The organism is Neobacillus solisequens, assembly GCF_051233465.1.
Classification (GTDB): Bacteria; Bacillota; Bacilli; order Bacillales; family Cytobacillaceae; genus Neobacillus.
The window spans coordinates 173,015-218,062 of the sequence record NZ_JBKFGJ010000014.1; the positions used below are offsets into that span (position 1 = coordinate 173,015).

At 38.9% G+C, this 45,048-nt stretch carries 41 protein-coding genes, 1 tRNA gene and 1 riboswitch (1 of these 43 running past the window's edge); of the genes, 6 read left to right on the forward strand and 36 right to left on the reverse strand.

The genetic code is table 11. The features are described from left to right. The 4 genes in view from ACI3K6_RS15335 to hemA are tightly spaced (at most 14 nt apart) and all read right to left on the reverse strand, a layout consistent with a single transcriptional unit that may run on beyond the window. On the reverse strand, nt 1–108 hold the start of the coding sequence (locus ACI3K6_RS15335) for a uroporphyrinogen-III synthase (RefSeq protein ID WP_435555488.1). 672 nt of this gene lie to the left of the window's left edge; the window shows 108 of its 780 coding nt (coding positions 1–108); it begins with the start codon at nt 106–108; its stop codon lies off the left edge, out of view. Beyond that, on the reverse strand, nt 102–1,040 hold the full coding sequence (gene hemC / locus ACI3K6_RS15340; protein ID WP_335475065.1) for a hydroxymethylbilane synthase: 939 nt from the start codon (nt 1,038–1,040) through the stop codon (nt 102–104). The genes ACI3K6_RS15335 and hemC overlap by 7 nt, the downstream gene beginning before the upstream one ends. 14 nt (nt 1,041–1,054) lie before the next feature. Then, nucleotides 1,055–1,888 (reverse strand): cytochrome C assembly family protein, encoded by an 834-nt coding sequence (locus ACI3K6_RS15345; protein WP_435555489.1) that lies wholly within the window; start codon nt 1,886–1,888, stop codon nt 1,055–1,057. A gap of 11 nt (nt 1,889–1,899) precedes the next feature. Continuing rightward, nucleotides 1,900–3,243: a glutamyl-tRNA reductase gene (gene hemA / locus ACI3K6_RS15350; protein ID WP_435555490.1), complete on the reverse strand. Its 1,344-nt coding sequence runs from the start codon at nt 3,241–3,243 to the stop codon at nt 1,900–1,902. Nucleotides 3,244–3,495: 252 nt separating this feature from the next. Between hemA and ACI3K6_RS15355 the strand changes: the two genes are divergently transcribed. Beyond that, nucleotides 3,496–3,984 carry a LiaI-LiaF-like domain-containing protein gene (locus ACI3K6_RS15355; RefSeq protein ID WP_435555491.1) on the forward strand — a complete coding sequence of 163 codons (489 nt, stop codon included), beginning with the start codon at nt 3,496–3,498 and terminating at the stop codon, nt 3,982–3,984. A 38-nt stretch (nt 3,985–4,022) separates the two neighbouring features. Here ACI3K6_RS15355 and yihA read toward each other — a convergent pair whose 3' ends face one another. The 14 genes from yihA to ACI3K6_RS15425 all read right to left on the reverse strand — a co-directional run bounded on the left by yihA (nt 4,023) and on the right by ACI3K6_RS15425 (nt 20,066). Continuing rightward, nucleotides 4,023–4,604 carry a ribosome biogenesis GTP-binding protein YihA/YsxC gene (gene yihA, locus ACI3K6_RS15360; RefSeq protein WP_335475072.1) on the reverse strand — a complete coding sequence of 194 codons (582 nt, stop codon included), beginning with the start codon at nt 4,602–4,604 and terminating at the stop codon, nt 4,023–4,025. Further along, a complete protein-coding gene (lon, locus tag ACI3K6_RS15365) occupies nt 4,601–6,928 on the reverse strand; it encodes an endopeptidase La (RefSeq protein ID WP_435555492.1) in 2,328 nt (775 codons plus the stop codon). Before lon ends, yihA begins: the two co-directional genes overlap by 4 nt. Nucleotides 6,929–7,141: 213 nt before the next feature. Beyond that, nucleotides 7,142–8,809, reverse strand: coding sequence for an ATP-dependent protease LonB (gene lonB / locus ACI3K6_RS15370; RefSeq protein WP_435555493.1), 1,668 nt, complete (start codon nt 8,807–8,809; stop codon nt 7,142–7,144). A gap of 154 nt (nt 8,810–8,963) precedes the next feature. Beyond that, nucleotides 8,964–10,223 (reverse strand): ATP-dependent protease ATP-binding subunit ClpX, encoded by a 1,260-nt coding sequence (gene clpX, locus ACI3K6_RS15375; protein ID WP_435555494.1) that lies wholly within the window; start codon nt 10,221–10,223, stop codon nt 8,964–8,966. 408 nt (nt 10,224–10,631) lie between these two features. Continuing rightward, nucleotides 10,632–11,918, reverse strand: a complete 1,287-nt coding sequence (gene tig, locus ACI3K6_RS15380) for a trigger factor (protein ID WP_435555495.1) — start codon at nt 11,916–11,918, stop codon at nt 10,632–10,634. A 151-nt stretch (nt 11,919–12,069) separates the two neighbouring features. Further along, nucleotides 12,070–13,098, reverse strand: coding sequence for a tetratricopeptide repeat protein (locus ACI3K6_RS15385; protein ID WP_435555496.1), 1,029 nt, complete (start codon nt 13,096–13,098; stop codon nt 12,070–12,072). A gap of 101 nt (nt 13,099–13,199) precedes the next feature. Further along, nucleotides 13,200–13,276 (reverse strand) — tRNA-Arg (locus ACI3K6_RS15390). Between the two features lie 297 nt (nt 13,277–13,573). After that, nucleotides 13,574–14,083, reverse strand: coding sequence for a metallophosphoesterase family protein (locus tag ACI3K6_RS15395; protein ID WP_435555497.1), 510 nt, complete (start codon nt 14,081–14,083; stop codon nt 13,574–13,576). Then, complete coding sequence (locus ACI3K6_RS15400; RefSeq protein WP_335475086.1) at nt 14,080–14,691, reverse strand: XTP/dITP diphosphatase; 612 nt, start codon at nt 14,689–14,691, stop codon at nt 14,080–14,082. Before ACI3K6_RS15400 ends, ACI3K6_RS15395 begins: the two co-directional genes overlap by 4 nt. 12 nt (nt 14,692–14,703) lie before the next feature. Further along, on the reverse strand, nt 14,704–15,459 hold the full coding sequence (gene rph / locus ACI3K6_RS15405; protein ID WP_335475088.1) for a ribonuclease PH: 756 nt from the start codon (nt 15,457–15,459) through the stop codon (nt 14,704–14,706). A 109-nt stretch (nt 15,460–15,568) separates the two neighbouring features. Further along, complete coding sequence (locus ACI3K6_RS15410; RefSeq protein ID WP_435555498.1) at nt 15,569–16,615, reverse strand: GerMN domain-containing protein; 1,047 nt, start codon at nt 16,613–16,615, stop codon at nt 15,569–15,571. A 469-nt stretch (nt 16,616–17,084) separates the two neighbouring features. Then, the gene (racE, locus tag ACI3K6_RS15415) at nt 17,085–17,879 is read right to left on the reverse strand and encodes a glutamate racemase (RefSeq protein ID WP_435555499.1); all 795 of its coding nucleotides are present in this window, start codon (nt 17,877–17,879) and stop codon (nt 17,085–17,087) included. A 14-nt stretch (nt 17,880–17,893) separates the two neighbouring features. Beyond that, nucleotides 17,894–18,343: a MarR family winged helix-turn-helix transcriptional regulator gene (locus ACI3K6_RS15420; protein ID WP_435555500.1), complete on the reverse strand. Its 450-nt coding sequence runs from the start codon at nt 18,341–18,343 to the stop codon at nt 17,894–17,896. 868 nt (nt 18,344–19,211) lie between these two features. Continuing rightward, the gene (locus tag ACI3K6_RS15425; protein WP_435555501.1) at nt 19,212–20,066 is read right to left on the reverse strand and encodes a metallophosphoesterase family protein; all 855 of its coding nucleotides are present in this window, start codon (nt 20,064–20,066) and stop codon (nt 19,212–19,214) included. A gap of 217 nt (nt 20,067–20,283) precedes the next feature. Here ACI3K6_RS15425 and ACI3K6_RS15430 point away from each other — a divergent pair, with 217 nt between their 5' ends. Further along, nucleotides 20,284–20,742: a hypothetical protein gene (locus ACI3K6_RS15430; protein ID WP_435555502.1), complete on the forward strand. Its 459-nt coding sequence runs from the start codon at nt 20,284–20,286 to the stop codon at nt 20,740–20,742. A 312-nt stretch (nt 20,743–21,054) separates the two neighbouring features. Beyond that, complete coding sequence (locus ACI3K6_RS15435; RefSeq protein ID WP_435555503.1) at nt 21,055–21,363, forward strand: hypothetical protein; 309 nt, start codon at nt 21,055–21,057, stop codon at nt 21,361–21,363. 998 nt (nt 21,364–22,361) lie between these two features. Here the strand turns inward: ACI3K6_RS15435 and ACI3K6_RS15440 are convergent. The 5 genes from ACI3K6_RS15440 to ACI3K6_RS15460 all read right to left on the reverse strand — a co-directional run bounded on the left by ACI3K6_RS15440 (nt 22,362) and on the right by ACI3K6_RS15460 (nt 26,370). Continuing rightward, a complete protein-coding gene (locus tag ACI3K6_RS15440) occupies nt 22,362–22,541 on the reverse strand; it encodes a hypothetical protein (protein ID WP_435555504.1) in 180 nt (59 codons plus the stop codon). A gap of 221 nt (nt 22,542–22,762) precedes the next feature. After that, the gene (locus ACI3K6_RS15445; RefSeq protein WP_042459328.1) at nt 22,763–22,987 is read right to left on the reverse strand and encodes a helix-turn-helix domain-containing protein; all 225 of its coding nucleotides are present in this window, start codon (nt 22,985–22,987) and stop codon (nt 22,763–22,765) included. A gap of 181 nt (nt 22,988–23,168) precedes the next feature. Then, nucleotides 23,169–23,930, reverse strand: coding sequence for a succinate dehydrogenase iron-sulfur subunit (gene sdhB / locus ACI3K6_RS15450; protein ID WP_335480895.1), 762 nt, complete (start codon nt 23,928–23,930; stop codon nt 23,169–23,171). Nucleotides 23,931–23,950: 20 nt separating this feature from the next. Further along, nucleotides 23,951–25,702, reverse strand: a complete 1,752-nt coding sequence (gene sdhA / locus ACI3K6_RS15455; RefSeq protein WP_335480897.1) for a succinate dehydrogenase flavoprotein subunit — start codon at nt 25,700–25,702, stop codon at nt 23,951–23,953. A 56-nt stretch (nt 25,703–25,758) separates the two neighbouring features. Then, nucleotides 25,759–26,370: a succinate dehydrogenase cytochrome b558 subunit gene (locus ACI3K6_RS15460; RefSeq protein ID WP_335480899.1), complete on the reverse strand. Its 612-nt coding sequence runs from the start codon at nt 26,368–26,370 to the stop codon at nt 25,759–25,761. Nucleotides 26,371–26,779: 409 nt separating this feature from the next. Between ACI3K6_RS15460 and ACI3K6_RS15465 the strand changes: the two genes are divergently transcribed. After that, nucleotides 26,780–27,232, forward strand: coding sequence for a YslB family protein (locus tag ACI3K6_RS15465; RefSeq protein WP_435555505.1), 453 nt, complete (start codon nt 26,780–26,782; stop codon nt 27,230–27,232). A gap of 142 nt (nt 27,233–27,374) precedes the next feature. Here ACI3K6_RS15465 and ACI3K6_RS15470 read toward each other — a convergent pair whose 3' ends face one another. The 13 genes from ACI3K6_RS15470 to zapA form a co-directional block, all read right to left on the reverse strand. After that, nucleotides 27,375–28,592: an aspartate kinase gene (locus ACI3K6_RS15470; protein ID WP_435555506.1), complete on the reverse strand. Its 1,218-nt coding sequence runs from the start codon at nt 28,590–28,592 to the stop codon at nt 27,375–27,377. A 117-nt stretch (nt 28,593–28,709) separates the two neighbouring features. Next, nucleotides 28,710–28,886, reverse strand: a riboswitch (Lysine riboswitch). Nucleotides 28,887–28,955: 69 nt separating this feature from the next. Beyond that, entirely contained in the window at nt 28,956–30,728 is a 1,773-nt protein-coding gene (gene uvrC, locus ACI3K6_RS15475) for an excinuclease ABC subunit UvrC (protein ID WP_435555507.1), read from the reverse strand. A gap of 697 nt (nt 30,729–31,425) precedes the next feature. Beyond that, nucleotides 31,426–31,740: a thioredoxin gene (gene trxA / locus ACI3K6_RS15480; RefSeq protein ID WP_335474929.1), complete on the reverse strand. Its 315-nt coding sequence runs from the start codon at nt 31,738–31,740 to the stop codon at nt 31,426–31,428. Nucleotides 31,741–32,118: 378 nt separating this feature from the next. Continuing rightward, nucleotides 32,119–33,096, reverse strand: a complete 978-nt coding sequence (locus ACI3K6_RS15485) for an electron transfer flavoprotein subunit alpha/FixB family protein (protein ID WP_435555508.1) — start codon at nt 33,094–33,096, stop codon at nt 32,119–32,121. A gap of 39 nt (nt 33,097–33,135) precedes the next feature. After that, nucleotides 33,136–33,909 (reverse strand): electron transfer flavoprotein subunit beta/FixA family protein, encoded by a 774-nt coding sequence (locus ACI3K6_RS15490; protein ID WP_335474925.1) that lies wholly within the window; start codon nt 33,907–33,909, stop codon nt 33,136–33,138. Between the two features lie 115 nt (nt 33,910–34,024). Then, nucleotides 34,025–34,798 (reverse strand): enoyl-CoA hydratase, encoded by a 774-nt coding sequence (locus tag ACI3K6_RS15495; RefSeq protein WP_435555509.1) that lies wholly within the window; start codon nt 34,796–34,798, stop codon nt 34,025–34,027. 24 nt (nt 34,799–34,822) lie between these two features. Beyond that, a complete protein-coding gene (locus ACI3K6_RS15500; protein WP_335474920.1) occupies nt 34,823–35,407 on the reverse strand; it encodes a TetR/AcrR family transcriptional regulator in 585 nt (194 codons plus the stop codon). A gap of 193 nt (nt 35,408–35,600) precedes the next feature. After that, nucleotides 35,601–37,304 carry an AMP-binding protein gene (locus ACI3K6_RS15505; RefSeq protein ID WP_435555510.1) on the reverse strand — a complete coding sequence of 568 codons (1,704 nt, stop codon included), beginning with the start codon at nt 37,302–37,304 and terminating at the stop codon, nt 35,601–35,603. 548 nt (nt 37,305–37,852) lie between these two features. Then, on the reverse strand, nt 37,853–38,260 hold the full coding sequence (locus ACI3K6_RS15510; RefSeq protein WP_335474916.1) for a DUF350 domain-containing protein: 408 nt from the start codon (nt 38,258–38,260) through the stop codon (nt 37,853–37,855). A gap of 19 nt (nt 38,261–38,279) precedes the next feature. Then, nucleotides 38,280–40,637 (reverse strand): endonuclease MutS2, encoded by a 2,358-nt coding sequence (locus ACI3K6_RS15515; protein WP_435555511.1) that lies wholly within the window; start codon nt 40,635–40,637, stop codon nt 38,280–38,282. A gap of 94 nt (nt 40,638–40,731) precedes the next feature. Further along, a complete protein-coding gene (gene polX, locus ACI3K6_RS15520) occupies nt 40,732–42,453 on the reverse strand; it encodes a DNA polymerase/3'-5' exonuclease PolX (RefSeq protein ID WP_435555512.1) in 1,722 nt (573 codons plus the stop codon). A 95-nt stretch (nt 42,454–42,548) separates the two neighbouring features. Beyond that, nucleotides 42,549–43,070: a CvpA family protein gene (locus ACI3K6_RS15525; protein WP_335474910.1), complete on the reverse strand. Its 522-nt coding sequence runs from the start codon at nt 43,068–43,070 to the stop codon at nt 42,549–42,551. A 6-nt stretch (nt 43,071–43,076) separates the two neighbouring features. Beyond that, nucleotides 43,077–43,337, reverse strand: coding sequence for a cell division protein ZapA (gene zapA / locus ACI3K6_RS15530; protein ID WP_335474908.1), 261 nt, complete (start codon nt 43,335–43,337; stop codon nt 43,077–43,079). A 113-nt stretch (nt 43,338–43,450) separates the two neighbouring features. Here zapA and rnhC point away from each other — a divergent pair, with 113 nt between their 5' ends. Beyond that, the gene (gene rnhC / locus ACI3K6_RS15535; protein ID WP_435555513.1) at nt 43,451–44,389 is read left to right on the forward strand and encodes a ribonuclease HIII; all 939 of its coding nucleotides are present in this window, start codon (nt 43,451–43,453) and stop codon (nt 44,387–44,389) included. Between the two features lie 11 nt (nt 44,390–44,400). Further along, the gene (locus ACI3K6_RS15540) at nt 44,401–44,691 is read left to right on the forward strand and encodes a 4a-hydroxytetrahydrobiopterin dehydratase (RefSeq protein WP_435555514.1); all 291 of its coding nucleotides are present in this window, start codon (nt 44,401–44,403) and stop codon (nt 44,689–44,691) included. The last annotated feature ends 357 nt before the right edge of the window (nt 44,692–45,048 follow it).

Below are 45,048 nucleotides of genomic sequence, written 5' to 3' on the forward strand. Positions count from 1 at the left end.
AACGGGAGTCCCTCCGTACCTTTCAATCAGCTCAGAAAAAGATTTAGCTTGATTTTCCCCTCTGGGAACTAGCACTTTTTTTTCAAGCAAAGGCAATGATTTTAGCATTTCCCCTCAAGCTCTCGCACAACTTTTTCAATCAGGGCTTTTGCTCCTTTTTCGATTAAAAGGTCGGCGGCTTGATTGCCAAGCTCTTCGGGATGATGCCCTCTTAATTCCTCTTTAAAAATTTCCTTTCCTTCAGGTGATGCTACTAGTACATTTAGGACGATTTCATCATTTTCTTCCACATAGGCAAAACCAGCGATCGGAACTTGGCAGCCACCCTCCATTTTTTGCAGGAAGGCTCGCTCTGCTCGTACAGCTCTTTCCGTTTTCTTGCAGGTGAATTTTTCAAACAAGTCTAGTAGCTCTTTATCATCTGCACGACACTCAATTGATAATGCCCCTTGGCCAACTGCAGGGATACATGTATCCGTATCCAAGAATTCAGTGACTACCTCTGATGCCCAACCAAGACGGGAAAGTCCTGCAGCTGCTAAAATAATCGCATCATATTCTTCCGTTTCAAGCTTGGCTAAACGAGTATCCACGTTGCCGCGAATCCATTTAATTTCAAGATCAGGGCGTTTCGCTAATAACTGGGCACTGCGGCGCAGACTGCTTGTCCCGATAATGGCACCCGGCTTTAACTCATTTAACTTAACATGGTCACGTGAAATAAGGGCATCACGGTGATCTTCCCGGAAAGGAATACAACCTATTGTCAGCCCCTCAGGTAAAACAGCTGGCATATCCTTCATGCTATGAACAGCCATATCAATCTCTTTATTCAGCATCGCCTGTTCAATTTCTTTTACAAATAATCCTTTTCCGCCAACTTTAGAAAGTGTGACATCCAGGATTTTATCACCTTTTGTCACGATTTCCTTCACTTCAAACTCGAAGGAAGGGTCTAATTTCTTAAGTTGATCAATCACCCAGTTTGTCTGTGTCAATGCCAGTTTGCTACGTCTTGAACCTACGATAATTTTTCGCATGATTGCCTCCTATGTTATGAATACCACAAATGAAAAGATGACAAACGTCCAAATAAGAAGAAATTGATTAATACGATTAAAAATGATGCAGCGTTCCAGATGGCCAATTTCTTACCTGATACATTTTTTACAATTCTTAAATATAAAAGCGTACTATACGCTGCTAACAATAAAAAGGAACCAATAATTTTCATGTCATACCACGGCATTCCCGGGAGTTTAAGGAAGGCCCATTGCAGCCCTAATATCAAACTCAAAAGCAGCATCGGGATACCGATTACGGCCATTATGTAAGATAGTCTTTCAAGCTGTTCCAAATCCGCCAGCCTTATTAATCTAGTTCCCCATTTCTTTCTTTTCAATAAATCATATTGAAGCAAATACAGAACAGAGAAGCCAAACGAAAGAGAAAAAGCCCCATATGAAAGAATGGCCATTGTTATATGGATCAACAGCAATTCAGACACAAGTCGATTAGCCATGATATAGGAATGATACTGCATAGGAGCAAAGGTATGAATCGCCATGACTGTAAAGCCAAGGATATTTGTGAAAAAAACGATGAAATCTACTCGTAAAAAATGATTTATTCCAATTGATAATGTTACTAAAACCCAAGCATAAAAATAGAGTCCCTCAAAAATAGTAAGAACAGGGAACCTGCCTGTTTTGCTCATGAAGATAATCAAAAAAGCCGTCTGCAAAATCCATACAAATGCAAGTAACCAGAAGGCAATTCGGTTTGCCTTCCGGTTATGGTGAATGAAGTCGAAAAAATATAACAACACACTGAAGGCATAAAGAACAACTGTCAGCTCATGAAGCCTTGTCATAAAGACATTGAACATAGCACTTCTCCTTATGACTGGAAAGAAGCCTGTGGTTTATGAACCGGTATTTTATTGGTTTCGGCTGCTTTCAATTGTTGTTCTTGGACTAGCTCTTCAATATTAAATATCTTCACAAAGAGATCCATCGCTTGTTCAGCATCAGGTCTTGCAGCCATTTCTTTAGCCTGTAAAATCGGATCCTTTAGAAGTTGGTTGATAATACTCTTTGTGTGTTTATTTAGTACTTTAACATCCCGCTCTGTCAGATTAGGCAGCTTCCGTTCCAAGCTAACCATTGTTTCAGCTTGAATAGCCAGTGCTTTTTCTCTTAAAGCAGAAATAACAGGAATGACACCGAGCATGCCAAGCCATTGTTTAAAGTCGACGATTTCTTTCTCAATCATGAGCATGATTTTTTCAGCAGCTTTTTTACGTTCCTGCAGATTTGCTTCTACTATTCCTTCTAAATCATCTATGTCATACAAAAATACATTTTCAAGCTCCGCAATTTTCGGATCCAAGTCACGTGGAACTGCAATATCAACCATGAATAACGGTTTTCCTCTGCGCATTTTTTCCACTTTTGCAATCATTTCTTTGGAAATCACGAAATCCTTAGCACCTGTAGAACTAATGAGAATATCCGCTTCTACAAGAGCTTGTTGTAGTTCATCGATTGTTCTGGCATCTCCATTAAACCGGCCAGCAAGAACTTTCGCTTTATCATAAGTACGGTTAATGACCGTTACTTGTTTTACACCATTGCCATGCAGGTTTTGTACAGCTAATTCACCCATTTTCCCTGCACCGAAAATTAACACGTGTTTATTGGCTAAAGAACCAAAAATCTTCTTTGCCAATTCAACAGCAGCATAGCTGACTGAGACGGCATTTGCACCAATTTCCGTTTCAGAATGTGCACGCTTAGCCAAGGTGATGGCTTGTTTAAATAGATGGTTAAACACAGACCCGGTCGTTTCATGTTCTTGAGCCAACATAAAGCTAGTTCGAACCTGTCCAAGAATTTGCGTTTCTCCAAGGACCATTGAATTGAGGCCACAAGTAACATTAAATAGATGTTCAACCGCTCCATCCTCTTCGTATATAAATAAAAACGGTGAAAATTCGGATTGCTCCAAACCAAACCATTCTGAAAGAAATTCTTTTATATAGTACCGCCCTGTATGCAGTTGATCCACAACAGCATAAATTTCCGTACGATTGCAAGTAGACAGGATGATATTTTCAAGAATGCTTTTCTTGTTGCTTAAAGTTTTAATGGCATCCTCTAAGTCGGTTTCATTAAATGTCAACCGCTCACGGATTTCCACAGGGGCAGTTCTATAGTTAAGACCGATCACTAAAATATGCATGTTATCCGGACACCCCCAAATTAACATAACAGCAGTATTAACTAGTTTGATTATATCATGAACAATTTCGACAAATACTGGAAAATGTGAACATAAAACGAAACTATGTGTTAATATATTTAGCGTAAATGCCTATTAAATAAAGGACAAAACGCCTATTGCTGTATAATTTATAATAATAGTTCTTCCTAATGTACAGTATCAAAAAAAACGACAAGATTCAAGTAAACCTTACTGGAAGTGGTGTAAGTCATGAAAAATCAACGAATGTTCCCTGGAGTCATCCTAATCGGATTTGGTGTCTATTATTTACTTCAACAAGCAGGCATCACATTATTTCAATCCTTTTTTACCTGGTCAACCTTATTAATCATTATCGGTTTCGCATTTTTATGTCAGGGATTTGTGGCTAATGATCATGAAGCTATCCTTCCTGGAGTAATTATGACTGGGTTTGGACTGCATGATCAATTAGTCAATCATGTTTCTTTTTGGCCGCAAAATACGATAGGAGTGTTGATGCTGCTCCTTTCCATCGGATTCTTTTTGCGCTATCAAAAAACTAGTAACGGTTTATCTCAAGCGTTCCTCTTCCTGACTATAGCAGTGTTCCTACTCTTTTATGACACAATTGCAAGATACCTTGGACAATTACAAAATGGTATGAACATCGTATGGAAATTTTGGCCCGCTCTGTTAATAGTAGTTGGTCTATATTTTCTCTTAAAAAGAAAAAAATAAACGCTTGGCATCTTTATTTTGCCAAGCGTTTATCCTTATTATATATAACTCTCTATTACGGACCAAGCCTTATCTTTTCCCTCACCAGTCTCCGATGAAAAAACAATGATTTGGTCATTTGGATCAAGATCCAGTGTTTCTTTCGTCACTTTTAAATGCTTTTGCCATTTCCCTTTAGGAATCTTATCCGCTTTTGTTGCAATAACAATGCAGGGAATTTCATAATGCTTTAAAAAGTCATACATCATCACATCATCTTCGGTAGGCGGATGGCGTAAATCAACGATTAACACACATGATTTCAATTGTTCACGGGTCGTAAAATAGGTTTCAATCATTTTTCCCCATGCTGCCCGCTCCGTCTTGGAAACTTTGGCATACCCATAACCAGGAACATCAACGAAAAATAATTCCTCATTAATCAGAAAAAAGTTCAAGGTTTGTGTCTTGCCAGGCTTAGAGGAAATCCGTGCTAAGCCTTTTCGATTCAACATCTTATTGATAAATGAGGATTTTCCTACATTTGAACGGCCGGCAAGTGCAAACTCCGGCAGATTTGAATCGGGATATTGTTCCGGCTTTACAGCACTAATAATAATCTCGGAACTGATAACCTTCATCGTGATCCCCCTTCTAAAAGAGCATGCTTCAATACCTCATCCACATGCGAAACGGGAACAAACTCAAGTTCATTTCGTACACTTTCAGGTATATCATCAATATCTTTTTCATTATCTTTTGGTAAAATAACTTTTGTTAATCCTGCACGATGAGCGCTCAGGGATTTTTCCTTCAATCCACCAATCGGAAGGACACGGCCGCGCAACGTGATTTCACCCGTCATTCCTACCTCTCGGCGAATCGCTTTTCCTGTTAACGCTGAAACAAGTGCGGTTGCAATTGTAATCCCAGCAGAAGGTCCATCTTTTGGAACAGCTCCTTCTGGTACATGAATATGAATATCATATTTTTCATGGAAATCTGTTTCTATACCAAGCTCTTCTGCTTTGGAGCGAACATAACTAAAGGCCGCCTGTGCTGATTCCTTCATGACATCGCCCAATTTTCCTGTTAAAACCAACTTACCTTTCCCAGGAGCCAGGGAAACTTCAATTTGCAGAGTATCGCCACCAACTGTTGTATACGCGAGTCCTGTAGCTACACCAATCTGATCTTCCGTTTCAGCCTGACCATATCGGAACCGTGGCTTACCTAAAAATTCTTCCACGTTTTTATCTGTCACCACTACCCGCTTCTTTTCACCCGAAACAATAATTTTCGCTGTTTTTCGGCAAAGCGTAGCCATTTGTCTTTCAAGACTGCGGACCCCTGCTTCACGTGTATAATAACGAACTGTTTTTAAAATCGCATCATCCCGTACTTGAAGAGTACTCTTGGATAGACCGTTTTCCTTAATTTGTTTCGGCAGCAAATGATCCCTTGTGATATGAACCTTTTCCATTTCCGTATAACCGGCTATAGAAATAACTTCCATTCGGTCTAACAACGGTCCTGGGATGGTAGCCAGACTGTTAGCAGTAGCAATAAACATGACCTTCGATAAGTCATACGTTTCTTCAATGTAATGATCACTAAAATTATGATTTTGTTCAGGATCCAAAACCTCTAAAAGAGCGGAAGATGGGTCACCGCGAAAATCACTGGACATTTTATCAATTTCATCCAATAAGAATACCGGATTAATCGTTCCAGCCTTTTTCATTCCTTGAATAATACGACCAGGCATCGCTCCGACATAGGTTCTACGATGGCCTCGAATTTCAGATTCATCGCGAACGCCGCCTAGTGAAACACGGACAAAATGACGATTTAGCGAAGTCGCAATCGAACGGGCAAGACTTGTTTTCCCAACCCCTGGAGGACCGGCAAGGCAAAGGATCGGACCTTTAAGTGAATTGGTAAGCTTTTGTACAGCTAAATATTCCAGAACTCGTTCCTTTACTTTTTCAAGACCGTAATGATCCTGATTTAAGATCTTTTCAGCACGAAGAATGTCAATGTCATCCTCTGTTTTCTTGGACCAAGGCAACGAAATTAACCATTCAATATAGTTGCGAATGACAGCACTTTCTGCAGAGCTTGATGGAACCTTTTCATAACGGTCAAGCTCTTTCATGGCTGCTTGATGAACATGCTCAGGCATGCCAGCTTCTTCCACTTTCTTGGTCAACTCAGCAATTTCTCCTGTTTTCCCTTCTTTGTCCCCTAATTCCTTTTGAATGGCTTTCATTTGCTCGCGTAGATAGTATTCCTTTTGGGTTCTTTCCATTGAACGTTTTACACGCTGCCCAATCTTCTTTTCAAGATTTAACACTTCTTTTTCATTATAAATGATATCGATAACACGGTTCATCCGCTGTTTAATATCAATCGTTTCAAGGATTTCCTGCTTATCCTTTAGCCTGATTGGTAAGTGGGAGGCTATCAAATCAGCCATTCTTCCCGGTTCCTCGATGTCTGACACAGTCGCAAAAGTTTCTGCTGAAATCTTTTTCGATAGCTTTATGTATTGTTCAAAATAGTCAAGCATAGTTCTCATTAATGCTTGATCTTCTACATCCTTCGATTCTTCATCCTCATATGTGATGATGTTGACGGAATAATAGTCCTCTTCCTCATGAAAAGTCTCAATTTCCGCCCTGTTTAATCCCTCAACTAACACCCTGATAGTCCCGTTAGGAAGCTTCAGCATTTGCTTCACCTTCGTTAGGGTCCCATATTTGTATAAATCATCCTCGGAAGGTTCGTCAATGGATACATCTTTTTGTGTGGTTAAAAAAATCAGATGGTCATCTACCATTGCTTTTTCGAGTGCCTGCACTGACATTTCCCGGCCTACATCTAAATGTAGGACCATTGTCGGATATACCAGTAATCCCCGAAGCGGCAGGAGGGGGACGATCAGTTCGTTCTTCTTCGCCAAAATACTGCACCTCCATCATAAAAACAATAATTTCAATCAATTTCAGTAAAAAGGTCCTTTGTACAAATTCTATCTTATTTATTTTTAAGTGTCTATTTTATCATTCCCAAACAATAAAAATTACTTCGTATTCGATATATTGGAAATCTTTTTAATGGCAAAAATGAAAAACTCCGGTTTGCCAGGTTTACAAACCGAAGTGGGTTTCGCAGATTAAATCGATTCTTTTTTCGATAATTCAATGGAAGCCGGTATAACATGATTGATGTTCAAGTTATTAACAAGAGCGAGATCAAAAACCTCATGTAAATGTGAAACCGGAACAATCCTGATCCCATCAATTTCGTTTAAAATAGATTGCATGTTTTCCTCAGGAATAATCACGGTTTTGGCACCAGCCTTTTTGGCTGCTTTCACTTTTGGATAGACCCCGCCAATTGGTTTAACGTTTCCGTGAATACTTATTTCCCCAGTCATCGCGACGGTATTATCAATGGGAATCTTATAGATAGCTGAGTAAATTCCTGTTGCCATGGCGATTCCGGCAGATGGTCCGTCAATTGGCACTCCACCAGGGAAATTGACGTGAATATCATAATCATTTGCTGGTACACCCATTGATCGCAGAACAGTTATGACATTTTCAATAGATCCTTTGGCCATGCTTTTCCGGCGAATCGATTTACCTTGTCCGCCAATACTTTCTTCCTCAACAATTCCAGTAATATTTATCGTCCCTTTATCTTTTGCAGGGATGACCGTAACTTCGATTTCCAGTAAGGCACCTGAATTCGGACCGTAAACAGCTAATCCATTTACAAGACCGATTTTAGCTGCTTCATAAATCATTCGTTCCATTCTAGGTGACAACTGACTTGAATGAATGACCCATTCAATATCTTCATCCTTGATATAATTTCGATCCTCTGTAATAGCCAATCCTGCAGCAATTTGAATCATATTAACCGTTTCACGGCCGTTTCTTGCATATGTAGATAAAGTACTTACCCCTGAATCGTTTAATCTCATATTGACTTTGTCCGCCGCTTTTTTGGCAACTTCCACGATTTCTTCCTGGTTTAAATCACGAAAGAAAACCTCCATACAGCGTGACCGTATAGCAGGTGGAATTTCACTCGGCGTTCTTGTCGTTGCTCCAATTAGCCGAAAATCTGCTGGCAGGCCGTTTTTAAAAATATCATGAATATGAGATGGGATTTGGTTATTCTCTTCATGATAATAGGCACTTTCTAAAAACACCTTGCGATCCTCCAAAACCTTTAAAAGCTTATTCATTTGAATCGGATGCAATTCACCGATTTCATCAATAAATAGAACACCGCCATGGGCATTGGTTACTGCCCCTTGCTTCGGCTGGGGAATTCCTGCTTGTCCCATAGCACCCGCCCCCTGATAGATAGGATCATGAACCGAACCAATTAAGGGATCCGCGATACCTCTTTCATCAAAACGGGCTGTCGTTGCATCTAATTCAATAAAAACAGATTCTTTTTTAAAGGGAGATTTCGAATTCTTTTTCGCCTCTTCCAGAACTAATCTCGCAGCTGCCGTTTTACCAACTCCTGGTGGTCCGTAAATAATCACATGCTGTGGATTGGGTCCACATAAGGCTGCCTTTAACGATTTGATCCCATCCTCCTGACCTACAATATCGTTAAAACTTGTAGGACGAACTTTTTCAGATAATGGTTCTGTTAATGAGATCGACCTCATTTTGCGAAGCTGTTCCATTTCTTTACGAGATTCCCGATCAATCGATACCTTTTGTGTCCGTTGATTTTTAAGCAAATTCCAAAAATATAGACCAATGATAATCCCAAAGAATAACTGTATAAATAAAGCAATCCCCGTCCAACTCATTTTTTTCCCTCCTGCACCAAAATAACTATTAAGATATTAATAAGTATTTCCTGCGTGAAGGGAGAATAAACACAAAATGTTTGAAACTGCTATACCAGAGGTTACTTCTTTTCTAAAAAACAAAAGACCCGGTTGATTCCGGGTCTAACATGTTTTATGCAGATTTTTCTTCTTTTACAATGGTTCCATCCTCAAGGACAAGTTTAGGAACACTATTACTAATCACCGTTTCCTTGGTAATGATACATTTCGAAATATCATCACGTGATGGAAGATCAAACATAACATCTAACATAATTCCTTCGATAATGGAACGCAAACCACGGGCACCTGTTTTCCGTTCAATTGCTTTTTTGGCAATTTCAGATAAGGCATCTGGTTCAAATTCTAATTCAACATTATCAATTTCAAGCATTTTTTGATACTGCTTTACGAGAGCATTTTTTGGCTTCGTTAAAATTTCAATCAATGCAGCTTCATCTAATTGCTCAAGGCTAGCAATAACTGGTAAACGACCGATAAATTCCGGAATGAGTCCAAATCTTAACAGGTCCTCTGGAAGTACCTTCGAAAGAAGCTCTTTTTGGCTGATGTCCTGTTGTTTTTGGTCTGCACCGAAACCAATGACCTTTTGACCTAAGCGACGCTTAATGATTGGCTCGATTCCGTCAAAAGCACCACCACAAATAAATAAGATATTAGTCGTATCAATTTGAATAAATTCTTGATGTGGATGCTTTCTTCCTCCCTGTGGAGGAACGCTGGCCACGGTACCTTCAAGAATTTTTAATAATGCTTGCTGAACACCTTCCCCAGAGACATCTCTTGTAATGGAAGGATTCTCTGATTTACGGGCAATTTTATCAATTTCATCGATATAGATAATGCCTTTTTCTGCCTTTTCTACATCATAATCTGCTGCTTGGATTAATTTCAATAAAATGTTTTCAACATCTTCACCAACATAACCAGCTTCTGTAAGTGATGTAGCATCCGCAATCGCAAAAGGTACATTTAAGATTCGCGCCAATGTTTGCGCTAGGAGTGTTTTACCACTTCCTGTAGGTCCAATCATACAAATATTACTTTTAGAAAGCTCAACATCATCAATTTTGCTATTGGAATTAATCCGCTTATAGTGGTTATACACGGCAACGGATAACGCCTTCTTCGCTTTGTCTTGACCGATTACATATTCGTCTAAAATTTCACAAATTTCCTTTGGTTTCGGAACATCTTTAAATTCTACTTCTTCTTCAGTTCCTAATTCTTCCTCAACAATTTCTGTGCAAAGCTCGATACATTCGTCACAAATATAAACTCCCGGTCCGGCTACCAGCTTGCGCACTTGATCCTGAGTCTTACCACAGAATGAACACTTTAACTGTCCTTTTTCATCATTAAATTTAAACAACCTTATCACCCCTTAAAACATCTATAAAACTGTATTCGGAATCTCAAGAATCATCCAAACAAAAATCTGAATTTTCATTCCTTATTTAATGTATGTATTTTGCATTGTAACACATTTGCTAAACGGACTGGAAATAAAACGCTTTATTCCATTATGTTTTTTATTTTGTTTGGATTATTCAAGCAAAACTTATGTACTCCTACATCATTTCCAAATTTAATGAAAATAAATCTTGGAGTTCGTCCGTTTATAAAAAGGTTACCCTCTACTTATTATAATATGTAATTGAAAAATTGTATAAAAATAAGGAGCATTACTACAAAGGGAAGTATAAATTCAGAAGAAATTTATACTTCCCTTTTAGTTAAAAGCAAGGCACGATCCAAATCGTGCCTTGTAAAATGACTATTATTTTTTGTTTTCTACAAGGAAGTCTACAGCTTTTTTAAGCTGAAGATCATCTTTAATACCTTCTACGCCGCCAAGAGCTTTTTTGATGTTTTCAACTGACATGTTATACATTTCAGCCATTTTAGCAAGCTCTGCATTAACATCTTCTTCTGTTGCTTCAAGATTTTCTGCTTTAGCAATTGCTTCTAATGTTAAGTTAACTTTCACACGCTTCTCTGCTTCTTCCTTCATTTGCTCACGAAGTGCTGCTTCGTCTTGGCCAGAGAATTGGAAGTATAACTCAAGATTCATACCTTGCATTTGCAGGCGTTGTTCAAATTCTTGAAGCATGCGGTTTACTTCGCTTTCAACCATAACTTCTGGAATTTCTACTTCTGCATTTTCAGCCGCTTTTTCAACGACAGAATCACGGACATGATGCTCAGCCTCATGCTTTTTGCTGTCTTCTAAGCGCGTTTTGATTTTTTCTTTTAAAGCATCTAATGTTTCAACTTCATCATCAGCATCTTTTGCAAACTCATCATCTAATGTAGGAAGTTCTTTACCTTTGATTTCGTGAACAGTTACTTTGAAAACTGCTGGTTTGCCTGCAAGCTCTGCAGCATGATATTCTTCAGGGAATGTCACTTCAACATCCTTTGATTCACCAGTTGCTACACCTACTAATTGCTCTTCAAAACCAGGAATGAAAGAGCCTGTTCCTAATTCAAGAGAGTAATTTTCAGCTTTGCCGCCTTCAAATGCTTCGCCATCTACAAAGCCTTCGAAATCAATCACAACAGTATCACCGTTTTCAGCAGTTCCTTCTTCTTTTACAACAAGTTCTGCATGGCGGCTTTGAAGTGCTTCAAGTTCTTTTTGAACATCTTCATCAGTTACATTTGTATCTAATGCTTCAACTTCAATACCTTTATATTCACCTAATTTTACTTCAGGCTTAACTTGTACTGTAGCTTTGAAAGTGAAGTCTTTGTCCTTGCCCATTTGCTCAAGATCAAAGTCAACATCTTCAGGCTGAGCAATTGGCTCGATTCCAATTTCATCAATTGCACTCATGTATGCATTTGGAAAAATGAAATCTAAAGCATCTTGATAAAGAGCTTCTACACCAAAGCGCTTTTCAAATAATGAACGAGGCATTTTACCTTTACGGAAGCCAGGCACATTGATTTGTTTAACTACTTTTTTGAATGCTGAGTCTAAACCTTCGTTTACCTTTTCTGCAGGTACATCAATGGTAAGGACACCGCGGTTTCCTTCTAACTTTTCCCATTTAGCTGTCATTCTTATTTCCCTCCAACATCTATTCTCATTTCATTTGTTACGAATTAGCTTAGGATCTTGTCCAACAATATCCGTTTTAATGTAAAATAGTTTTTTACACAATGCAACCCCTACATTATACCATAGGATTTCTGCGTTTCAACAGTTATCCCTATATATTAGGATAAGAAATTTTCTCAATTCGTTCTATTTGTTCAGTTGCAGCTTCAATTTCAAGTGGTAATGCATGGTAAAGTTCAGCCAGTTGGCGGACTTCCGTTTCCATTCCAAGGTATTGTTGTCCCAATTGGTGAAAGGCTGCTGCCCAAGCCGTTTCGTTTTCAGGGTTTAATTCGAACGGATAGCTGATAAAAAATATTCTTTTTACTAGAGCTGTAATATTCTCCAGCAGCATTGGATCATGGCTTTCTAAATTCTTTGCCAACTCCTCAAGAATTTTCTTCTCTTTTGGCTGCTCCCTTACTTCAGGAAGTTGTGCCGGATTCACTATTTTTTGAATTGACATTTTCTTGAGAGTGATTTCTTTATTGATTTCTTGTTCTTTTAAAATGGTTAACAGGATGGTCTTAAGAAAGGGGTTTCCTGATTCTGACTCAAGATATTCCTCTATTTCTTCTATGTAGGTCCGAATATTCTTGTCGCTTAAACTGGAAATAAGCAACATTTGTTCATTTAAATCCGTAATAGAAAATAAATTTAATCTTAGAGGCGCTTCCTCCACCTGTTCAACATCTTCCTCCATCATAGGGTTACGTTGATCAGCCATCTTTTTACTAAATTGCAGGATAGTTAAAAAATGGTCGTATTGCTCTGATGGTATTTCCTTTTCATCAAAAAGTGCCTCAATGGTCGAGACAATCTCCTGATATTCATGGAGTTGAATCAAAACGGTTAGATAGAGATCGACCATCTGAAAATAATCACCGATACCTTTATGAAGCAGTTCCTTTGCTAGAATCTTGGCTTGTTCAAAAGCACTCGCTTCAAAGTAAGCCAGTACCAGTCCAATTAAGATATCGTCATGATCTGGGTCGAGTTCTCTTGCCTCCTCCAAGAAGGAAATGGCCTCGTTATATTTTTTATTTTGAAGACTTTCCAAACCCTTATCTTTCAATCTTTCTTCAACACCGGGAAAGAAAATCACATTGTCTTTTCGCTTAATCCGCTCCCGCTTTTTCATAAAAAATACCGCCTTCGGATTGTAGTTGAAACATAGTGTAGCATAATTTGGGGATAAAAAAAACTCACCCTGAAAAGGTGAGTAATATTTGGTATGTAGTATGGCGTCCCAGGAGGGATTCGAACCCCCGACACACGGCTTAGAAGGCCGTTGCTCTATCCTGCTGAGCTACTGGGACATATTAAGTTTCAAGGACAATGTTTATTATATTATCCTAATATCAGAAAGTCAACAGATTATTTTATATTTTTTTATTTTGGTTATTTAGAGCTTTAAGTGATGGTGAATGTAATATTGATTATTTTAGATAGATACCTTCTATATCACTGAATTTTTTATTCCTACATGATTTTGGGAACATAGAACCTCTCTATGTGACCTTTTTTCCATACCCTCATATTTCCAGGATCATAGAACCCCAAATAACTCCTATTTAAAAAAACAAAAGGGGGAATTTGCTCCCCCAAAATTATATTCAAACTGCAAATTCCCTAGCCAGACCAGCAATTTCCCTGCCATTCAGTTCAAAAATACTCATCTTAATAGTATCTTCCTGTAAATCCAACACGACATAAGTCTTTTCCATTCTTCCTCGTGGCAGTCTGATGCTACCAGGATTCAGGAAAAGTGTTCCATTCAAAACCTCAGCCCCTAATTCATGAGAATGTCCGAAGCAGACAATTTGTGCACCTACTTCTTCTGCTTTGTATTTGAGATTCATTAATGAGGACTTTACGGAATAGTGGTGGCCGTGGGTGATAAATATCTTTCTGCCAGCCACACTGGTCATTAATTCATCTGGAAACCCCCCAAAGTCACAATTTCCAGCTACAGTAAAATAACCTGAAATTGCTTTATTCTCGGGCATTAATTGGGAGTCACCGCAATGGATCATCACATCTACTTCACCAAGATGTCTTTCTCTTATTTCCTCCAGTTCCTTGGTCAAACCGTGACTGTCACTTACAACTAATATTTTGCTCATGACTGCCCAGCTCTTTCCAAAATAGAATCCAATGAGGAATTCAATTTTTTTAAGGCATTGGCACGGTGGCTGATTTTGTTCTTTTCATCAGATGTCAGCTCAGCCATGGCCACCCCTTTATCGGGAACAAAGAAGATTGGGTCATAACCGAAACCATTTGTTCCTCTTGGCTCGTCCAAAATTCTGCCTTCGCAGGTACCTGACACCGTAAAGGTATCTTGCCCCGGAATAGCCACCGCCAAAGCACAATAGAATCGTGCTGTTCTTTTCTCTTCTGGCACCCCGTTTAGTTCGGCCAGCACCTTTAGAAGATTACTTTGGTCATTTTTCATTTCTCCGGCATAGCGGGCGGAGTAGATGCCTGGTCTTCCTTCCAATGCGTCAACCATTAGTCCGGAGTCATCACCAATGACCATTTTGTTTAAAACTGTTGAAACTGCCTCGGCCTTTAACGTTGCATTTTCTTCAAATGTAGTGCCCGTTTCTTCTACTTCCGGAATTTCCGGAAAGTCCAATAATGTTAGCACTCGCATTCCTCTTGATGCAAAAATTTCTTCAAACTCCTTTGCCTTCCCACGGTTTTTTGTAGCAATAATGACTTCCTTCATACCGATCTCCTCTTATTTATTTCTTCTAGCGTCAATTTTTTTCGAAATTTCTTCGCCTAGTGCAGCCTTTTGATGCTCAAATAGTTCCATTAATCCACCTTGTGCTGCGTTCAATAATCCATGGAGCTGGTCATATGAAAAGGTTGCTTCTTCCCCGGTTCCTTGCAGTTCGACAAATTCACCGCTACCAGTCATAACAACATTCATATCGACATTGGCTTTGGAATCTTCATCGTAATTCAGATCAAGTACGGTTTGCCCATCCTGAAGAATCCCTACGCTGGTTGCAGCGAGATAGTCTGTAATTGGAAATTTCGCTATTGATTTTTTCTCAACCAGTCGATTAATAGCGATAGCCAATGCTACAAACGCCCCAGTGATTGAAGCGGTTCGTGTGCCTCCGTCTGCCTGGATGACATCACAATCAATCCAAACCGTCCGCTCACCAATGGCGCTTAGGTCAACGATCGCACGTAAGGCACGACCAATCAATCGTTGAATTTCCATTGTCCGACCGGTAACTTTTCCTTTTGATGATTCTCGAATATTTCTTGTTGTTGTTGCTCTTGGGAGCATCGAATATTCAGCGGTGATCCACCCTTTTCCTTCCCCTCTCATAAATGGCGGGACCTTATCCTCGATACTTGCTGTACAAATTACTTTTGTATTCCCTACTGAAATTAATACGGAACCTTCCGGATGCATTAAGTAATTGGTTTCAATATGTATAGGTCTTAATTGCAATGGCTCTCTTTTATCAATACGCACGATGAATCCTCCTTCTAAATGCAACGATGGCTTTTCTCAAATAAGAAAGAGGCGGCCTTTAAGCCAACCCCTTTTAAGTGTCACTATATAGTATAACAAAAATCCTTTTTTAAAAACTACCTGTATTGACTTTTTCTGGACGAGTTACTGGCTCAGTTAGTTTTTTACCCTGGTCGTTCTTTAAATTTGCTTTGCCGTTGACCTCTACAGCTACTTTATCTACACCCTTTTGCTCAGTTAAAGATAGAACGAGAGTATCTAATAGATGTTGAGAAATTACATTTTCTCCGAAGCTGCCATATATATTTTTATTAAAGTTTAACGTCACAGTACCATTTTGATACTTTGGGGCACTTTTCAGTTTTACATCTGACATGAATTCAGATACTAGATTTGATTTTTCACTTGGCCCTTTAATTAATTCATTAACTGCGGCCACAACTGGATCCTTTTCACTCGCGCTAATCCGCTTTGTTACTGGAACATAGTAATAAGATCCTTCTTCTCCGCCAATGTAATAAACAGTGATAGGTTTTGTATTCGAAATATCAACAACATCGTCGGTATCTATGTTTATTCCGGACGCCCTTGAAAGATTTTGGCTAATCGGTGTGCCATTTACCGGCATCTCCGTTAATTCATGCCCATTCATTTTAAGCTTTACTGTTTTAACACCATCAAATTGAGTCATGGTCCAAGTCACGGATTGCAAAATCTTCATTTCATCAGCAGGCTGATAGTTTTTAAATTCTTTTGAAAAATTAACAGTAGCTACGCTGTCTTTTATATCAACGGAGGCCTCGGTATCTTCAGGTAATACTGCTCTAAAATCATTTGGGAGCATATCCGTCACTGGGCCATTTACGACTAGGTATTCCAGTGCTTGTTTTGCAACAGAAGTTGTTTTTGGTAGGTTCATGGTTTGCGGAACGACATATCCATTTTTATCAATAAGGTAAAGCTCTGTTTTAACAGCATTTTCTGCCGTTTCTTTATTTTTCTTCGATTCTTTGCTGGTTCCTTTGTCGACGACGGTTACCGTTTTCGGCGGATCAATTTTCTTTGTTGCCTCGTTCCCAAACAAGCCACAGCCTGAAAGCAGTAAAGTGGACGTAAGCACCGCCAAACCAAGGAATTTTGCTTTATTTTTAAACATATTTTTCCCCCCAAAGACAGTTTGTACTATTATGTATACGAGCCTATGATTAAATTAGACCGTCTTTCGCGAGAAAAATAGGACAATATCTAAAAATTTTTTAAAAAACGGCACTACCCTGAAATAACTGTGGATAACTTTACTTTAGCAGTTATTTCATTTATTGATGTGCAAATTTTTACATGGATGTCTGTTAATCTTGTCTGTTGATTTCCGCTTCAGGTGCAAGCGGTTCGTGGGCGTTTCGGCGAGCCTACTCGGCGCTTGCGCCTGCGGGGTCACTCCAGAACCGTCCCTCCCACAGGACGTTGATTTTCTTCCTAGAATTCGCCCACGCACGAAGGAAATGCGTTAGCATTTTCGAGGAGTCTTCGCACCTTCCGCTCCAATCAACAGAGTGTAAAAAGTCAACACTGTTCTTTAACACAGCCTATAAAAAAAGAGCCCCATAAAATAAATGAGCCCTACTTTACAGTGTTATCTTTTTGACATTCTCAATCGGTGTTTCCAGCCATTGCGAAGCGATCTTTGAAAAGATCCTCGTGGAACCTGTTGTATAAAATTCGTGTTCTACCTCTTCCAATCCGGGATCGAGCATTCCATTATATTGCAAAATTGCGCTAATTTCCCGAGCAGTTTCATCTCCTGAACTAATAACATTGACCTTATCACCCATGACTTCTTTTATGAGTGGTTCTAGCAACGGATAATGTGTACAGCCAAGAATGAGTGTATCTAAGTTTTGATCCACTAATGGTTTTAAGGATTCAATGACAATTTTTTCAGCAATCGGCCCGTTGAGTTCATTGCTTTCAACTAAGGGAACAAATTTGGGACACGAGTGCCCCGTAACAAAAAGCTTACTATTAAGTGATTTCAAAGCAACTTCATAGGCGCCGCTTTTTATGGTAACATCCGTTCCAATTACACCGACCCTGTAATTTTTCGTCCTTTTAATAGCTGCACGCGCCCCAGGGTTAATAACGCCAAGGACTGGGATGGAAAGCTCCCGTCGAATGTCATCCAGTGCTGCAGCTGTTGCCGTATTACAGGCAATCACCAGCATTTTTATATTCTTTTTCAATAAAAATCTAGTTAATTCCCAAGTGAATTTTTTAACTTCTTTGGTCGTTCTGGGTCCGTATGGGCATCGTAATGTATCGCCTAAATAGATAATTTTTTCATTAGGCAGCTGCCTTATGACTTCTTTGGCAACCGTTAACCCTCCTACACCAGAATCTATGACACCAATCGCTTGCTTCAAAACTCTCGCCCCATTTATCGCATTTCTTGATGCAGTTTGTCCAGATTAATTTGAAGAAGCCGGATTTCTTCACTTGTGAAATCTTTTAATACTTCTGCCAAATATACCTGGCGTTTTTTAATTACTTCATCAATGATTCGTTTTCCTTCTTCTAATAAGTGTATTCTCACTACACGTCGGTCATTTTGATCCTTCACTCGTTCAACGAGGAGATTTTTTTCCATGCGGTCCACTAAATCTGTTGTCGTACTGCATGCCAAATACATTTTATTGGAAAGCTCCCCAATTGTCATATCTCCGTCTTCAAACAGCCATTGTAAGGCTACAAATTGTGGAGGTGTAATTTTATAATTAGTAAGCAATTCTCTACCTTTTTGTTTGATAATGCCCGAAATATAACGTAGATCCTTTTCAATATTGGCAACTATGTCCCCATTTAATGTTTGAGAATGTTCGAGTTTCATTTATATACACTCCTAAAAATTAGCTTCTCCTCAGGTTTATTTCCGTTTCAACAGGTTAATACCATAAGCTTGTCCTTATTTTCTACTTTTTTCGAGAAAAATTCAAGTTGAAACTATTGTTTTCCTATGTAAATCAAGTTTATCTCCAAAAATGTATGAGCCGGCCTCCCAAATGGAAACCGGTTCAATATTGATAGTATTTTTAAAAGAGTGTTGGTAAATAAGTGATTGTGAAACTCCCTTTAAACAAAAGGATGTCGGCAAATTCAAGCGATTTTGATCTTCAATCTATTAGATAAGATATAAACCATCAAATTTCTTCCGACTTCTTTCATTATTATATATGTTTCCCTATTTAGAGCATTACATTTTGGCTGCTTGCAATTTGGCTTGTTCTAGAACTTCCTCCACATCCTAGCATGAGCCTGCTCCTTCTTCCGAAATTATTGAATAGGCTGCACAAGAATGCTATGCATTGTTAGAGCTTTGATTTCGTTTCAAAAAGAAAAAAAAGCACCTCCTATGCGTTATTTTCCTTATTAGAGCAACGTCTCGACGGTTAACTTTCGATATCTTCTGAAATTTATTGTAAGAATCAAAATAAAACACAATAAGACCTTGCCAAAAGGAAGGCCTAAATCGTATGGTAATTTCGGATCGAACCGACAACCTCTTGCCTGCCATGCCGGGACGCTTTTACCCTTTAAAATTATATAACCTTCGCAAAACACTTTAGATCATGGTTTTTCGGAGGTTGTTATTTTTCTTTGTTTTACTCCGTAGGACATAAAAATATGAAAAACGTGACCACGATGTGACCAAAGCTCGGCTATTGAACAAAAGCATCCATTTGTTGTATAAGTTTATTTTATAATTTATTTTCCCAAAAGTTTTTTTCAAAAAAATTAATTATTTCTTCTTTATAATTGTATCTATCATTGAGCTTTTGTAGTAAGTCGAGATCATGGGTATGAGTTTTTCCAGTATCGAGTACTTCTCGATACAATTCAAAATAAGGAAGTTTATTACTAATAGCGTTTTTTATTTCATTTTCTACATCATAAGAAATTTTTTTAAATCTTACCTCAGCAATCCCTCTCTCATCGATTTCAAGAATCGCATACTGTGCACGCAGGTCAGAACATAGCTTGTCCCATTTGTAAAATGGCTGTCCGATAGTACCTGGGTTAATAATCAATTGATCATTGCTACTATAGCGTAACAATTGATGATGGGTATGTGCATAAATCGCAATATCGTAATCATGCTCAAATAACTGATCAAAATTTTCCTGATTATTAGTTGGCCATAAATCTCCACCATAATTTTTATTTTGTAGATTATGACTAATACTGATTGATAGATCATTTACTTGTTTTGTTGCGTGTAATGGTAAATTCTTAATTAGATTAATATAGATTTCATTCAAATTTTCACACTGATACTGAACTAACCGAGAAACATAGATATCAGTTGCATTATCAAAATCTACCCTTTTATTCAACACGTCAAGGAAACAGTCTTCCCAGTTTCCTTTTACATACATACCAACTTTAATAGTTTCTAATATTTCAAATAAATCATTTGCCCCAGGCCCAGGCATGATTAAATCTCCTAAAAACCAATAGTCAGTGACACCTTCTTTTAAAGAATCTTCAACAACTGCTTTTAATGCACTAACATTTCCATGGACATCTGCTAGTAAAGCAATTCTATGTTTCATTTATTTTATTTTGTCCTCCCTAAAAAATAACAGTTAATTAATAATTAAAAATATAGTCCTTATTTTATCATTTAGTGGTATATTATGGAATCCATTAAGCTCGTCGCTTTTGTTGAAGAAGTTTCAATTTTATTGAACTTTATCCTAAAAATACTATTTAACAGTATAAAAAAACTAAATATTTAAAAAATAATAAAAAAAAACGGATGTGATGTGAATGAAGAAGCCAACAAATTTACTATTATCAATGATCATAGCTTTAATCCTAGTTCCAATTAACTCTTTAGCTGCAACATTGCAAAACCTACCTTCAAAGGAATCCTCGAAACAATGGGAAGTCATTGTTGGTAAAGCTGACAGCGATGACACGAAGCTTAACAAATCAACGAAGCCAGATTTATATAATGTTTATAGCCTTAACATCAAAAATATTGGTGACAAAGACATTAAAATGGTTAAAGTTGAAGCATATAGAGATGAACCTAACTCAACAACACAATACGAATTATTCACTGTTGATTATGAACATAATAGCTTGGAAAAGCCTTTTCACCATCAAAACTTTCCTTTGTACACTAAGGCAACTCAGTTAAAAGTTATTGTTACTTGGACAAAGAAAAGTGATAAAAATGACTATCCACGAAAATATAGTGAACAATTTGTTTTTCAACAATAATGTCTATTTCTAGGAGGGTGTAATCCCTCCTTTATTTTTATTTGAATCTTGTTACAAATCCTACGATTAATAAGTTTTTTTATTGAACTGATATAGATTTCAGGAATATTTGGTGGATATTTTAAATCAATACTCAAATCAAAACTGTATCAACATTTATTTTAATACACAATTATTTAACAGTGCTAATTATCTTAACTTTGCAGAATGGTGTAAAAAAGCATTTTCAATTATAGGGCTTTTTGTTATAATTAGTGTAAAATTACACCTAGGTATAAATGCCACCTTGTATATGTTAAGGGGGAATAAGAATTGAAAAAGGAGCATTTCTTTATATGGATGTTAATGATATTTGCAACTTTAATAGGCGTATATGGACAATCTTTAGCATATTTTGTGTATGAACATATCAATCTTAAAAGTCCGCCAGTATATTACTTAACCATCTTTACGGTTACTAGTGTCATTTTATACTTAGTTATTCCTTTATTAACATATTTGATGATTAGGGTAAAAAAAATTGATAAAAAATATTCTCATATATATATTTTGGGTTTTGGCATGTTAGGTATATGCGTATCTATGTGGTCAATATTTGTTTGTGTGATGTGGTGGGGCTAATTTTTTTGAAAAGAATAGTTTGAATGAACTAGTATGATTCTTAAAGAAGATGTCGTATATTTTTCACCAAATGAAGGTTTGTTAAGAAATATAATTTTTTATGGGGGGCTTTTGTTTAATACCCCCAAGTTATCAATAAGTCAAAAATATGCAAGTTCTTGTATATTTTTGGCTTTTTTATATTCAAAAGATAAACTACCATGTATTTCCTTATTGAAAAAAAAGAAGCAGTTTAGCTTAGCATAATTTTTTATTACAGAATTAACCAAATTGAGTTATTACTTATTTAATAAATTATATGAAGTAGGTGTGATAATGGATTTACTGGCTGGTTTTTAATATTCGCGGGGATTTTTACGGTTTATGATACTTTGAGAAAAATGAATAATAATACTGCAAGTTTCTTTTCAGAAAACCTACCTCTGTTCGGATATTCCAATACACCAATTCTAACCTTTATTTGTCCTTTCACATTTCCAAGCCATTCTTTTGAGTGCTCTCTTAATCGAGAGTAAAAGTTTCTTTTTGTCTTTCCAATGTAAAGGCAACGTTTCTTTACCGCCATAAACCCGGTATATTGCATAAATATTATAATTCAAAGTACTTCCTTATTATAAAATGTTTCTATGTCGTATGCCCCATACCGTCTTATTTGTACCTCAGTCAATTATTTTCCCACACTTCCCCCAACTGCTTTCCAAGAATTATTTTCCTTTTAATATAAGCTATTATATCAAAAGCTCGAATGAATTTTGCGGCAAACTCCCCTTTGTTACTGTAACATGAACCCAATTTCAACATAATTACACTAAGAGCACAAGCAAAAAGAGAACCCTTTCGAGTCCTCTAATTTACAAACACTTTATTTTCTAACCTACATGTTGGATAAAGAGGAAGCCATTCCTCTTTGTATAATAACTCTATCCTCAGTTGACTGAACATATATCTGGGTTGTAGTAACGTTGCTATGACCAAGAAGACGTGATACTGTGTAAAGATCAGTAGTCGCGAACATCGACTGGGCGTAATATCTTTTCATTGAATGGGACAAGAATCCTCACTTCGATACCAATAGCCGTTCCTGCCTTTTGAAGTACGTACAGCGGTACACCTTTACCACTAATCTTCATTACATCATCGAAAACATCTTCTTTACACCACTCTGCGAACTGGGGCATTGCGTTTCTTTTGTTCTTGATTGTTGCTTTTGAAAAGCATTAATTCTGAATGTCCAACAAATATTCCTTAATGCAATCTTTCATAAAATGCCACTCCTCAGACCATATTTATTATGTTCAAAGGGAGTTCGGCATATTTACCTATGAATCTATAAAAATCCTATTATATCAACGTTTGTACAAATGTATGAACCGGCCTCCTAAAAGGATGCCGGTCATGTTTAAAGTTCTAGCTCTCCCATTCGAAGGAGTTCTACAACTGCTTGTGAACGCCCCTTTACACCAAGCTTTTGCATGGCATTAGAAATATGGTTCCGAACTGTTTTCTCGCTGATAAAAAGTTCACTAGCGATCTCTTTGGTTGTTTTGTCTTGTACTAACAGCTCGAATACTTCTCTTTCCCGTTTGGTGAGTAATGGCTTGTGAGTATAATCATTCTCCTTCAAGTACTGTAACCCTCCTTGCCTTCGCCAGTTATGAACCGGGGGTGGGTATATATTTAGTCACCATATCATATGTGAACATGTTGCAGGTAGTGACTGTAATTATTGAAAGGATCATGTTTTTATTTCATCATATAAAAAAACCCTCTTTTCATTATAGAAAAGAAGGTTTTTGTTGTTACAATCAATCATGGTCACTGCCGAAAAAGTTTCGGAATGACTGGAAGGTCGCATCACGATTAATGGCTGCAATGGAAGTGGTAAGTGGTATTCCTTTTGGACATGCTTGAACACAGTTTTGTGAATTACCACAGCCTTGAAGACCGCCGTCTTCCATAAAGGCATTTAAACGTTCTGCCTTATTCATAGAGCCAGTTGGATGGGCATTGAACAAACGAACTTGTCCAAAAACAAATGGTCCCATGAAGTTTGATTTGCTGTTGACATTAGGACATGCCTCTAAGCAAACTCCACAAGTCATACATTTCGATAATTCGTAAGCCCATTGGCGCTTATTTTCAGCCATTCTTGGTCCAGGTCCAAGATCATAGGTTCCATCAATTGGAATCCATGCTTTAACCTTTTTCAAAGAATCGAACATTCTGCTACGGTCAATCTGAAGGTCACGGATAACCGGGAACGTACTCATTGGCTGCAGGCGAATTGGCTGCTCCAATTGGTCAACTAGAGCGGAACAAGATTGACGCGGTTTGCCATTGATGACCATTGAGCAGGCGCCACATACTTCTTCCAGACAGTTCATATCCCAAGTAATCGGGGTTGTTTCTTTTCCGTCAACAGTTACTGGATTTTTACGGATTTCCATTAAAGCAGAAATCACGTTCATATTTGGACGATACGGAACCTCAAACGTCTCCTCATAAGGGGCAGCGTCTGGAGTATCCTGACGAGTAATAATAAATTTAATAGTTTTATTTTCAGCCATTTTTCCTACTCCCCTTCCTATTAGTGCTTTTTAGTGTAATCCCGCTTCCTTGGTTGAAGCAAAGATACGTCTATATCTTCATAATGGAAAGCTGGAGCAGTCTGCGCATCAACAAATTTAGCCATTGTTGTTTTCATGAATTCCTCATCATTACGTTCAGGGAATTCCGGTTTGTAATGAGCACCACGGCTTTCATTGCGGTTGTAAGCACCAAGCGTAATAACACGAGCCAATTGAAGCATGTTTTGTAATTGACGTGTGAACGCTGCCCCCTGGTTGCTCCATTTCGCTGTATCATTAATATTGATTTTCTTATAGCGTTCTAGTAATTCTTGAATCTTTGCATCCGTTTTTAAGAGACGATCATTGTAACGAACAACTGTTACATTATCAGTCATCCATTCACCAAGCTCTTTGTGAAGAACATATGCATTTTCAGTACCATCCAATGACATAATGCCATTCCATTTTTCTTCCTGCTCTTTAACATGGCGATCAAATACGGTTGAAGAAACTGCATCAGAGCTCTTTTCAAGGCCGCCAATATATCTAACAGCGTTTGGCCCTGCAACCATACCGCCATAAATGGCAGATAATAATGAGTTCGCGCCTAAACGATTTGCACCGTGCTGTGAATAATCACATTCACCAGCAGCAAACAGACCAGGAATATTTGTCATTTGATCATAATCAACCCATAAGCCGCCCATCGAATAGTGAACAGCAGGGAAAATCTTCATTGGAACTTTACGCGGATCATCGCCAACGAACTTTTCATAAATTTCGATGATACCGCCTAATTTAACATCTAACTCATGTGGATCTTTATGAGATAGATCTAAATAAACCATGTTTTCTCCATTGATTCCAAGCTTACTATCGACACAAACAGAGAAAATCTCACGTGTTGCAATATCACGTGGTACTAGGTTTCCGTAAGCTGGATATTTTTCCTCAAGGAAATACCAAGGTTTTCCGTCTTTGTATGTCCAAACACGACCGCCTTCACCACGTGCCGATTCACTCATGAGACGAAGCTTGTCATCTCCAGGGATAGCTGTAGGATGGATTTGAATCATTTCACCGTTCGCATAGTAAGCACCCTGTTGATAGACTATGGAAGCTGCCGAACCCGTGTTAATAACAGAGTTAGTAGATTTACCAAATATAATTCCTGGGCCTCCGGTTGCCATGATCACAGCATCAGCAACAAATGAACGAATCTCCATTGTTTTTAAATCCTGAGCTACGATTCCGCGGCAAGTTCCTTCATCATCAGTAACTACCCCCAGAAACTCCCAGCCTTCGTACTTCGTAACCAAGCCTGCCACTTCATGACGGCGAACCTGCTCGTCCAGCGCATATAATAATTGCTGTCCAGTTGTTGCCCCAGCAAATGCAGTACGATGGTGCTGTGTTCCACCAAAACGACGGAAGTCTAGCAATCCTTCAGGCGTACGGTTAAACATAACACCCATCCGGTCAAATAAATGGATAATTCCTGGAGCCGCTTCTGTCATTGCTTTTACAGGAGGCTGATTTGCCAAGAAGTCTCCGCCATAAATCGTATCATCAAAGTGGATCCACGGTGAATCCCCTTCACCTTTAGTATTTACTGCTCCATTAATACCACCTTGGGCACAAACAGAGTGAGAGCGTTTAACTGGAACTAGAGAAAATAATTCCACCGGTGTTTCATGTTCCGCAACTTTCACAGTTGCCATCAAGCCAGCTAATCCGCCGCCGACTACGATCACCTTTCCCTTACTCATCGTGACTCACTCCTTCAATCCAAAATCCATATTTTTCCGTTTTCGTTTTAAATCTATTAAACAAAAGCAACTAATGTTTGAACTCCTACAAAAGAAAGCGCTAAGAAAATTATCATCGTGACATATGTAATAATTTTTTGAGAGCGCGGTGTTTGAGCAATGCCCCATGTAACCAAGAAAGACCATAAACCATTAGAAAAGTGGAAAATAGCTGAAATAATTCCGATTACATAAAAAGCAAACATGATTGGTGAAGATAAGATATCCTGCATCATTTGGAAATTAACTTCTGTTCCATAAATCGCATATGCCAAACGAGTTTCCCATACGTGCCATGCAATAAATATGAGAGTAATAACCCCTGTAATACGTTGGATTAAGAACATCCAGTTTCTAAAAGTTCCAAATCTGCTAACATTGTTTTTAGCCGTAAAAGCAATATAAAGGCCATAAATTGCGTGAAATAAAATTGGTAAAAAAATAACAAACGTTTCCAGGACATAACGGAATGGAAGATTCCCCATAAAATCTGCAGCTTTGTTAAATGATTCTGCTCCCCCAGTTGCAAAATGATTGACAGTTAAGTGCTGTAAAAGGAAAATCCCAATCGGAATGACCCCAAGCAGTGAATGCAATCTCCGATAAAAAAACTCGCGATTCGCCGCCATTGAATTACCCCCTTTTGTTTTTAAAAAAAGTTTGAATCTTACATTTTTCCCACTATCAGTGTGACAATTATGTGACATGTTCATTTTACTCCCAACGACAAATAGCGTCAAGGAAACGGATACATAAAAACTAGTTAAATATAAAATTTTTTAAATATATTGATATTATAAATGTATGATGATTTATAGCGCTATTAGTTATGTCGAAAAATGAAAGCGCTTTATTTCATTCGTTTAATTTCCAATATCTTACGGGTGACAATTCCACTATTTTGGTAATGATAATTATGACAATAAACAAGTGGTGTTATATTAAGATAACAAATCCTACCCTATAACTTCTTCCGATTTCGGTAATGAAAATTCGTCGATTTTGTATATAATAGAATAATAGAAAGAGGGGAAACTTGTGAAAGAAAGCATAGTTACTGATCAAATTGGCAACACGGCGGAACCGAGGTCCATGTCTGTTTTTGGATATGAACTTATAAGGGAAGTGCTTCTACCTGAGATTTTTGGTAAAGATACTCCCGAAATATTGTATTGGGCCGGAAAACGCCTCGCCCGTAAATATCCATTGGAAAATATGGAAGAACTTATTGATTTTTTTGAAAAAGCTTCATGGGGCACTCTCATGATCAAAAATGAGTCAAAAAATGAAATGGAACTAGAACTGGCCAGCCCGCTCCTTGTATCTCGGGTAAAATCAAAATCAGAACACTTCTATCAATTAGAAGCCGGCTTCTTGGCTCAACAGTTCGAACAACAAAAAGGAATGATCTCCGAAACATACGAACATCCTGTCAAAAAATCAAACAAAGTTCGCTTCACGGTTAAATGGGATTTGAAAGATCTGATTTAAATGACAACATAAAAAAACTCGGTGATTAGCGAGTTTTTTAGAAGTAATTGCATATATTCCTAATATGATGTTTAACTTTTCCATCAGCTAATGAATGGTGACAGGTACCTTGGTGCCTGTCACCATTTTCTTTTTTTAGAAATTACTGATCTCCTAATTCAAATGCAGAATGGAGCGCTTCAACTGCTTTATGCATGTATTTTTCTTCCACAACGGCAGAAACTTTAATTTCTGAGGTACTAACCATTTTCACCGGGATTCCTTGATTTGCAAGGACATCAAACATTTTGGCCGCAACACCTGGGTTGGAGATCATACCTGAGCCAACAATGGATACCTTTGCCAACTTGTTCTCTGCATCCAACTGCCCATACCCTAAACTTTCTTTATTGTTTTCAAGAACATTTAAGGTTTCTATCCAGTCATTCGTTTGGATAGAAAAGGAGAGGTTGGCAGCTCCTGTTTCTGTTGTACTTTGGATAATAATATCTACATTAATATGATTTTGGGCTAAGGTAGTAAAAATAGTTGAGAGACTGTTTAAAGAATTCGTCAAGCCTAAAACCGTTACTTTCGTAATGTCGGCCTCAAATGCCACTCCACGTACTACTAAATTTTGCTCCATTGTTGCTTCCTCCTCAATCACTGTACCTTCTTCTTTTTCCATACTAGAACGGACTTCTAACCGCACCTGATAATTCTTGGCGAACTCAACTGCCCGCGGATGCAATACACCAGCACCTAAATTTGCAAGCTCGAGCATCTCATCATAAGAAACCGAGAGCAATTTTCGAGCACTTTTTACATACCTCGGATCGGTAGTAAACACACCGGTAACATCCGTATAAATATCACATTTATCTGCTTTTAATGCAGCTGCAAGAGCGACAGCGGTTGTATCAGAGCCACCGCGTCCCAATGTCGTAATTTGTCCATCTTCTGTTACGCCTTGGAATCCCGCCACAATGACAACTTTTCCAGCATTTAATTGTTTGCTGATGGCCTCTGTATGGATTTTGGAAATTCTCGCATTTCCATGAATCGGTTCAGTGATGATTCCAGCCTGCCAGCCGGTAAAGGAAACAGCTGCAAGCCCTTTTTGGTTTAGGGCAATTGATAGTAAAGAAATCGTTACTTGTTCTCCTGTAGTGAGGAGCATATCCATTTCACGCTTATTTGGCTGAGAGGAGAGTTCCTTGGCCATATTTACAAGTTGGTCTGTCGTTTTTCCCATTGCCGAGACAACAACGACCACTTGGTTCCCTCTTTCAGTTTCTTCTTTAACACATTGTGCTACATTTAATATTCTTTCAATACTTCCAACAGAAGTACCGCCAAACTTTTGAACAATTAACCCCATGTTTTCCCCTTCTTTCAACAATCCTATTTATAAATATTCCCAATAAAAAAATAAAAAAAGCAATAGGAGGGTATCCCATTGCTTTTTAAACACAAATAAAAAAATCTTGTGCACACAATGAAAGATAGCTCTCCAAGACATGCGTCTTGACAATCCGGTATTTATTCAATACAGGACCAGCTAAGAAAGCAATGAGGCTTTCCTGCTTCGGCGAACATCCCCTTTCAAGACCCTTCACTGAGGCTCATCCCTCTCAGAGTCTTTACTATTGAAGTTCGCACCTCTACCTTCACTTTAACACGTAAAAGTGATAGTAAATGAAATTTTTCTAATTATAGCATAGCATAATTTTTCTGACAATCCTTATGATTGCAGTTTTTTCATTAGCTCATCAGCAACATTTGGCGGTATGCCAATAGATGTAAAGTCCTCAAGGGCGGCTTCTTTCATTTTTTTCACTGAACCAAAGTGTTTTAGCAATAATTTCTTCCGTTTTTCACCAATTCCTGGGATTTCGTCCAACAATGATTGGAATGAACTTTTTCCACGAATTTGGCGGTGAAAGGTAATCGCAAAACGGTGTACTTCGTCTTGGATTCTTTGCAGCAAATAAAATTCCTGACTGTTGCGCCCCAATGGAACAATTTCTAGAGGGTCTCCATACAAAAGCTGAGAGGTTCTGTGCTTGTCATCCTTAACAAGCCCTGCTAAAGGAATATCCAGACCTAGTTCATTTTCAAGGACATCCCTCACGGCTTCCACATGTCCTTTTCCTCCGTCAATAATGATTAAATCTGGAAGTGGTAAATCTTCCTTTAGGACACGGGAGTATCTTCTCCGCGTTACTTCCCGCATTGATTCATAATCATCAGGTCCTTTAACAGACTTGATTTTGTATTTGCGATATTCTCGTTTATTCGCTTTGCCATCAATAAACACAACCATCGCTGACACGGGGTCAGTCCCTTGAATATTCGAGTTATCAAATGACTCAATTCGATGTGGAGTATAAATACCGAGAAACTCACCAAGGTTTTCAACAGCTTTAATGGTTCTTTCTTCATCACGTTCAATCAGCGAGAACTTTTCCGCCAAGGCAATTTTCGCATTTTTAATGGCCATTTTGACCAAATCCTTTTTTTGCCCACGCTGCGGCTTTAGAAGTTTAACTGCCAAAAGCTGTTCGGCCATGGCAAGATCCACTTCATCCTGAACGAAGATCTCCTTTGGTTTGAAATGGTTGGATTGTTGGTAAAATTGACCAAGGAACGTTAAGATTTCATCTTCCGGTTCATTATAAATCGGAAACATCGATACGTCTCTTTCGATCAGCTTTCCCTGCCGGACAAAGAAAACCTGAACACACATCCAACCCTTATCTACGGCATAGCCAAACACATCGCGATCCGTAAAATCAGTCATGGTAATTTTTTGCTTCTCCATGATCGTTTCGATATGGCTAATTTTATCTCGATACTCTTTGGCCCTTTCAAAATCCAATTCTTCAGAGGCTGCTGTCATTTTCACCGTTAGCTCTTTTTTAATTTCCTTATAACCGCCATTTAAAAAACGGGTAATTTCATCGGTCATTTCCTTATATTGGTTCTCTGACACTTCGTTCACACATGGTGCCAGACACTGTCCCAAATGGTAGTATAGGCATACCCTATCCGGTAGTGTGGAGCATTTCCGCAATGGATAAATACGGTCTAATAGCTTTTTCGTTTCGTTAGCAGCGCCAACGTTCGGATACGGTCCAAAGTATTTACCTTTATCCTTTTTCACTTTTCTGGTGATAATTAGTTTAGGATGGCGCTCCGCTGTCAGCTTGATGAACGGATAGCTTTTGTCATCCTTAAGCATTACATTATATTTTGGATCATATTTTTTGATCAGATTTAACTCTAGAAGTAAAGCTTCAATATTGGATGAGGTCACAATATACTCAAAGTCTTCGATCTCATTTACCAGCCTTAGGGTCTTTCCATCATGAGACCCGGTAAAATAAGAGCGCACACGATTTTTTAGAATTTTGGCCTTTCCCACATAGATAATGGTCCCCTGCCGGTCCTTCATTAAGTAGCAGCCCGGCTGATCAGGCAGCAGTGCAAGCTTTTGCTTTATTGTTTCATTCATACCGGCCACTCCTCTTCCTCTTTTACATGGTTCCTTAAAATTTTAAAACAAACCGATAATAAAAGGAAGTGGGAGTGTTTGCTATTAAGAAAAAATACCTTATGTATAGATTATATCTTCCACGGTTTGCTTAACCGTTCTCTCTTTCATCACTTCATGAAAGACATTCCAAACGCGATTCCTTTCCATTTGTCCTTCATCCCTTTTATGAAAGACATTCCCAAACAGGATTCCTTTCCATCTGTCGTTCATCCCCTTTATGAAAGACATTCACAGACAGGATTCCTTTCCATCTGTCTTTCATCCCCTTTATGAAAGACATTCCCAGACAGGATTCCTTTCCATCTGTCTTTCATCCACTCTTTGAAAGACATTCCCAGACAGGATTCCTTTCCATCTGTCTTTCATCCCTCTATGAAAGACATTCACAGACAGGATTCCTTTCCATCTGTCTTTCATCCACTCTTTGAAAGACATTCCCAAACGCGATTCCTTTCCATCTGTCCTTCATCCCCTTTATGAAAGACATTCACAGACAGGATTCCTTTCCATCTGTCTTTCATCCACTCTTTGAAAGACATTCCCAAACGCGATTCCTTTCCATCTGTCCTTCATCCTCTTATAAAGAAAGATATTTCTTTATAAAAATAAAAAAACCTTAACCGGTGAGATTCCAGTTAAGGCCTTTGGTCTTTGATTAGACGTGCTTTTGAAGTACACCTGCTAAAGCTTCTTTTGGTTGGAAGCCAACTACTTTATCAACAACTTCGCCATCTTTGAATACTAACAAAGTTGGAATGCTCATTACGCCAAAGTTAGCTGCTGTTTGTGGGTTATCATCTACATCTAATTTTGTGATTTTGACTTTGTCGCCCATTTCAGCATCGATTTCTTCTAAAACTGGTGCAATCATTTTGCAAGGTCCGCACCATGGAGCCCAGAAATCAACAAGAACTAAGCCAGAACCTGTTTCTGCAGCGAAGTTTTGATCCGTTAAATGTGAAATAGCCATATATATGACCTCCTAATCTTTCTTAAATATACGGAAAGTATAGCATTGTTTAGAAAATCACGCTAATAATATGTTTCGCATCTAATTTTCCCTTAATGGCATTAAATTAAACTACATTATAAGAAAAGCACAAGCACCTAGGTCTACTGCATTTGGCCTCCTCGAAAAAGCAAACACTTTTCCTTCGGGCGATGCCTGTGCTGTCGAAGCCTTCCTTGTGGTGTCTCTCCAACTGAGATAGGAAACACGTAGAGCCGGAGGGGATTCGATGTTTAGTTATCGGAGGGCGGAGACGAAGGACCCTTGCCGCTAGCGCGCTGGAGCTAGACAATGAAAAAAGCGGACGGAAATCCGCCCGCTTTTTTAGAGTTCAATCAATTATTGATGAACCTTTAATTTTTTGAATTCTTCCGTTAACATTGGGACCACTTCAAATAGGTCACCAACGATTCCATAGTCAGCTACTTTAAAAATGTTAGCTTCAGGATCCTTATTGATGGCTACAATGACTTTTGAATTGGACATGCCGGCAAGATGCTGAATGGCACCCGAGATCCCGCAAGCGATATATAAGTCTGGAGTTACAACCTTACCCGTTTGACCAATTTGCAGTGAGTAATCACAGTATTCGGCATCACACGCACCACGGGACGCGCCAACTGCTCCACCTAAAACATCTGCCAGCTCTTTTAATGGCTTAAAGCCATCTTCACTTTTCACACCGCGGCCACCGGAAACGACAACTTTAGCTTCACTTAGGTCAACACCTTCAGTAGCTTTTCTTACTACTTCCTTAATGATGGCGCGTAAATCTTTAATTTCAACAGAAAGGGAAGAAACTTCACCTGTTCTGCTCTCATCTTTTTCAAGTGGAGCAATATTGTTAGGACGAACGGTTGCAAAAATGATCCCGTCAGTCACAATTTTCTTTTCAAACGCTTTACCTGAATAGATTGGTCGAGTAAAGACAACGTTTCCTCCTGCCACTTCAACAGCTGTTGCATCGGAAATTAAACCAGATGAAAGCTTGGCAGCAATTTTTGGAGACAAATCTTTTCCAAGTGCTGTATGGCCAAATACAAGACCTTCAGGCTGTTCTTGATCAATGACAGCTAGAAGCGCTTGGGAATATCCGTCTGAGGTATATTGTGATAACTTTTCATCCTCCACTACGACTACACGATCGGCACCATATCTAACTAATTCCGCACCTAAACCGCTTACAGAATCGCCAAGTAATACACCAACTACTTCTCCGCCTTCAGCAACAGTTTTTGCTGCAGCAACTGCTTCGAAAGATACATTACGTAAGGATCCGTCACGAACTTCTCCCAATACTAATACTTTTCTGGACATTTGTGTTTACCCCCTGCAAACAAATTTTAAGATAACCGATTAAATAACTTTTGCTTCAGTGTGTAGTAGTTGAACAAGTTCTTTCACTTGATCAGCTAATTCCCCGGACAATACTTTTCCTGCCTCTTTTTTAGGCGGCAAGTATATTTCAATCGTTTTTGTTTTAGCTTCTACATCGTCTTCTTCAAGATCTAAATCATCTAACTCCAGTTCATCTAAAGGTTTTTTCTTTGCCTTCATAATTCCTGGTAAAGATGGATAACGTGGCTCGTTTAACCCTTGTTGGGCTGTTACTAGTAATGGAAGGCTCGTTTCGATCACTTCAGAATCTCCTTCGACATCACGGGTAACCGTTGCCTTTGTTCCATCAATTTCAAGCTTAGTAATTGTAGTTACGTATGGAATTCCTAATAGTTCTGCTACACGAGGACCAACCTGCCCTGACCCGCCATCAATTGCAACATTTCCACCTAAAATTAAATCAGCATTTTTATCTTTTAGGTATTCAGCAATGATTTTGGCAGTAGTAAATTGATCTCCGCCTTCAACATCATCTTCCGTGTTAATAAGAACTGCTTTATCAGCACCCATTGCAAGAGCTGTACGTAATTGCTTTTCTGATTCTTCGCTCCCGACAGAGATAACAGTAACTTCACCGCCATTTGCATCGCGAACCTGAATGGCTTCCTCTACTGCATATTCATCATACGGATTGATAATAAATTCCGCACCATCCTCATTGATCTTCCCGCCGGAAATGGTGATTTTTTCTTCGGTATCAAAGGTTCTTTTCAATAACACATAAATGTTCATGGTTACCCTCCTAAGAAATTCAAACATTTTTTTAGTTTGAAAGATTAAGAAAATTGATTGTAAAAAAATATATTGGTAAACGGAAGGGGTGATTCTTTACTCACACAAGATCCGTTTATTCACCCTTGAAATTAGGCTCTCTTTTTTCAATAAAGGCTTGGATGCCCTCTTTAGCATCATTAGAGACAAATACTTCACCAAATAACTGAGCTTCTCTTTTGGTACCTTCATAAAATTCTTCTGTTTTGGCATAGTTTAATAATTCAATGGCTGCCTTGATGGCGATTGGACTTTTCTTAGCAATTTTCCTGGCCAGCTTATAGGCTTGTTCCAACACTTCTTCCTCTGGATAGGCATGATTGGCTAAACCGTATTGCACTGCTTCTACTCCGGTGATTGGTTCTGATGTAAACATCATTTCGGCTGCTCTGGCCACACCTACATATTTTGGCAGGCGTTGTGTTCCCGCAAACCCAGGAATTAAGCCTAACTGCAATTCTGGCAAACCAAGTTTGGCCGTTTCACTGACAAGCCTGATATGGCAAGCCATCGCCAGCTCTAATCCACCGCCAAGTGAGGCCCCGTGAATAGAAGCGATGATTGGTTTTGGAAACTTTTCCATTCTGTCAAATAGATCCTGACCAAATTTCCCTAAATTAGAGAAGCCATCAGAAGATTTTACTGTTGTAAATTCTTTAATATCTGCCCCTGCTGAGAAGAATCTCCCTTCACCATGAACCACCACGACCCTAATGTCACGATTTGGCTCAATTTCATCCAGGACACCAGCTAACTCCCGCAAAAGCCCTGATGAAAGCGCATTCGCAGGAGGACGCTGTAGGGTAATAGTGGCAATACCATCCCCGCTTGACCATTTTAAATACTCCATATTACTCCCCCTATTCTTAGCACACTAGCGTTTTGTACATCCGTTGATTAATAGCTTGTGGACAGGAACCGCCAGCTTTTTGAGATCGTACTTTTCCTCATTCATCACCCAAGACGTTACAGTTTCATCAATGGTGCCAAAAATCATTTGCCGGGCAAGACGGACATCAAGGTCACTTGCAAACTCACCTGATTCCTTACCTTCTTCAAGGATCTTATCAATGACCATTAAGTATCCTTTTAATACATTATTGATTTTTAAACGCAAATCCTTGTTAGATTGCCTTAATTCCAATTGTGTTACAATCGCAAGATAATGGTCCTGAGAAAGCAATTCGAAATGAGCATCGATCATCATTAATAACTTCTCTGTCGCGGTCTCTTTTCCTGCTGTCCTTTGATCTATTTCTTCGATAAAATTTCCCATTTTTTCTTCAAAGAGAGAGATAAGGATGTCTTCTTTGTTTTTAAAATATAGATAGATGGTCCCATCAGCCACTCCAGCTTGTTTTGCAATTTTTGAGACTTGGGCCTGGTGATAGCCGTTTTCGGCGATGACGATGACCGCTGCATCAATAATTTGCATGTACTTTGGCTTTGTTTTTTTCATGGTATCCCTCCTTTGGAAAAAATGGTTTAATATATATAATAGTAAAATAAAAATATGAATGAATAATCATTCATATTTTTATAATAATTTTAAACTTTTATTCTGTCAAGAAATTCTAAATCCGTAATTGATTATTTTTTTGAAATTTGGTTCTATGACAAGCCTTTTTAATCAAAAAAAATAATGGCGCAAACTAAGCGTGTTTTTTTGCTTCATCTTCTAATTTTTGTAGTTCTTCTTCTACCAGCATTCTTCTTAATATTTTTCCCACTGCTGTTTTTGGTAATTCTTTTCTAAATTCATAAAGTCTTGGTACCTTATAAGCAGCTAAATATTTTCTGACATACTGGTTCATTTCTTCTCCTGAAACTGTCGAACCTTCTTTTAACACAATAAAAGCCTTCACCGTTTCCCCGCGATATGGATCGGGTACGCCTGCTACCACTGCTTCCATGACATCGGGATGCTCATATAATATTTCCTCTATCTCTCTTGGATAAATATTATAGCCCCCGGCAATAATCATATCCTTTTTCCGGTCGACCACATAGAAATAGCCCTTATCATCCATATAACCGAGGTCACCTGTAAACAACCATCCTTCCTTTAACACATCATCCGTCTCTTCAGGACGATTCCAGTAACCCTTCATAATTTGTGGACCCTTAATAACGATTTCCCCTATTTCTCCTACAGGCAAGGGTTCACCAGTATCAATGGAAATGATTTTTGAGTCAGTATCAGGGTAAGGCACTCCTATACTGCCTTTTATTCGTTCGACGTCCCATAAGAAATTGGAATGGGTTACCGGAGATGCTTCTGAAAGCCCATAGCCTTCTACCAGTTTCCCTTTTGTTACTTCTTCAAATTTTTCTTGAACTTCCAGCGGTAACGGAGCAGAACCACTGATACATGCATTTATGGAAGATAAATCATATTTTTTCAGATCAGGATGATTAAGTAAACCAATATAGATGGTAGGTGCACCTGGGAAAAGGGTTGGCCGCTGCTTATGAATGGTTTTTAAGGTATCGAGGGCATCAAACTTAGGAAGGATGATTAATTTGCCTGCCATCTTCACCGCCAAAAGCATACACACTGTCATGCCATATACATGGAAAAATGGGACAATACTCAATACAGATTCTTCACCGGGCCTGCACCTAGGAATCCAAGCCTGGCTCATTGTAGCATTAGCGATTAAATTCTTATGCGTCAACATGACTCCTTTAGGGGCTCCTGTGGTTCCCCCCGTATATTGAAGTAATGCCAAGTCTTCTTCTACGTTACAATTATACTCCTTCACCTGTCCAAGAGATCTATTCATGATTTCGGATAATAGGTGAATTGGACCCTCATGTTTTACCTTAACAACAATTCCATATTGTTTTTTCTGGATGAAAGGATAGATAAGATTTTTGGGAAATGGCAGATATTCCTTGATAGCGGTTACAATAATATGCTGCAAATTGGTTTGTGGCATGACCTTTGAGACGCGTGGATAGAGGATATCTAGGGTGACGATTACTTTTGCTCCGGAGTCGCTCATTTGATATTCGAGCTCGCGTTCCGTATATAAAGGGTTCGTTTGAACAACGATTCCCCCAGCTATGAGGATTCCGAAATAACTAATGACGCCTTGTGGAGTGTTCGGCAGCATGATGGCAACACGGTCACCCTTCTTTATACCGATTTCCTGAAGATAGACAGCAAACTTTAAGGCATCTTGGTAAAGCTGCCTATACGTCATTTCCTTTCCTATAAAATGAATCGCAATTTTTTCCGGAAAGCTTTCTGCTGATTTTTGTAAAAATTTTTGTACCGGCTCTGTGGAGTAGTCAATGGTGGTAGGAATATCTTTAGGATAATTTTTCAACCACGGTCTGGACTCCGACATGAACGGACCTCCCCCTTTTATTGAAATTTTCAAAATTCTCACCCTTTAATTATAGTACAGTATTTTCCATTAAACAATGGAGTTTCCTTAAATTGAAATAAGTCACACCTTGTCTACTTGACCTTTTTTAAGTCAGCTTTATTTCATTCTTTTTATAAAATAAATGCTCTGTAAAACTAGTATGTTGATTTCCGCTCAGGCACTTCGCTTTCCGTGGGCGTTTCGGCGAGCCTCCTCGGCACTTGCTCCTGCGGGGTCTCTCCAGAACCGTACTCCCACAGGACATTGATTTTCTTCCTAGCATTCGCCCTCGCACGAAGGAAATGCGTTAGCATTTTCGAGGAGTCTTCGTGCCTTCCGCTCCTATCAACAGGGTTTAAAATCAACAGTATTCTTTAACATAGCCAAAATAAAAAATCACCGCCGTTTTTATCAGCGATGATTCACTCTTTTAAGAAAAAAATAGTAAATAGATGACCCCAATCAGTAAAAATAAGCCACAGAATGCAAGCAGCACTTTAGCTAATTTCTCCACATTCATACTCCCCTTATGAAATACCTGCGCCGATGACAAAAGATAACCCGATCGAAATGACCATAGAGATCAACCCTACTGCACGGTTATCATTTTGAATTTCCTCATCAATTTTAAAGGTAGGTGTTAAAAATTCAAAGATAAAATAACCGGCTAACAGCAGCAAAAAACCATAAATTCCCCAGCCCACCATTGAAAGTAATGAATTATGATTTTCAACTGTGTGTCGAAAGATATTAGCTACTCCAAAAATCTTCCCCCCGGTAGCCATGGCAACGGCCATATTACCTTTTCTAATCTCATCCCAATTTTTATACTTAGTGACCATTTCAAATACCGCTAAAAAAACAATGATACATAAAATGACAACACTATAGTAGGCCGCAATATGAATATACCTGTTTTCCCAAAACTGGTCCATTGCCTTGTCTCCCCGTACCTTATTTAAATTCTACGACAGTCACACCAGAACCGCCTTCACCGGCTTCTCCAAAGCGAATTTTCTTAACTGATCGATGATTCTTTAAATACTCCTGCACGCCTTGTCTTAATGCTCCTGTACCTTTACCATGGATAATGGACACTCGCGGATAGTTGGCAAGCAAAGCATCATCAATGTATTTCTCCACCCTTAACAAAGCGTCTTCATATCTCTCTCCACGCAAATCCAGTTCTAGTTTAACATTAGCATCTCTGCCCCGAACAATTGCAAGTGGTTTCGTCTCAGCCTGCTTTGGTGTAGTAATGTACTCCAAATCTTTTTCCTTTACTTTCATTTTCATAATACCCATTTGAACTTGCCATTCCGAGTCGGAAATTCGTTCCAATAAAGTTCCATTTGAATTAAAGCTTAGAACTTTGACCTCATCTCCTGGCATGAGGGTATGCTGTTTCGTTTTCTTTACAGCAGTTTGTTTAGACCTTTTAATAACAGGAGCAGCTTCTTGAAGCCGACGTTTTGCATCGATTAACTCATGCTCTTTCACTTCCGCATGCTTTTCAATCCGCATTTTTCTTAAGTCACGAATAACGCTTTCCGCTTCTTTTTTGGCATCCTCCAAAATGGTTTCTGCTTTTTCAGCTGCTTTTTCGAGCATGTCATCCTTCTTATCATAAAACTCCATCATTTGTTTTTGCAAATCATGATGCAGCTTTTCTGCCTGCTTTAAGTAATCACGTGCCTCCTGATATTCGATCTCTGCCTGACGTTTACTTTCTTCAAGCGAGGCGATCATTTGATCGATTTGGTTTGTATCCTCACTTACATGTGAGCGGGCGGCTTCAATGACCCTGTCATTTAAACCCAGCCGTTTAGAAATTTCAAAAGCATTACTTCTTCCAGGGACACCTAATAGCAGTTTATAGGTAGGACTTAATGTTTCTACATCAAACTCTACACTGGCATTTAAAACCCCTTCTCGATTATATCCATATGCTTTTAATTCCGGATAATGAGTCGTAGCCACCACCCTGGCACCCCGTCTATGGACCTCATCCAAAATGGAAATGGCCAAGGCTGCCCCTTCTTGCGGGTCGGTTCCAGCTCCAAGTTCATCAAATAAGACTAAACTATTAAAATCAACCCTTCCCAGAATATCTACAATATTCACCATATGTGAGGAAAAAGTACTTAAGCTTTGTTCAATCGACTGCTCATCACCAATATCTGCATAGATGGCATCAAATACAGCCAACTCTGAACCATCCTGGGCAGGCACCTGCAATCCTGCCTGAGCCATTAACGAACAGAGTCCCAAAGTTTTTAAAGTAACGGTTTTACCGCCAGTATTTGGTCCAGTAATCACAATAGTGGTATAATCTTTCCCGAGCAAAATATCATTTGGTACGACTTCATCGATCGAGATTAATGGATGCCGTGCTTTAAATAACGAAATCCTTCCTTCATGATTCATCGTAGGTTTTGCGGCCTTTATTTTTTTGCCATAACGTGCTTTAGCAAAAATAAAATCTAAATTAGCCATGACATTAACAATCACGGTAAGCTCAGAATCATGCTCTGCAGATCTTGCCGACAGCTCTGTTAAAATCCGCTCAATTTCAAGCTGTTCTTTTACGCGTATATCTTGCAATTGATTGTTTAATTGCACGATGACCTGCGGTTCGATAAATAAAGTTTGACCGGAAGAACTCTGGTCATGGATAATACCGCCATAATGAGCGCGATATTCTTGTTTAACCGGAATGACAAAACGGTCATTACGAATGGTAATAATCGCATCTGACAACATTTTCTGTGCACTCGAGGAACGGATCATACTTTCCAATTTTTCACGGACACGTGCTTCATTTGCTCGAAGTTGATGCCGTAATGTCCTCAACGTTTCACTCGCTCCATCAAGGACCTCACCACTTTCGTCAATGGCCTGCTTTATAGCATGTTCCAGGTCTGTCAAAGGGATGATTTTAGCGACTTCCTCTGCCAAAATTGGAATTTCCGTTCTGTCCTCAGAAAATTCCTCGATAAATCGCTTCATTTGCCTGCTTGCATGGATAATGCTAGCGATTTGAAAAAGCTCATGTGGACTTAAGACACCACCGATCACAGATCGTTTAATATGGGCTCTAATATCGTAAATACCTGCTAACGGGATATGGCCTTTTACACGTAAAACAGTGGCTGCCTCATCAGTTTCGTCCTGAAGCTTTACCACCTCTTCAAAATCTATAGACGGGACAAGATGCTTGATCTTGTCTTTTCCAAGTGTTGAAGAAGCATGCTCAAGTAGCTGCTCCCTTACTTTCGTGAATTCTAATACTTTAAAAACTCGTTCTTGCATGAGGTTTAACCCCCCTTTAATTTCGATTATGAAAGAGAACTCGCCGACTGGCGAGCCTAAAAGGCACAGACCTAGTTGACTTATGCCTGGTAGTTTATACCTTCCTATTGGTCAAAAAATTCAGCAAATCATTCTTATCTAGTGCATTTAGAACGGAAGCTTTTTTGATCCAACCCTTTTTTGCTACGGATACTCCAATTTCCATGTGGGATAATGTATCCAGCATATGAGCATCCGTATTGATTAAAATTTTTACTCCTGCTTCCTGAGCCATTCTTAAATACTCCGGCTTGAGATCCAGTCTGTTTGGATTAGAGTTTAATTCCAATGCAGTATGGGTTTCTTTTGCCAGTTGAATTAGTTCTTCAATATCTATTTCATAGCCTTCCCGTTTACCAATTTTTCTGCCGGTAGGGTGGGCAATTAAGTCAACATGTGCATTCGTAAGCGCTATTTTTAAACGTTCCATGATTTTTTTCTTTGGCTGAGAAAATGCTGAATGAATCGAGGCAATGACAAAATCCATCTCCTTTAATAAATCATCCTCGAAATCTAAAGTGCCATCCGGTAAAATATCCATTTCAATACCGGACAAAATGAGAAAATCATCATATTTTTTGTTCAATTTTTTTATTTCTTCCATCTGTTTTAACAGCCGTTCACGGTTTAATCCGTTTGCCACCTTTAAATACTGCGAATGATCGGTAATGGCCATATATTGATAACCTCTGGCCCTACAAGCCTCGGCCATTTCTTCAATCGTATTGGCCCCATCGCTCCAGGTTGAGTGCATATGGAGATCGCCTTTTATGTCATCCAGTTCAATTAAATCCTCATTTGCAGAAAAAGTGTCGACTTCCTTGCCGTCTTCCCTAATCTCAGGTGGTATAAACGGAAGATCAAAATGCTTGAAAAATTCAGCTTCGGACGTAAATGTCAATATTTCCTCAGTCTCAACGTTTTCTACACCATATTCACTGATTTTTTCTCCACGTTCCTTAGCAAGCTGCCTCATCCGGACATTATGGTCCTTTGACCCGGTAAAATGGTGAAGAGTCGTAATGAATTCTTTTGGCTTTACTAAGCGAAAATCAACGGAAATATCCAGATCAAATTCAAAGGTTAGCGAAACCTTGGTGTCCCCCGCACCGATAATTCCCTTGATATTGGGCAATTTTAACAATCCTGCACGAACTTCTTCAGGATGTTCAGTTGCAATTATAAAATCAAGATCTTTAATAGTCTCACGCATTCTTCTCAGACTGCCTGCCCTAGAAAACCGGTCAATATACCGAATTTCAGTTAGTCTTGCTTCGATTAATTCTGCAATCGGGAGCATAAAAGCCAGTGGCAAACGTTCTGGTCTGGAACCTACATTGGCAATGGCATTTAAAATTTTCTCTTCTGTTTTTTTTCCAAAACCGGCCAATGCCTGAACTTTTCCAGCTTGGCAGGCAGCCTTTAGACTTGATACATCCGTAATTCCAATTTCTTGGTAAAGCTTAGCGATTTTTTTACCGCCAAGCCCCTTAATTTGCAACAGCGGAATCAAACCGGCCGGAACCTCTTTTTTTAACTCCAGTAAAACAGAGGATGAGCCTTCTGTTATGTATTCTTCAATCACGGCAGCTGTGCCTTTTCCTATGCCTGGAATCGATGTAAAATCCTCTATTTCAGATAAACTACGTTCGTCTGTTTCCAGAGCATTTGCAGCCTTGCGGAAAGCAGAAACCTTAAAGGTGTTCTCCCCTTTTAATTCCATATAAATCGCAATCGTTTCCAATAGTCGAACTATTTCCTTTTTATTCACTTTCATTCCAATCACCTGCCTAAACATTAGCACAATATCATTTTAACCTTTTTTACCTAAAATAAGAAAACTTCTCTTTCCACAGAGAAGTTTTCTTCCAATTACATACTTTTAAATTGCTGTGAAAGAATCGGTGTGTGATTGACAATTGACTTAGCCAGAGCAGAATGGTTCAAAGGATTTTGCAATACATCCATTGGTATTAAGGCAGCAATGTATAATAAAATAAATATCACTAAATACACTTCCATAAAACCTAGTAATCCACCAGCCCAAATATTTAGTTGTTTTAAGATTGGCAAATGAGCAATAAAATCTAGCATAGACCCGATGATTTGCAGCAAAATCTTCACTGCGAAGAAGATGATCACAAACGCAATCGCCCGGTAAAAAGCTGTCTCTACATTGCTCGAGTCAGTAATTACTTTTAAAACTGTACCCTCCCCCAAGTTGGGATAAGGAATCCACAGGGTTAGCTTCGGGGCTAATTCTTGATAGTAGGCAAATGCAACTATATATGCAATAATAAATCCAGTTAAGTGCACAAGCTGCAAGATAAAGCCCCGTTTAAGACCCACAAAAAAACCGATAATGAGAATAAGAATAATGGCAATATCCAACATTACTATTTAGTCCTTTACTTTTTCTAGTTCATTCTTTATTTGTTCCAATTCGTCCTTCATTTTGATATAGTCATTGACTGCATTCACTGCAGTTAGAACAGCAAGTTTGTTAACATCTAGCGAAGGATTCTTAGAACTGATTTCGCGCATTTTATCGTCGACCAATGATGCAACCAGCCGGATATGACCTGGGTTCTCTGTACCTAAAATGACATATTGCTGTCCGTATATATCAACTGTAATTTTATTTTTGTTTTTACTAGACAATGTAAATGCCCCTTTCAAGAATCCTACACTATATCATAACATGAACGGATATAAGTCGAAAAGTCAAACAAATTAGCGAAGTAACTATTTATTAGAAATGTGGTGCATGGAAATTGGGAAATATTGTGTTGCAATTGGATATGGGTACGATTATGAAAATGAGAGACTACTACAATGAAAACTTGGCAGAAAAACTGCCCCAAGGAAGCGTGTTCTCCGCCAAAACTGGTTCTTGCACAGTTACAGCCTATAAATCCGGAAAGGTTCTTTTTCAAGGGAATAGTTGTGAAAATGAGGCTGGAAAATGGGGCACTGCTGCTGCTGCGAAACCACGTGTTGCCAAATCTGCATCCTCTGCTGGGAATTTACCAGCCGGGTTTAGTCAGATGTCTGTGATTGGCTCGGATGAAGTTGGAACTGGAGACTACTTTGGCCCGATTACTGTCGTGGCAGCCTATGTAAAAAAAGAAGATATCCCGTTGCTGCAAGAATTAGGTGTGCGAGATTCCAAAGATTTAAACGATGAAAAAATTATAGAAATTGCCAAAGTCATTAAGAATATCGTGCCTTTTAGCTTGATGACTCTGAGGAATGATAAATATAATCAGGTACAAAGTGCCGGCTGGTCCCAGGGAAAAATGAAAGCTGTTCTCCATAATCAGGCAATAGTAAATGTGTTGGAAAAAATAGCACCAGCCAAACCGGAAGCGATTCTGATTGATCAGTTCGTCCAGTCGAGTACGTATTTTCAACATCTAAAAGGACAAAAAGCTATTGCTAGGGAGAATGTTTATTTCAGTACGAAGGCAGAGGGAGTTCATCTATCTGTTGCAGCTGCTAGTATTCTGGCTCGATATGCATTTATCCAGTACATTGATAAATTGAGTGTAGCTGCTGGATTTACGATTCCCAAAGGCGCTGGTAAACATGTTGATGAAGCTGCCGCCAAGCTTATTTTGAAAAAGGGTCAAGAGACATTGCCTACTTTTGTGAAGATGCACTTCGCCAATACAGATAAGGCGCTGCAGATTGTGAAGAAAAAACGTTCTTAGGGGGATTTTTGGTGGCCAGACGGTTAAGTGATGAAGAGATTGTCTCAGCAGTAGCTCAATTGCCTGGATGGAAATTGGACGGGAAATTTATCGTAAAGAAGTACCGTTTTCGTGAATTTTTAAAGGGAGTAGCTTTTGTGAATGAAATTGCCCAGCTTTCCGAGGAGAAAAATCATCATCCATTTATTTCTATTGATTATAAGTTGGTTACTTTACGATTGACGTCTTGGAACGCGGGCGGGTTAACGGATTTGGATGTGGCTCTGGCGGGGGATTATGATAGGATTTATGTGAGGTATTAGGAATAATTTGGGAGAGGTTCGCCATTGGCGGCCTTTTTTGTTTTGTTTGTTGGAGACTAGCTCCAAAAGGGCTTATTGGCGACATCTTTTCTTTTGAATGATCTTGGGCGGGCGCCAAGAGGGCTTGTTGGCGACATCTTTTCTTTTGGATGCTCTTGGGCGGGCGCCAAGAGGGCTTATTGGCACCATCTTTTCTTTTGGATGCTCTTGAGCAGGCGCCAAGAGGGCTTATTGGCACCATCTTTTCTTTTGGATGCTCTTGGGCGGACGCCAAGAGGGCTTATTGGCGACATCTTTTCTTTTGGATGCTCTTGGGCGGACGCCAAGAGGGCTTATTGGCGACTCTTTTTCTAAATT

Excerpts from the sequence above, each read along its gene's own strand:
- hemC (WP_335475065.1), bottom strand. The coding sequence starts at position 1,040 with ATGCGAAAAATTATCGTAGGTTCAAGACGTAGCAAACTGGCATTGACA.
- ACI3K6_RS15345 (WP_435555489.1), bottom strand. The coding sequence starts at position 1,888 with ATGTTCAATGTCTTTATGACAAGGCTTCATGAGCTGACAGTTGTTCTT.
- hemA (WP_435555490.1), bottom strand. The coding sequence starts at position 3,243 with ATGCATATTTTAGTGATCGGTCTTAACTATAGAACTGCCCCTGTGGAA.
- ACI3K6_RS15355 (WP_435555491.1), top strand. The coding sequence starts at position 3,496 with ATGAAAAATCAACGAATGTTCCCTGGAGTCATCCTAATCGGATTTGGT.
- yihA (WP_335475072.1), bottom strand. The coding sequence starts at position 4,604 with ATGAAGGTTATCAGTTCCGAGATTATTATTAGTGCTGTAAAGCCGGAA.
- lonB (WP_435555493.1), bottom strand. The coding sequence starts at position 8,809 with ATGAGTTGGACGGGGATTGCTTTATTTATACAGTTATTCTTTGGGATT.
- tig (WP_435555495.1), bottom strand. The coding sequence starts at position 11,918 with ATGACAGCTAAATGGGAAAAGTTAGAAGGAAACCGCGGTGTCCTTACC.
- ACI3K6_RS15385 (WP_435555496.1), bottom strand. The coding sequence starts at position 13,098 with ATGAAAAAGCGGGAGCGGATTAAGCGAAAAGACAATGTGATTTTCTTT.
- ACI3K6_RS15395 (WP_435555497.1), bottom strand. The coding sequence starts at position 14,083 with ATGAGCAAAATATTAGTTGTAAGTGACAGTCACGGTTTGACCAAGGAA.
- ACI3K6_RS15400 (WP_335475086.1), bottom strand. The coding sequence starts at position 14,691 with ATGAAGGAAGTCATTATTGCTACAAAAAACCGTGGGAAGGCAAAGGAG.
- ACI3K6_RS15410 (WP_435555498.1), bottom strand. The coding sequence starts at position 16,615 with ATGTTTAAAAATAAAGCAAAATTCCTTGGTTTGGCGGTGCTTACGTCC.
- ACI3K6_RS15420 (WP_435555500.1), bottom strand. The coding sequence starts at position 18,343 with ATGAAACTCGAACATTCTCAAACATTAAATGGGGACATAGTTGCCAAT.
- ACI3K6_RS15425 (WP_435555501.1), bottom strand. The coding sequence starts at position 20,066 with ATGAAACATAGAATTGCTTTACTAGCAGATGTCCATGGAAATGTTAGT.
- ACI3K6_RS15430 (WP_435555502.1), top strand. The coding sequence starts at position 20,284 with ATGAAGAAGCCAACAAATTTACTATTATCAATGATCATAGCTTTAATC.
- ACI3K6_RS15440 (WP_435555504.1), bottom strand. The coding sequence starts at position 22,541 with ATGCCCCAGTTCGCAGAGTGGTGTAAAGAAGATGTTTTCGATGATGTA.
- sdhB (WP_335480895.1), bottom strand. The coding sequence starts at position 23,930 with ATGGCTGAAAATAAAACTATTAAATTTATTATTACTCGTCAGGATACT.
- sdhA (WP_335480897.1), bottom strand. The coding sequence starts at position 25,702 with ATGAGTAAGGGAAAGGTGATCGTAGTCGGCGGCGGATTAGCTGGCTTG.
- ACI3K6_RS15460 (WP_335480899.1), bottom strand. The coding sequence starts at position 26,370 with ATGGCGGCGAATCGCGAGTTTTTTTATCGGAGATTGCATTCACTGCTT.
- ACI3K6_RS15470 (WP_435555506.1), bottom strand. The coding sequence starts at position 28,592 with ATGGGGTTAATTGTTCAAAAGTTTGGCGGTACTTCTGTTGGAAGTATT.
- uvrC (WP_435555507.1), bottom strand. The coding sequence starts at position 30,728 with ATGAATGAAACAATAAAGCAAAAGCTTGCACTGCTGCCTGATCAGCCG.
- trxA (WP_335474929.1), bottom strand. The coding sequence starts at position 31,740 with ATGGCTATTTCACATTTAACGGATCAAAACTTCGCTGCAGAAACAGGT.
- ACI3K6_RS15485 (WP_435555508.1), bottom strand. The coding sequence starts at position 33,096 with ATGTCCAGAAAAGTATTAGTATTGGGAGAAGTTCGTGACGGATCCTTA.
- ACI3K6_RS15490 (WP_335474925.1), bottom strand. The coding sequence starts at position 33,909 with ATGAACATTTATGTGTTATTGAAAAGAACCTTTGATACCGAAGAAAAA.
- ACI3K6_RS15495 (WP_435555509.1), bottom strand. The coding sequence starts at position 34,798 with ATGGAGTATTTAAAATGGTCAAGCGGGGATGGTATTGCCACTATTACC.
- ACI3K6_RS15500 (WP_335474920.1), bottom strand. The coding sequence starts at position 35,407 with ATGAAAAAAACAAAGCCAAAGTACATGCAAATTATTGATGCAGCGGTC.
- ACI3K6_RS15505 (WP_435555510.1), bottom strand. The coding sequence starts at position 37,304 with ATGTCGGAGTCCAGACCGTGGTTGAAAAATTATCCTAAAGATATTCCT.
- ACI3K6_RS15510 (WP_335474916.1), bottom strand. The coding sequence starts at position 38,260 with ATGGACCAGTTTTGGGAAAACAGGTATATTCATATTGCGGCCTACTAT.
- ACI3K6_RS15515 (WP_435555511.1), bottom strand. The coding sequence starts at position 40,637 with ATGCAAGAACGAGTTTTTAAAGTATTAGAATTCACGAAAGTAAGGGAG.
- polX (WP_435555512.1), bottom strand. The coding sequence starts at position 42,453 with ATGAAAGTGAATAAAAAGGAAATAGTTCGACTATTGGAAACGATTGCG.
- ACI3K6_RS15525 (WP_335474910.1), bottom strand. The coding sequence starts at position 43,070 with ATGTTGGATATTGCCATTATTCTTATTCTCATTATCGGTTTTTTTGTG.